This is a genomic window from Pseudomonas sp. Marseille-Q5117, from assembly GCF_946901175.1.
Classification (GTDB): Bacteria; Pseudomonadota; Gammaproteobacteria; order Pseudomonadales; family Pseudomonadaceae; genus Aquipseudomonas; species Aquipseudomonas iranensis.
In genome coordinates this window covers 55,493-103,651 of the sequence record NZ_CAMPPP010000021.1, presented here as the reverse complement: position 1 = coordinate 103,651, position 48,159 = coordinate 55,493, and the positions used below count along the sequence as shown (strand labels likewise).

Annotated in this window: 48 protein-coding genes and 1 pseudogene (1 of these 49 running past the window's edge); 29 read left to right on the top strand and 20 right to left on the bottom strand. The window is 60.3% G+C overall.

Features of this window, described 5'->3' with window-relative positions:
* Window positions 1-146: 146 nt before the first annotated feature.
* Window positions 147-1,523, bottom strand: coding sequence for a glutamine synthetase family protein (locus OC605_RS25625; protein ID WP_007918694.1), 1,377 nt, complete (start codon window positions 1,521-1,523; stop codon window positions 147-149).
* Window positions 1,524-1,805: 282 nt separating this feature from the next.
* Between OC605_RS25625 and OC605_RS25620 the strand changes: the two genes are divergently transcribed.
* From OC605_RS25620 to OC605_RS25600, 5 genes are all read left to right on the top strand, one after another.
* Window positions 1,806-2,567 carry a gamma-glutamyl-gamma-aminobutyrate hydrolase family protein gene (locus tag OC605_RS25620; RefSeq protein WP_186566522.1) on the top strand — a complete coding sequence of 254 codons (762 nt, stop codon included), beginning with the start codon at window positions 1,806-1,808 and terminating at the stop codon, window positions 2,565-2,567.
* A 369-nt stretch (window positions 2,568-2,936) separates the two neighbouring features.
* Complete coding sequence (gene potA, locus OC605_RS25615; RefSeq protein WP_024013333.1) at window positions 2,937-4,079, top strand: polyamine ABC transporter ATP-binding protein; 1,143 nt, start codon at window positions 2,937-2,939, stop codon at window positions 4,077-4,079.
* Window positions 4,076-4,990 (top strand): ABC transporter permease subunit, encoded by a 915-nt coding sequence (locus OC605_RS25610; RefSeq protein ID WP_024013334.1) that lies wholly within the window; start codon window positions 4,076-4,078, stop codon window positions 4,988-4,990. Before potA ends, OC605_RS25610 begins: the two co-directional genes overlap by 4 nt.
* On the top strand, window positions 4,987-5,859 hold the full coding sequence (locus OC605_RS25605) for an ABC transporter permease subunit (RefSeq protein ID WP_186566520.1): 873 nt from the start codon (window positions 4,987-4,989) through the stop codon (window positions 5,857-5,859). The genes OC605_RS25610 and OC605_RS25605 overlap by 4 nt, the downstream gene beginning before the upstream one ends.
* 196 nt (window positions 5,860-6,055) lie before the next feature.
* Entirely contained in the window at window positions 6,056-7,153 is a 1,098-nt protein-coding gene (locus OC605_RS25600; RefSeq protein WP_095182000.1) for a polyamine ABC transporter substrate-binding protein, read from the top strand.
* A 243-nt stretch (window positions 7,154-7,396) separates the two neighbouring features.
* Here the strand turns inward: OC605_RS25600 and thpR are convergent, their stop codons facing one another.
* A complete protein-coding gene (gene thpR, locus OC605_RS25595) occupies window positions 7,397-7,936 on the bottom strand; it encodes an RNA 2',3'-cyclic phosphodiesterase (RefSeq protein ID WP_186566518.1) in 540 nt (179 codons plus the stop codon).
* A gap of 107 nt (window positions 7,937-8,043) precedes the next feature.
* On the opposite strand from thpR, the gene OC605_RS25590 reads away from it, so the two are divergent.
* Both OC605_RS25590 and OC605_RS25585 read left to right on the top strand, forming a co-directional pair.
* On the top strand, window positions 8,044-8,238 hold the full coding sequence (locus tag OC605_RS25590) for a hypothetical protein (RefSeq protein ID WP_024013337.1): 195 nt from the start codon (window positions 8,044-8,046) through the stop codon (window positions 8,236-8,238).
* 247 nt (window positions 8,239-8,485) lie between these two features.
* Entirely contained in the window at window positions 8,486-9,436 is a 951-nt protein-coding gene (locus tag OC605_RS25585) for an IS110 family transposase (RefSeq protein WP_262140237.1), read from the top strand.
* Window positions 9,437-9,473: 37 nt separating this feature from the next.
* Here the strand turns inward: OC605_RS25585 and OC605_RS25580 are convergent, their stop codons facing one another.
* A complete protein-coding gene (locus tag OC605_RS25580; RefSeq protein WP_262140236.1) occupies window positions 9,474-10,616 on the bottom strand; it encodes an HlyD family secretion protein in 1,143 nt (380 codons plus the stop codon).
* Entirely contained in the window at window positions 10,613-12,268 is a 1,656-nt protein-coding gene (locus OC605_RS25575) for an MFS transporter (RefSeq protein WP_016775184.1), read from the bottom strand. Before OC605_RS25575 ends, OC605_RS25580 begins: the two co-directional genes overlap by 4 nt.
* Before the next feature lie 309 nt (window positions 12,269-12,577).
* On the opposite strand from OC605_RS25575, the gene OC605_RS25570 reads away from it, so the two are divergent.
* The 6 genes from OC605_RS25570 (at window position 12,578) to OC605_RS25545 (ending at window position 18,826) form a co-directional block, all read left to right on the top strand.
* Window positions 12,578-13,873, top strand: coding sequence for an OprD family porin (locus OC605_RS25570; protein WP_262140235.1), 1,296 nt, complete (start codon window positions 12,578-12,580; stop codon window positions 13,871-13,873).
* 272 nt (window positions 13,874-14,145) lie between these two features.
* Window positions 14,146-14,970, top strand: a complete 825-nt coding sequence (locus OC605_RS25565) for an NAD-dependent epimerase/dehydratase family protein (RefSeq protein WP_122612194.1) — start codon at window positions 14,146-14,148, stop codon at window positions 14,968-14,970.
* Window positions 14,971-15,013: 43 nt separating this feature from the next.
* Window positions 15,014-15,907: an SMP-30/gluconolactonase/LRE family protein gene (locus OC605_RS25560; protein ID WP_122508023.1), complete on the top strand. Its 894-nt coding sequence runs from the start codon at window positions 15,014-15,016 to the stop codon at window positions 15,905-15,907.
* A 61-nt stretch (window positions 15,908-15,968) separates the two neighbouring features.
* Window positions 15,969-16,943 carry a TRAP transporter substrate-binding protein gene (locus tag OC605_RS25555; protein ID WP_130888723.1) on the top strand — a complete coding sequence of 325 codons (975 nt, stop codon included), beginning with the start codon at window positions 15,969-15,971 and terminating at the stop codon, window positions 16,941-16,943.
* A gap of 75 nt (window positions 16,944-17,018) precedes the next feature.
* Window positions 17,019-17,546, top strand: a complete 528-nt coding sequence (locus OC605_RS25550) for a TRAP transporter small permease (protein WP_071172843.1) — start codon at window positions 17,019-17,021, stop codon at window positions 17,544-17,546.
* The gene (locus tag OC605_RS25545) at window positions 17,546-18,826 is read left to right on the top strand and encodes a TRAP transporter large permease (RefSeq protein ID WP_016775191.1); all 1,281 of its coding nucleotides are present in this window, start codon (window positions 17,546-17,548) and stop codon (window positions 18,824-18,826) included. Before OC605_RS25550 ends, OC605_RS25545 begins: the two co-directional genes overlap by 1 nt.
* Window positions 18,827-18,877: 51 nt before the next feature.
* Here the strand turns inward: OC605_RS25545 and OC605_RS25540 are convergent, their stop codons facing one another.
* From OC605_RS25540 to OC605_RS25530, 3 genes are all read right to left on the bottom strand, one after another.
* A complete protein-coding gene (locus OC605_RS25540) occupies window positions 18,878-19,678 on the bottom strand; it encodes a sulfite exporter TauE/SafE family protein (RefSeq protein WP_262140231.1) in 801 nt (266 codons plus the stop codon).
* A gap of 10 nt (window positions 19,679-19,688) precedes the next feature.
* Window positions 19,689-20,933: an FAD/NAD(P)-binding oxidoreductase gene (locus OC605_RS25535; RefSeq protein WP_262140230.1), complete on the bottom strand. Its 1,245-nt coding sequence runs from the start codon at window positions 20,931-20,933 to the stop codon at window positions 19,689-19,691.
* Between the two features lie 167 nt (window positions 20,934-21,100).
* Window positions 21,101-21,442, bottom strand: a complete 342-nt coding sequence (locus tag OC605_RS25530; protein ID WP_016775194.1) for an ArsR/SmtB family transcription factor — start codon at window positions 21,440-21,442, stop codon at window positions 21,101-21,103.
* Between the two features lie 92 nt (window positions 21,443-21,534).
* Here OC605_RS25530 and OC605_RS25525 point away from each other — a divergent pair, with 92 nt between their 5' ends.
* Window positions 21,535-22,398, top strand: coding sequence for an MBL fold metallo-hydrolase (locus OC605_RS25525; RefSeq protein ID WP_262140229.1), 864 nt, complete (start codon window positions 21,535-21,537; stop codon window positions 22,396-22,398).
* Between the two features lie 167 nt (window positions 22,399-22,565).
* On the opposite strand, the gene bkdR is transcribed toward OC605_RS25525, so the two are convergent.
* Window positions 22,566-23,054, bottom strand: a complete 489-nt coding sequence (bkdR, locus tag OC605_RS25520) for a Bkd operon transcriptional regulator BkdR (protein ID WP_016775196.1) — start codon at window positions 23,052-23,054, stop codon at window positions 22,566-22,568.
* Window positions 23,055-23,239: 185 nt separating this feature from the next.
* Between bkdR and OC605_RS25515 the strand changes: the two genes are divergently transcribed.
* From OC605_RS25515 to OC605_RS25495, 5 genes are all read left to right on the top strand, one after another.
* The gene (locus OC605_RS25515) at window positions 23,240-24,475 is read left to right on the top strand and encodes a 3-methyl-2-oxobutanoate dehydrogenase (2-methylpropanoyl-transferring) subunit alpha (protein ID WP_262140227.1); all 1,236 of its coding nucleotides are present in this window, start codon (window positions 23,240-23,242) and stop codon (window positions 24,473-24,475) included.
* 1 nt (window position 24,476) lies between these two features.
* Window positions 24,477-25,535, top strand: coding sequence for an alpha-ketoacid dehydrogenase subunit beta (locus OC605_RS25510; protein ID WP_003224000.1), 1,059 nt, complete (start codon window positions 24,477-24,479; stop codon window positions 25,533-25,535).
* Entirely contained in the window at window positions 25,536-26,810 is a 1,275-nt protein-coding gene (locus tag OC605_RS25505) for a dihydrolipoamide acetyltransferase family protein (RefSeq protein WP_262140226.1), read from the top strand.
* A gap of 4 nt (window positions 26,811-26,814) precedes the next feature.
* The gene (gene lpdA, locus OC605_RS25500) at window positions 26,815-28,188 is read left to right on the top strand and encodes a dihydrolipoyl dehydrogenase (protein ID WP_262140224.1); all 1,374 of its coding nucleotides are present in this window, start codon (window positions 26,815-26,817) and stop codon (window positions 28,186-28,188) included.
* A 216-nt stretch (window positions 28,189-28,404) separates the two neighbouring features.
* Window positions 28,405-29,424: a branched-chain amino acid aminotransferase gene (locus OC605_RS25495; protein WP_016775201.1), complete on the top strand. Its 1,020-nt coding sequence runs from the start codon at window positions 28,405-28,407 to the stop codon at window positions 29,422-29,424.
* 276 nt (window positions 29,425-29,700) lie between these two features.
* Here the strand turns inward: OC605_RS25495 and OC605_RS25490 are convergent.
* The 4 genes and pseudogenes from OC605_RS25490 to OC605_RS25475 form a co-directional block, all read right to left on the bottom strand.
* Window positions 29,701-30,519: pseudogene (locus OC605_RS25490) on the bottom strand (TIGR03915 family putative DNA repair protein); the annotation flags it as partial.
* The gene (locus OC605_RS25485; protein WP_262140219.1) at window positions 30,516-31,736 is read right to left on the bottom strand and encodes a putative DNA modification/repair radical SAM protein; all 1,221 of its coding nucleotides are present in this window, start codon (window positions 31,734-31,736) and stop codon (window positions 30,516-30,518) included. The pseudogene OC605_RS25490 and the gene OC605_RS25485, both read right to left, overlap by 4 nt.
* A gap of 166 nt (window positions 31,737-31,902) precedes the next feature.
* Window positions 31,903-33,171 (bottom strand): Nramp family divalent metal transporter, encoded by a 1,269-nt coding sequence (locus OC605_RS25480; protein WP_262140238.1) that lies wholly within the window; start codon window positions 33,169-33,171, stop codon window positions 31,903-31,905.
* A gap of 131 nt (window positions 33,172-33,302) precedes the next feature.
* Window positions 33,303-33,839, bottom strand: a complete 537-nt coding sequence (locus tag OC605_RS25475) for a chalcone isomerase family protein (RefSeq protein WP_262140218.1) — start codon at window positions 33,837-33,839, stop codon at window positions 33,303-33,305.
* 146 nt (window positions 33,840-33,985) lie between these two features.
* On the opposite strand from OC605_RS25475, the gene OC605_RS25470 reads away from it, so the two are divergent.
* Window positions 33,986-34,759: a hypothetical protein gene (locus OC605_RS25470; RefSeq protein WP_262140217.1), complete on the top strand. Its 774-nt coding sequence runs from the start codon at window positions 33,986-33,988 to the stop codon at window positions 34,757-34,759.
* 84 nt (window positions 34,760-34,843) lie between these two features.
* The gene (locus OC605_RS25465; RefSeq protein WP_262140216.1) at window positions 34,844-35,401 is read left to right on the top strand and encodes a hypothetical protein; all 558 of its coding nucleotides are present in this window, start codon (window positions 34,844-34,846) and stop codon (window positions 35,399-35,401) included.
* On the opposite strand, the gene OC605_RS25460 is transcribed toward OC605_RS25465, so the two are convergent.
* From OC605_RS25460 to OC605_RS25445, 4 genes are all read right to left on the bottom strand, one after another.
* Window positions 35,391-36,107 (bottom strand): alpha/beta hydrolase, encoded by a 717-nt coding sequence (locus tag OC605_RS25460; RefSeq protein WP_262140215.1) that lies wholly within the window; start codon window positions 36,105-36,107, stop codon window positions 35,391-35,393. The genes OC605_RS25465 and OC605_RS25460 overlap by 11 nt on opposite strands.
* 181 nt (window positions 36,108-36,288) lie before the next feature.
* Window positions 36,289-37,401, bottom strand: a complete 1,113-nt coding sequence (locus tag OC605_RS25455) for a succinylglutamate desuccinylase/aspartoacylase family protein (RefSeq protein ID WP_186566493.1) — start codon at window positions 37,399-37,401, stop codon at window positions 36,289-36,291.
* Between the two features lie 200 nt (window positions 37,402-37,601).
* A complete protein-coding gene (locus tag OC605_RS25450; protein ID WP_262140214.1) occupies window positions 37,602-38,381 on the bottom strand; it encodes an ABC transporter substrate-binding protein in 780 nt (259 codons plus the stop codon).
* Window positions 38,382-38,715: 334 nt separating this feature from the next.
* Entirely contained in the window at window positions 38,716-39,144 is a 429-nt protein-coding gene (locus OC605_RS25445) for a rhodanese-like domain-containing protein (RefSeq protein WP_262140211.1), read from the bottom strand.
* 101 nt (window positions 39,145-39,245) lie between these two features.
* Here OC605_RS25445 and ftrA point away from each other — a divergent pair, with 101 nt between their 5' ends.
* The 4 genes from ftrA to OC605_RS25425 all read left to right on the top strand — a co-directional run bounded on the left by ftrA (window position 39,246) and on the right by OC605_RS25425 (window position 42,168).
* Window positions 39,246-40,220: a transcriptional regulator FtrA gene (gene ftrA / locus OC605_RS25440; RefSeq protein WP_186566491.1), complete on the top strand. Its 975-nt coding sequence runs from the start codon at window positions 39,246-39,248 to the stop codon at window positions 40,218-40,220.
* 129 nt (window positions 40,221-40,349) lie between these two features.
* Complete coding sequence (locus tag OC605_RS25435; RefSeq protein WP_262140209.1) at window positions 40,350-41,570, top strand: colicin E3/pyocin S6 family cytotoxin; 1,221 nt, start codon at window positions 40,350-40,352, stop codon at window positions 41,568-41,570.
* A 14-nt stretch (window positions 41,571-41,584) separates the two neighbouring features.
* Window positions 41,585-41,824, top strand: a complete 240-nt coding sequence (locus tag OC605_RS25430; RefSeq protein ID WP_073471254.1) for a pyocin S6 family toxin immunity protein — start codon at window positions 41,585-41,587, stop codon at window positions 41,822-41,824.
* 8 nt (window positions 41,825-41,832) lie between these two features.
* Window positions 41,833-42,168, top strand: coding sequence for a hypothetical protein (locus tag OC605_RS25425; protein WP_130899243.1), 336 nt, complete (start codon window positions 41,833-41,835; stop codon window positions 42,166-42,168).
* Window positions 42,169-42,226: 58 nt separating this feature from the next.
* Here OC605_RS25425 and OC605_RS25420 read toward each other — a convergent pair whose 3' ends face one another.
* Complete coding sequence (locus OC605_RS25420; RefSeq protein ID WP_262140206.1) at window positions 42,227-42,565, bottom strand: FKBP-type peptidyl-prolyl cis-trans isomerase; 339 nt, start codon at window positions 42,563-42,565, stop codon at window positions 42,227-42,229.
* Between the two features lie 131 nt (window positions 42,566-42,696).
* Here OC605_RS25420 and OC605_RS25415 point away from each other — a divergent pair, with 131 nt between their 5' ends.
* Entirely contained in the window at window positions 42,697-43,743 is a 1,047-nt protein-coding gene (locus tag OC605_RS25415) for a M4 family metallopeptidase (RefSeq protein WP_262140205.1), read from the top strand.
* 14 nt (window positions 43,744-43,757) lie between these two features.
* Window positions 43,758-44,069 (top strand): protealysin inhibitor emfourin, encoded by a 312-nt coding sequence (locus OC605_RS25410; protein ID WP_110645529.1) that lies wholly within the window; start codon window positions 43,758-43,760, stop codon window positions 44,067-44,069.
* A 1-nt stretch (window position 44,070) separates the two neighbouring features.
* Here the strand turns inward: OC605_RS25410 and OC605_RS25405 are convergent, their stop codons facing one another.
* Window positions 44,071-44,583, bottom strand: coding sequence for a hypothetical protein (locus tag OC605_RS25405; RefSeq protein WP_262140202.1), 513 nt, complete (start codon window positions 44,581-44,583; stop codon window positions 44,071-44,073).
* Window positions 44,584-44,671: 88 nt separating this feature from the next.
* Window positions 44,672-44,980, bottom strand: a complete 309-nt coding sequence (locus OC605_RS25400; protein WP_262140201.1) for an RcnB family protein — start codon at window positions 44,978-44,980, stop codon at window positions 44,672-44,674.
* 488 nt (window positions 44,981-45,468) lie between these two features.
* Here OC605_RS25400 and OC605_RS25395 point away from each other — a divergent pair, with 488 nt between their 5' ends.
* Together OC605_RS25395 and OC605_RS25390 are read left to right on the top strand one after the other, a co-directional pair.
* Entirely contained in the window at window positions 45,469-46,761 is a 1,293-nt protein-coding gene (locus OC605_RS25395) for an MFS transporter (RefSeq protein WP_016775219.1), read from the top strand.
* A 13-nt stretch (window positions 46,762-46,774) separates the two neighbouring features.
* Complete coding sequence (locus OC605_RS25390) at window positions 46,775-47,545, top strand: substrate-binding domain-containing protein (RefSeq protein ID WP_024013368.1); 771 nt, start codon at window positions 46,775-46,777, stop codon at window positions 47,543-47,545.
* On the opposite strand, the gene OC605_RS25385 is transcribed toward OC605_RS25390, so the two are convergent.
* On the bottom strand, window positions 47,535-48,159 hold the 3' portion of the coding sequence (locus OC605_RS25385; RefSeq protein ID WP_024013369.1) for a LysR family transcriptional regulator. 290 nt of this gene lie beyond the right edge of the window; only the last 625 of its 915 coding nucleotides appear in the window; its start codon lies off the right edge, out of view; the stop codon is at window positions 47,535-47,537. The two genes, OC605_RS25390 and OC605_RS25385, sit on opposite strands and share 11 nt — an antisense overlap.

The following is a 48,159-nucleotide window of genomic DNA, read 5'->3' as shown; positions in this document are numbered from 1 at the left end:
CTGCATACGGTGTGATCACAGACACCACCGATCCAATGTGGGAGCGAGCCTGCTCGCGAAAGCGTCGTGTCAGGCAACAATATTCTGACTGACATACCGCATTCGCGAGCAGGCTCGCTCCCACATTGGATCGGTGGTGTCTGTGATCACACCGTATGCAGATACCAGTTGTACTCAAGGTCAGAAATCGAGTTCTCGAACTCGGCCAGCTCGCTTTCCTTGCACGCGACGAACACGTCGATGTACATCGGGTCGATGTAGCGCGCCATGACTTCGCTGTCGTCGAGCTCGCGCAAGGCGTCGCGCAGGTTGTTCGGCAGGCTCTGCTCGTTTTGCTCGTAGCTGTTGCCTTCGACCGGGGCGCCGGGCTCGATCTGGTTGGTCAGGCCGTGGTGGATGCCGGCCAGCACCGAAGCCATCAGCAGGTATGGGTTGGCGTCGGCACCGGCGACGCGGTGTTCGATGCGCACGGCATCCGCCGAACCGGTCGGCACGCGCACGGCCACGGTGCGGTTGTCGATGCCCCAACTCGGCGAGTTCGGTACGTAGAACTGCGCGCCGAAGCGGCGGTACGAGTTGACGTTCGGGCAGAGGAACGCCATTTGCGCCGGCAGGGTCTCGAGCACACCGCCGATCGCGTGACGCAGTGCGGCGTTCTGCTCGGGATCCTCGCTGGCGAAGATGTTGTTGCCTTCTTTGTCCAGAATCGAAATGTGCACGTGCAGACCGTTGCCGGCCTGGCCCGGATACGGCTTGGCCATGAAAGTCGTGTCCATCTCGTGGTCGTAGGCGATGTTCTTCACCAGACGCTTGAGCAACACCGCGTAATCGCAGGCCTTGATCGGGTCGGAGACGTGATGCAGGTTGACTTCGAACTGTGCCGGGGCGCTTTCCTTGACGATGGCGTCAGCGGGAATGCCCTGCTCTTTCGCGCCTTCGAGAATGTCTTGCAGGCAGTCGACGTATTCGTCGAGATCGTCGATCAGGTAGACCTGGGTCGACACCGGACGCTTGCCGGATACAGGTGAACGTGGCGATTGCGGACGGCCATTCACGTTGTCCTGGTCGATCAGGTAGAACTCGAGTTCGAACGCCGCGCATATGGTCAGGCCGAGGTCGTCGAATTTGCGCACAACGTTGGCCAGCACTTCACGCGGGTCGGCGAAGAACGGCTGGCCTTCGATCTCGTGCATGGTCATCAGCAGTTGAGCGGTCGGGCGTTTTTGCCACGGCTCGATGCTCAGGGTGCCGGGGATCGGGTAGCAGATGCGATCGGCGTCGCCAATATCCAGGCCCAGACCGGTGCTTTCCACCGTCGAGCCGTTGATGTCCAGCGCGAACAGCGACGCCGGCAGGTTGATGCCTTTTTCGTACACCTTATGAAGACTGGTGCGTTCGATGCGCTTGCCGCGCACCACACCGTTCATATCCGCAATCAGAAGGTCGACGTACAAAACCTCAGGATATTTCTTAAGGAATGCGTTGGCTTCGTTGAGTTGAACGGTACGCAGAGGGACCGACATGATGCACCTATTTAGCTGTTAATTATTATGTTCACCACTGTGTTGCGCAGCCAGTCAATCCGAAAGGCAAAGTGAAGTCAATAGCGAACACCCTGCCCTGCAGCCTTTATTTTTCGGGCTTTTTTTAACACTCTCGTGCCATATCCGCCGGCAAACCCCGGTAAACCTGAGCGATTTGATGAACGGCGTTTAGAATTTTTTACATGGCAGTTGTTAATTAAAATCAACGAGGCTAAGCTCCGGAAAAGCTCGTTCAAGTGACAGACTTCGAGGTGAATAAAAATGGCATTCAAGCCATTGATCGGCGTTACTGCGTGCGTCAAACAGATTGGCCTGCACCCCTATCACATCAGCGGTGACAAGTACCTACGTGCTGTCAGCGTTGGCGCCCAAGGGTTGCCAGTGGTCATTCCTTCCCTCGGCAACCTGACTGAAATCGATGACCTGCTCGGTCAGCTCGACGGTCTGTTGCTCACCGGCTCTCCCTCGAACGTGGAGCCCTTCCACTATCAAGGCCCGGCCAGTGCCCTCGGCACGGATCATGATCCGGCCCGTGACGCCACTACCCTTCCCTTATTGCGTGCAGCCATTGCGGCGGGCGTTCCGGTGCTCGGTATCTGCCGTGGCTTCCAGGAAATGAATGTGGCGTTCGGCGGCAGCCTGCATCAGAAGGTGCACGAGCTGCCCGGCATGCTCGATCACCGTGAAGCCGACAGCCCGGATGTGGCGGTGCAATACGCCCCGGCCCATGCGGTCAGCGTGATCGCTGGCGGTGTGTTCGAAGCGCTGGAGCTGCCCGACGAATTTCAGGTCAATTCGATTCACAGTCAGGGCATCGACCGCCTCGCCCCCGGGCTGCGTGCTGAAGCCGTGGCGCCGGACGGTTTGATCGAAGCGATCTCGGTCGAGCACAGCCCGACCTTCGCCCTCAGCGTGCAATGGCACCCGGAATGGCAAGTGCTGGACAACCCGAACTACCTGAAGATTTTCCAGGCGTTCGGCGCAGCGTGCCGGCAACGGGCGGCGAAGCGCAGTCAGCGCTGACGCAATCCCAAACCAGATAACGATTTACTGCCCCCACGCTTGGCGGGTGTGCGTTTGCACATCCGCCAGTCGTGAACTGCAACACCCGTGATAACAACAAGTACGACCCAGGCAGCCAGGACGGCGGCGCCGAACAAGCCGGATCGGTACGGACAAAGGCCACTCAGGTCAACGCATATCCCCTGTGGGAGCGAGCCTGCTCGCGAAAGCGGTGTATCAGCAAACGATGATGTCGACTGACACTCCGTATTCGCGAGCAGGCTCGCTCCCACAGGTTCTGCGCCAGCTGACAGGCATTCCGGACCGCTCCGCAATCCACTTAAGCCCGGCCACATTGGCCAGGCACACGACACCTGTTGGGAGTTTCACATGGCAAACGCCTCCAGCACTTACCGCAAGGCACTCGAAGGTCAGCAGCAACCAAAAAAGGTGCTGGTGAAAGTCGATCGTGTCACCAAGAAGTTCGACGAAACCGTGGCCGTGGACGATGTGTCCCTGGAGATCCATCAGGGCGAGATTTTCGCGCTGCTGGGCGGTTCCGGGTCGGGCAAATCGACTCTGCTGCGCATGCTCGCCGGTTTCGAGCGGCCGACCGAGGGGCGGATTCTGCTCGATGGCGTGGACATCACCGACATGCCGCCGTACGAGCGGCCGATCAACATGATGTTCCAGTCCTATGCGCTGTTCCCGCACATGACCGTGGCACAGAACATCGCCTTCGGCCTCAAACAGGACCGCTTGCCGGCCAGCGAAATCGATGCCCGTGTCGAAGAAATGCTGCGCCTGGTGCACATGACCCAATACGCCAAGCGCCGCCCGCACCAGTTGTCCGGCGGTCAGCGGCAGCGCGTCGCCCTCGCCCGCTCGTTGGCCAAACGGCCGAAACTGTTGCTGCTCGACGAGCCGATGGGTGCGCTGGATAAAAAGCTGCGTTCGCAGATGCAGCTTGAGCTGGTGGAAATCATCGAGCGCGTCGGCGTGACCTGCGTCATGGTCACCCACGACCAGGAAGAAGCCATGACCATGGCCCAGCGCATCGCGATCATGCACCTGGGCTGGATCGCGCAGATCGGCAGCCCGGTGGACATTTATGAAGCGCCGGTCAGCCGCATGGTCTGCGAATTCATCGGCAACGTGAACGCTTTCGACGGCACGGTGGTGGAAGATCTCGAAGGCCACGCGATCATTCACAGCCCCGACTTGCAGCAGAAGATCTATGTCGGTCACGGCGTCAGCACCTCGGTGCAGGACAAGTCGATCACCTACGCCATCCGCCCGGAAAAAATGCTCGTCAGCACCACCCAACCGGAGTTCCGCTACAACTGGTCCGAAGGCAAGGTCCACGACATCGCCTACCTCGGCGGCCATTCGGTGTTCTACGTCGAGCTGCCCGGCGGCAAGATCGTCCAGTCGTTCATGGCCAATGCCGAACGCCGTGGCGCGCGGCCGACCTGGGACGACAAGGTCTACGTCTGGTGGGAAGACGACAGCGGCGTGGTGCTGCGCTCATGAGAACTTTCAATCAGCAATTCTTGCGCCTGGTGCCCAGCGGACGAAAACTGGTGATCGGCATTCCGTTCATCTGGCTGTTCCTGTTCTTCATGCTGCCGTTCTTTCTGGTGATGAAGATCAGCTTCTCGGAAGCCGCGCTGTCGATCCCGCCGTACTCGGAGATCTACACCTTCGCCGAACAGAAATTCCAGCTGCTGCTGAACATCGGCAACTACACCCTGCTCGGCGAAGACGAGCTGTATCTGTCCGCATACCTCGGCTCGCTGAAGGTCGCGGCACTGAGCACGCTGATGTGCCTGGTGATCGGTTTCCCGATGGCCTACGCGATCACCAAGACCGGCAAGGAAACGCAAAACGTCCTGCTGCTGTTGATCATGATGCCGACCTGGACGGCGATCCTGATCCGCGTGTATGCGTGGATGGGCATCCTCAGCAACAACGGTCTGCTCAACGGGTTCCTGATGTGGACCGGGCTCACCGATCACCCGATCGAGATCCTCAACACCAACACTGCCGTCTATATCGGTGTGGTTTACGCCTATCTGCCGTTCATGGTCCTGCCGCTCTACGCCAACCTCGTCAAGCACGACAACAGCCTGCTGGAAGCCGCGCAGGATCTGGGTTCGAGCAACTTCAACAACTTCTGGAAGATCACCGTGCCGCTGGCCAAGAACGGCATCATCGCCGGTTGCATGCTGGTGTTCATTCCGGTAGTTGGCGAATTCGTGATCCCGGAACTGCTGGGTGGCCCGGAGACGCTGATGATCGGTCGCGTGCTGTGGCAGGAGTTCTTCAATAACCGCGACTGGCCGGTGGCTTCTGCGCTGGCGGTGGTGATGCTGTTGATCCTGATTGTGCCGATTCTGCTGTTCAACCGCAGCCAGGCCAAAGAGATGGAGGCACGGGGATGAAACGCTTCAACTTTTCCAAATTCATGCTGATCTTTGGCTTGATGTTCATTTATCTGCCGATGCTGATCCTGGTGATCTACTCGTTCAACGCCTCGAAACTGGTGACGGTGTGGGGCGGCTGGTCGATCAAGTGGTACGTCGGCCTGCTCGACAACACGCAACTGATGGGCTCGGTGCTGCGCTCGCTGGAAATCGCCTGCTACACCGCGATTGCCGCTGTGGCACTGGGTACGCTGGCGGCGTTCGTGCTGACGCGGGTGACGCGCTTCAAGGGTCGCACGCTGTTTGGTGGCCTGGTGACCGCGCCGCTGGTGATGCCGGAAGTGATCACCGGTCTGTCGCTGTTGCTGCTGTTCGTGGCGATGGCGCAGCTGATCGGCTGGCCGCAGGAGCGCGGCATCGTCACCATCTGGATCGCCCACACCACCTTTTGTGCCGCTTATGTGGCGGTGGTAGTCTCCGCGCGCCTTCGCGAGCTGGATCTGTCGATCGAAGAAGCGGCGATGGACCTCGGCGCCAAACCATTCAAAGTGTTTTTCCTGATCACCATTCCAATGATCGCGCCGTCGCTGGCCGCCGGCGGGATGATGTCGTTTGCCTTGTCGCTGGACGATCTGGTGCTGGCGAGTTTTGTCTCCGGGCCGGGCTCGACGACGCTGCCGATGGAGGTGTTCTCGGCGGTGCGCCTGGGCGTGAAACCTGAGATCAACGCCGTGGCCAGCCTGATTCTGCTGGCAGTGTCGCTCGTGACTTTCCTGGTCTGGTACTTCGGCCGCAAGGCAGAGGCCAACCGCAAAAAAGCGATCCAGGAAGCGATGGATCAGACCGCGAACGAGTCGTGGCAACAGCCAGCAGCGGCGACAGCCTGAGCAACACCAATAAACAACTGTGGCGAGGGGATTTATCCCCGTTGGGCTGCGAAGCGGCCCCCGCAGGGCTACCTGAAGACTCCGTATTCAGGTTTTGCGACTGCTTCGCAGCCGAGCGGGGAATAAACCCCCTCGCCACAAGGTTCAAGTGCACCGAGCTTTTGTTTTGTTGAATAAGAAGAAGGGAGTTGTACCGATGAAAATGTTTGGCAGGACTCTGCTGACACTGTCCTTAATGGGCGCGATGGTCATGGGCGCCCAGGCCAACGACAAGGTGCTGCGTGTTTACAACTGGTCCGATTACATCGCGCCGGACACCGTGAAAAAGTTCGAAGACGAGACTGGCATTCGCGTGACCTACGACGTCTTCGACAGCAACGAAACCCTGGAAGCGCGCCTGCTCGCGGGCAAATCCGGCTATGACATCGTCGTGCCGTCGAACAGTTTCCTGGCCAAACAGATCAAGGCCGGCGTCTACCAGCCGCTGGACAAGTCGAAGCTGCCGAACTGGAAGAATCTCAACCCGGTGCTGCTGAAAAACGCCGCCGCCAGTGATCCGGACAACGCGCACGCGTTCCCGTACATGTGGGGCTCGATCGGCATCGGTTTCAATCCGGCCAAGGTCAAGGAAGTACTCGGCGCCAACGCCCCGACCAACTCCTGGGACTTGCTGTTCAAACCGGAGAACGCGGAAAAGCTCAAAGCCTGCGGCATCAGTTTCCTCGATTCGCCGACCGAAATGCTCCCGGCCGCCCTGCACTATCTGGGGTATCCGGTGAACGACAAGGACAAGGCGCACATTGCCGAGGCCGAAGCGCTGTTCATGAAAATCCGTCCTTACGTGGCGTACTTCCACTCCTCGAAGTACATCTCCGATCTGGCCAACGGCAACATCTGCGTGGCGGTCGGTTACTCCGGCGACGTCCTGCAGGCCAAGGCCCGTGCGGTTGAGTCGGGCAACAACGTGGTGATCGACTACAGCATTCCCAAGGAAGGCGCCGGCAGTTTCTACGACATGGTCGCCATCCCCCGTGATGCGGCGAACGTCGACAACGCCTACCTGTTCATGGACTTCCTGATGCGCCCGGACATCATAGCCGAAGTCACCAACAGCATCGGCTACAGCAACGCCAACGCAGCGGCCACGCCACTGGTGGACGAAGCGATCCGCAACGAACCGGGCTCGTATCCTTCGCAAGCGGTGATGGCCACGTTGTATGCAGTGCCGGATCAGCCGATTGCCACACAGCGGATCATGACGCGTGGCTGGACGCGGGTGAAGCTTGGTAAATAAAAACACCGATGATCAAAATGTGGGAGCGAGCCTGCTCGCGAAGGCGCTGTGTCAGGCAATTGAGATGCCGGATGTGCCGACGCTTTCGCGAGCAGGCTCGCTCCCACAATGAAGCAATGCAGTGCTGAAAATTTCCGTTCACGCAGCGCCTTACCACCGCTGCACCCTGCTCTGAACGGCCTCACCCGGCTCCCTCGGCTCGGGTGAATTTGCAGGCGCCCTCGGGCGCCTTTTTTTGTTCGTTCAGATCAGCGGCCAGTCCTGCACAACCCGATAGCGGCCCTTGTGCGATTCGAACAAAGCGAAGCGTTCAGCACGCAGAAAGAACTCCGGCGGTGTGCGCGCTTCCGGCTCCGGCGCGCGGTACTCCCGCGCCAGTGTCAGGTGCGGGCGGAACTCGTGGGTGGGCTCGTCAAAACCGAACGGCAGCATCGCCTGTTCCAGCGCGTAGACCAGGCGCAACAACGCCGGCGGCGCCTGTTCCGGTGCCAGCGATAGCACACCGGCGCGATGCCAGACCTGCAAGCGATCCAGCTCAATGCGCAACGTTTCGCCGGGAATACGCACATTGCCCGCTGCTTCGCAGACGCCATGGATTTGCGCCAGCGGCACCGCTCCAAGAAACAGCAGAGTCAGATGAAAGTTATCCGCCGGCACCGGTTTGCCGCTGCGCAGACCCAGCTCCGCGCGCCACTGGGCGATTGCCTTGCGCTGCGCCGGCGGGCAGTCCAAAGCGAAAAACAGCCGTTTCGACGGTTCATCCCTGCGCACTTCATCAATCATCGCCCTGCCCCCCATATCGTCATGATCGCGCCGATTCTACACAGCCTGTTCTGACGACTCGCGACAGGAAGCTATAGTTCAAGGATTGCCATCAACCGGAGGCTGCCATGCGCGAGATCCTCAGCAAAGAACCCTGGTGGGCCCGGCCACCGCATCCCGGACAGGACGAAAGCGAACTGGAATGGGGCTGGCTAGTGCATTACAGCGAAGGCGAACCGCGCTTCGAATTCGTTCGCGAGAGACCCAGCGACGAGCAGATCCGCAACCGCAAAAGTTGCCGGGTCACCCCCTCGCCCGAATGAATAGAGCCCGTGAGCACTAATCCTGTGGGAGCGAGCAGGCTCGCTTGTATGGTTAGACTTGAAGGGGTGGTGGGACGAACAGTTCGCATCTGACTGCTGTAACAGTACAGACCGTGGGAGACCTCGCCCCACCCCTTCCACCAAAAGCGCCGATAGAGAATGCTTCGTTCAAGCGACGATAGAAACAAGCCTGCGCCTCTGGGTGAAACCCCTACAAGTCGTAAAACCTTAGCGTGGAGAAGTGCCAGTGGCAATGCGTGTGTCGAAGTCAATCGTGGGTGTGGACGTCGCCAAAGCTGAACTCGTTATTTATTTAGCAGATCCAGATCTGCTTACTTCGATACCCAATGAAAAGCCAGCCATAAAGCGCTGGCTTAAAACGTTGCCGGGGCCCACCGCCATAGCTGTTGAAGCGACCAATATTTATCATGTCGACTTGGTTGAGTTGGCTCACGAGTCAGGTCATGACGTTTACATCATCGACGGTTTTCAACTGAGTAATTATCGTAAAGGTGTCGGTGGTCGTAGTAAAACGGACGCATCTGACGCCCGCCTTCTCGCCCGTTTTCTAAAAAACGAAGGCGAAGATTTACGCCCCTGGACCCCACCTCCGGCAGTCTACGGCAAGCTGCAAAGTCTTCTACGACGTAGAGCTTCGCTGATACAGGCCAAGACCAGTCTGACCCAGAGCTGGGCAAATGACGCCAGCTTGAAAGCCGTGTTCACAACTTTCGTAAAGTCCATAGACAGGCTGGATTTGCTAGTTCAGAAAAAGCTCAAGGAAATCTTGCGTGAAGCCGGTTTGCTGGAAGAAGTTGCCAGATGCCAAGCCATCGAAGGTATCGGTTTTCTAACTGCAACTGCTTTGGTCATGGCATACAACCGCGGCGACTTTACCAGCGGTGACTCTTATATAGCGTTTTTAGGCATGGACCTGAGAGTGAGTGACTCGGGCCAAAAAAATGGCCGTAGATATTTAACCAAGCGTGGATGCTCGGAGGTGCGGCGGTTACTGCATAACGCTGCCATGTCAGCTTGCCGATCAAATGCCTGGAAGGCGTTCTACAGCCACCATCTCAACTGCGGAAAAGCGACTACACAGGTGCTCGTGATGCTCAGCCGCAAACTCGCCCGCATAGCATTCGCCCTGATGAAAAACCAGAGCGAATATCAATCGAAAGGGGCAGTTATCGCTTGAGGACAACCATAGAATCTCCCACAGGGTCATGCATTGATCAGTGGGGTTGGGTGTCGCCGGCGGCGGTGTCGATGCTGACCACCACTGACATCCCCGGCCGCAAGCGTTCTGCTTCCTGCTGATCGGGATCGATGGTGATGCGTACCGGCACCCGCTGGGCGATCTTGACGAAGTTGCCGGTGGCGTTGTCGGCCTGCAGCAAGGCAAATTCAGAACCGGTGCCCGGCGAAATATGCTGCACATGGCCGGTGAATCTGCGGTGGTTCAAGGCGTCGACGGTGAAGCGTACCGGTTGCCCGACACGCACGTTGGCCATCTGGGTTTCCTTCATGTTGGCGATCACCCACTTCTGGTCCGGGACCAATGCCATCAGCTGCGCGCCGGAGTTGACGTAGGCGCCGAGGCGCACGCCGATCTGCCCGAGCTGGCCGTCGCGCGGGGCGACGATGCGTGTGTTGGACAGATCGATCCGTGCCAGTTGCACCGCAGCTTCGGCACTGGCCACGGCGGCCTCCAGCGAGCCGCGATTGACGATCACCGTTTGCAGATCCTGCCGGGCGATTTCCAGATTGGCCTTGGCCTGCGCCACAGAAGCCGTGCTTTGCGCGTTGGCAGCGAGGGTCACGTCGAATTCGCGCTTGGACACCGAGCCGTCGCGCACCAGCTCCTGATTACGCCGCAGATCGGCCTCGCTCTTGCGCAACTGCGCCTGGCTGTCGGCGAGCACCGCCTGACGCAATTTGATCGTCGCTTCGGCACTGTTGCGCTGCTGCACGACGTTGGCCAATGCGGCCTTCTGCACTGCCAGTTGCGCCAGGGACTGGTCGAGGCGTTGCTGATAAATGCGGTCGTCCAGACGCACCAGCAGATCCCCGGCCTTGACGTACTGGAAGTCCTGCACCGGCACCTCGAACACATAGCCGCTGAGCTGCGGCCCGATGATCGTCACCTGCCCGCGAATCAAGGCGTTTTCGGTGGTTTCAACCGCACTGCTGAATGGTGGCAGTTGCCACGCATACAGCACGATCAGCACGCCGACGATGGCGATGGCGGCAAAGCCCAGCGAAGAGATGATCCGCACCCGCAGCGAACGCGGCGCGGTATTCGGTGACGATGGCGGCGCCTCCCCTTCAGGCGTGGCGGCGATGGCATTGGTGGTTGTGGTGGTCGGTTCGGTCATGAAGAAGTGGCACCGCTGGGTGGTACGGAAGGTGTCGGTTCAATGGCTTTGGTGGTGCTCATCAGCCACAACGCACGAATCGAAAGCCAGATCATGGTCAGGACGGCAATGACCGCGATCAGCATGAAGACATCGTTATAGGCCAGCACGTTCGCTTCGCGTGTCGCCGCATTGGCGAGGCTGCGCATGCCGGCCAGATTGCGCAGGCTCGGGTCCGCCAGCAAACCGCCGAAGGCCGAGCCGCCGCTCTGCACCCGCGCGGCCACCAACGGATCGGACATCACCAGGTGATCGACGATGTGGCTGGAATGGTACTTCTCCCGCACGATCTGAAAAGTGCCGAGCAACGCCGCGCCGAGCAGTCCGCCGAGGTTGTTGCAGATCCCGAACAGCACGGAAAAGCTCACCAGGTTGCGCGGATTGGTCAGCACGTTGCGCGTGCCGAAGACCATGGTCGGGCCGAGAAAAAACGTGCTGCCGAATGCCAGCAGGAACTGGCTGAAATACATGTTGGCGGGACGGGTCAGGTTATTCGAGAAGCTGTCCATCACCGAACCGGTGGCCATCAGCGCCAAGGAAATGATCAACGGCATCAGCAAATGTTTGGGGTCGATGGTCAACGCGCTGGTGGCAAGCCCGGCGATGCTGCCGATCAGCATCACCACATACAGACTGTGCAACTGCTCATAGCCCATGTTGAGGTTCTGCATGAACCCCACGGCGCCGGTGGATTGCTCCGAGGTGACCATGCGAATCAGGGTCACCGCCAGCGCCAGGCGGATCATCGTTCCGCTGCCCAGCCAGCGGGTCATCAACATCGGGTTGCTGCGGTTGTGCTCGATGGCCAAGCCCATGATGATCAGCGCGATCGAACAGGCCAGCGCCACGCCGATCCAGTCTGCCTCCAGCCACCAGTCGATCCGCCCGAGCGACAGCACCGCGCACAACAACGCCACACCGGTAGCGAGGATCGCGAAGGTGAGGAAATCGAGTTTTTCAAAGGTCTTGAAACGGTCACCGGGCGGCAACTTCAGTAGCAACACGCAGCCGAGTGACAGCAGGGCCATGCCCAGTTCGAACAAGTACAAGCCGCGCCATTCGGCGATCTGCAACAGGTCTTCGGAAAACAGTCGCGCCAGCGGTAACGCCAATTGCGACGTGCCGAGGCCGAGTACCAACGCTTTGAGCCGCCATTTCGCCGGGAACGCCTGGACCATGTAATACAGACCCAGCGAGCTCAGCGCCGCACCGACCATGCCGTGGGCAGCCCGCACCGCCACTGCCGAGTTGAGATCGTTGACGAACAAATGGCCGAAGGTCACCAGCGCGTACAGCACCAGAAATACTTCGGTGAATGCGCGCAAGCCGAACTGCTGGCGAAACTTCACCAACAGCAGGTTCATCGACACGTTGGTCATCACATACGCCGCCGGCAGCCAGGCCATCTCCGCCGTGGTCGCGCCGAGCGAGCCTTGCAGGTAAGGCAGGTTGGCAACCACCAACGAGTTGCCCAACCCACCAGTTACCGCCACCAGCACGCCAACCGCCGCATAAGCCAGGCGCTTGGGCGTGGAGTGTAACGGGGTCGACGGGGAACCGGGCAGGCTGGGCTTTTCGTGGGGTTGCCAGTTGCGCGGGGCGTATTTATCCATGGATCGGCCTGGTGCTGGGGGTGGAGGAAGTTTGCCGCAATTTGACGGGCAATACACGACTCGACGGACACCAAGGAACCCGGTGGGAGCGAGCCTGCTCGCGAAAGCGCTGTGTCAGTCGACAACTTCATTGAAGGAAAGTCCGCATTCGCGAGCAGGCTCGCTCCCACAGGGGTTCTGCGTCGCATGGGAGGTCATCGTATAACTTCCAGTTGACAATCCCCGTAAATCTGGGAAATATCCGCATCGATGTTGTACGACGACGTATGACAAATAATAAAAACAACAAACGATCCAGGGAGCGTCACAGTGAGCCCACTCGCCCGCAATTCCGTCCGCCCTTCACGTTTTGCCCATTTCAAACCGCGTTCGACCCTCAGCCTGATCGGTTGCAGCAGCCTCGCTCTGGCCCTGCCGATGAGTGCCGATGCCGAAGGCTTTCTTGACGACAGCAAAGCCACGCTGAACCTGCGCAACGCCTACTTCAACCGCAACTTCGTCAACCCGGCCAATCCGCAGGGCAAGGCAGAAGAATGGACGCAGAACTTCATTCTCGATGCCAAATCCGGCTTCACCCAGGGCACCGTCGGCTTCGGCCTCGACATCCTTGGCATGTACTCGCAGAAGCTCGATGGCGGCAAAGGCACGGGCGGCACGCAACTATTGCCGATCCATGATGACGGTCGCCCGGCCGACAAATTCGGCCGCCTCGGCGTTGCGCTGAAAGCCAAAGTCTCGAAGACCGAACTGAAAGTCGGTGAATGGATGCCCGTGCTGCCGATCCTGCGCTCCGACGATGGCCGCTCCCTGCCGCAGACCTTTCGTGGTGGCCAGATCACGTCCACCGAGATCAACGGCCTGACCGTTTACGGCGGCCAGTTCCGTGGCAACAGCCCGCGCAACGATGCGAGCATGGAAGACATGTCGATGAACGGCCGCGGTGCGTTCACCTCCGATCGCTTCAACTTCGGCGGCGGCGAATACAGCTTCAACGAAAAACGCACGATGGTCGGCGTGTGGTACGCCGAGCTCACTGACATCTATCAGCAGCAGTATTTCAACCTCAGCCACAGCCAGCCGATGGGCGACTGGACGCTGGGCGCCAACCTCGGTTTCTTCACCGGCAAGGAAGACGGCAGCGCTCAGGCCGGCGACCTCGACAACAAGACCGCGTTCGCCCTGCTCTCGGCCAAGTACGGTGGCAACACCTTCTACGTCGGCCTGCAGAAACTCACCGGCGACGATGCCTGGATGCGCGTCAACGGCACCAGCGGCGGCACCCTCGCCAACGACAGTTACAACGCCAGTTATGACAACGCCAAAGAGCGCTCCTGGCAGGTGCGTCACGACTACAACTTCGTTGCGCTGGGCGTGCCTGGCCTGACCCTGATGAACCGCTACATCAGCGGCGATAACGTGCACACCGCCACCACCAATGACGGCAAGGAATGGGGCCGCGAATCGGAACTGGCCTACACCGTGCAGAGCGGCCCGCTGAAGAACCTCAACGTGAAATGGCGCAACGCGACCATTCGCCGGGACTTCAGCACCAACGAATTTGACGAGAACCGGATTTTTATCAGCTATCCGATCTCGTTGCTGTAACGGTTGGCGGTTTGCCCTGTGGGAGCGAGTCTGCTCGCGAAAGCGCCGGACCAGTCGACTTGTTCTGACTGGCACACCGCATTCGCGAGCAGGCTCGCTCCCACAAGGGGATTGCATTGCAATTCAGGTATCGGGTCTTGAGAAAATGAATCGCCCCTTCCGTCATCTACACCAAAAGTCGCGTTGACAAGATCCGGATACCCTACCGATACTTCAGCGCAGTCATACGACAACCTACAACAAACCTAATAACAATGTGTTCAGGGATTGCCATGACGTCTACCTCTACCCCCCGCGCTCCTTTCAACCGCCTGCTGCTGACCGGTGCCGCCGGCGGCCTGGGCAAAGTGCTGCGCGAACGCCTGCGCCCTTACGCCAACGTGCTGCGCCTGTCCGACATCGCCGCCCTCGCCCCGGCCGTCGATGAACACGAAGAAGTCGTGCTCTGCGACCTCGCCGACAAGCAAGCCGTGCATCAACTGGTCGAAGGCGTCGATGCGATCCTGCATTTCGGCGGCGTTTCGGTCGAGCGCCCGTTCGAAGAAATCCTCGGCGCCAACATCTGTGGCGTGTTCCACATTTACGAAGCGGCGCGCAAGCACGGTGTGAAGCGGGTGATCTTCGCCAGCTCCAACCACGTCATCGGTTTCTACAAACAGGACCAACAGCTCGACGCCACTTCGGCGCGTCGTCCCGATGGTTACTACGGCTTGTCCAAGTCCTACGGCGAAGACATGGCCAGTTTCTACTTCGATCGCTACGGTATCGAAACCGTCAGCATCCGCATCGGCTCCTCGTTCCCCGAACCGCAGAACCGCCGGATGATGCACACCTGGCTGAGCTTCGACGATCTCACGCAACTGCTCGAACGCTCGCTGTACACACCAAACGTCGGCCACACCGTGGTTTACGGCATGTCCGCCAACAAAGATGTCTGGTGGGACAACCGCTACGCCAGCCACCTCGGTTTCGAAGCCAAGGACACCTCGGAAGTGTTCCGCGACAAGGTCGAAGCGCAACCGATGCCAGCCGACGATGATCCGGCGCGGATCTATCAGGGCGGCGCTTTCGTCGCAGCAGGCCCGTTCGGCGACTGACCGTTCGACTTGATCCCCTCCAATAAAAACCATGGGAATGAGTATGCAAGCCGAATTGATCGTCGACGCCCGAAACGCGGTCGGTGAAAGCCCGGTCTGGGTGCCGCAGGAAAACGCCTTGTACTGGGTCGATATTCCCAACGGCGGGCTGCAACGCTGGAGCGCTGACAGCGGGCATGTTGCCTCGTGGAAGGCCCCGGAAATGCTCGCCTGCATCACCCGCCACCGCAGTGGCGGCTGGGTCGCCGGCATGGAAAGCGGTTTCTTTCGCCTGCACCCGCACAGCGACGGCAGCCTCGACAGTGAGTTGCTCGCGACTGTCGAGCACAGCCGCGCGGACATGCGCCTCAACGACGGTCGCTGCGATCGCCAAGGGCGTTTCTGGGCGGGCAGCATGGTGCTGAACATGGGCCTGAACGCGCCTGAAGGCCGGCTCTATCGCTACAGCGCCGGGCAGACGGGCGTGATCGAAGCGCAGCTGGATGGCTTCATCGTGCCCAACGGCCTCGCTTTCAGCCCTGACGGTAAAACCATGTACCTGTCGGATTCGCACCCCAATGTGCAACTGATCTGGGCCTTCGATTACGACACCGAGACCGGCACGCCATCGAATCGCCGAATCTTCGTCGACATGAATCATTTCCCCGGCCGCCCCGATGGCGCCGCCGTGGATGCCGAAGGCTGCTACTGGATCTGCGCCAACGACGCCGGCCTGATCCACCGCTTCGCCCCGGATGGCCGACTGGATTTCTCCCTGGAAGTGCCGGTGAAGAAACCGACCATGTGCGCTTTCGGCGGCAGCAACCTGGACACCTTGTTTGTCGCCTCGATTCGCCCCGGCGATGACCACGACCCGCAATCGCTGGCCGGCGGCGTGTTCGCCCTGAAGCCGGGCGTCAAGGGCCTCGCCGAACCGCAATTCAACGATTTGCTTTAGACCCTCTGCTGCACCGCTGCGCCTTGAACACAAAAATAACAAGACTGGAGACTCACCCCCCATGAACTTCAAACGCACCTTGCTCGCCGCTGCACTCCCGCTGATGTTCACCTTTGCCGGTGCCGCTCAGGCGGAAATGAAACTCAAATTTGCCGACATTCACCCCGCCGGTTACCCAACCGTGGTGGCTGAAAAATCCATGGGCGATACCCTGACCAAGGAAACCAACGGCGAGCTGACCTTCCAATACTTCCCGGGCGGTGTGCTCGGTTCCGAGAAGGAAGTCATCGAGCAGATGCAGGTCGGCGCGGTGCAGCTGTCACGTGTCAGCCTGGGCATCGTCGGCCCTGTTGTGCCGGATGTGAACGTGTTCAACATGCCGTTCATCTTCCGCGACCAGCAACACATGCGTAACGTCATCGACGGCCCGGTGGGCGATGAGATTCTCGACAAGATCACCAACTCCGAATTCGGCCTGGTGGCCCTGGCGTGGATGGACGGCGGCACGCGCAACATCTACACCAAGAAACCGGTGCGCAAGCTCGAAGACCTCAAGGGCATGAAGATCCGCGTACAAGGCAATCCGATGTTCATCGACATGATGAACGCCATGGGCGGTAACGGCATCGCCATGGACACCGGGGAGATCTTCAGCGCCCTGCAGACCGGCGTGATCGACGGCGCGGAAAACAACCCGCCGACCCTGCTCGAACACAACCACTTCCAGAACGCCAAGTTCTACAGCCTGACCGGTCACTTGATCCTGCCAGAGCCGATCGTGATGTCGAAAATCACCTGGGAAAAACTCACTCCGGATCAACAGCAACTGGTGAAAAAAGCCGCCAAGGCTGCCCAGGCTGAAGAGCGCGTGTTGTGGGACAAGAAGTCCGCTGCCAGTGAAGAAAAACTCAAGGCCGCTGGCGTCGAGTTCATCGAAGTCGACAAAAAACCCTTCTACGACGCCACCGCTCCAGTACGGGAAAAGTACGGCGCGAAGTACGCCGACCTGATCAAAAAGATCGAAGCCGTTCAGTAACGCCTCCCGCTTTGTACTCATGAAAAAGGCCCGGCGCGCCAGCGGTTCAGGCGCGCCCGGTTACGGTGGAACCCGATGAAGAATCTGCTGCTGCGTATCAACGACAAAATCTACATGACGTGCATCTGGGTCGCCGGCCTTTCCGTCCTGGCGATTTCCCTGATGATTCCCTGGGGCGTGTTCGCCCGCTACGTGCTCGGCACCGGTTCGAGCTGGCCTGAGCCAACGGCGATCCTGCTGATGATGGTGTTCACCTTCATCGGCGCCGCCGCCAGTTACCGCGCCGGTGCGCACATGGCCGTGGCCATGCTCACCGACCGCATGCCAGCGCAGCTGAAATCCGCAGCAGCGATTTTTTCGCAACTGCTGATGGCGGCCATCTGCATCTTCATGACCATCTGGGGCACCAAGCTGTGCATGTCCACCTGGAACCAGTTCATGGCCGCCCTGCCCGATCTGCGGGTTGGCGTGACCTATCTGCCGATCCCCCTGGGCGGCTTGCTGACGCTGATTTTTGTCGTGGAAAAACTCTTGCTCGGTGACCAGAGCAAACGTCGGGTCGTGCAGTTCGACCTGGTTGAAGAAAGTGAAGGTGCCGTTTAATGGACGCTCTGATCCTGCTGGGCAGTTTTATCGTATTGATCCTGATCGGCATGCCGGTCGCTTACGCGTTGGGCGCCGCTGCGCTGATCGGCGCTTGGTGGATCGACATTCCCTTCCAGGCGGTGATGATCCAGGTCGCCTCGGGGGTGAACAAATTCTCGCTGCTGGCCATTCCGTTCTTCGTCCTGGCCGGCGCGATCATGGCCGAGGGCGGCATGTCCCGGCGGTTGGTGGCGTGTGCCGGGGTGCTGGTAGGTTTCGTCCGTGGTGGTCTGTCGCTGGTCAACATTGTTGCCTCGACGTTCTTCGGCGCGATCTCCGGTTCGTCGGTCGCCGACACCGCGTCGGTGGGTTCGGTGCTGATTCCCGAGATGGAACGCAAGGGCTATCCACGGGACTTCTCCACCGCCGTGACCGTCAGCGGTTCGGTGCAAGCCCTGCTGACTCCGCCAAGCCACAACTCGGTGCTCTACTCGCTGGCCGCTGGCGGTACGGTGTCGATCGCTTCGCTGTTCATGGCCGGCATCGTCCCGGGCCTGCTGATGAGCGCCTGCCTGATGGTGCTGTGCCTGATCTTCGCGAAAAAGCGCAACTACCCCAAGGGCGAAGTGATTCCGATGCGCCAGGCGCTGAAGATCGTCGGCGAAGCCCTGTGGGGCATGATGGCGATGGTGATCATCCTCGGCGGCATCCTCTCGGGTATTTTCACCGCCACTGAATCGGCGGCCATCGCGGTGTTGTGGTCATTCTTCGTGACCATGTTCATCTACCGCGATTACAAATGGAGCGAGTTGCCCAAGCTGATGCATCGCACGGTGCGCACCATCTCCATCGTGATGATCCTGATCGGTTTCGCCGCCAGCTTCGGCTACATCATGACGCTGATGCAGATCCCGGCGAAAATCACCACGCTGTTCCTGACCCTGTCGGACAACCGCTACGTGATCCTGATGTGCATCAACGTCATGCTGCTGTTGCTCGGCACGGTGATGGACATGGCGCCGCTGATCCTGATCCTTACGCCGATCCTGATGCCAGTGATCATGGGCATCGGTGTCGACCCGGTGCAGTTCGGCATGATCATGCTGGTCAACCTGGGGATCGGATTGATAACACCGCCCGTGGGCGCCGTACTCTTCGTCGGCTCGGCGGTGGGCAAGGTCAGTATCGAAAGCACCGTGAAAGCGCTGCTGCCGTTCTATGGCGTGCTGTTCCTGGTGCTGCTGCTGGTGACCTACGTTCCGGCGATTTCGCTGTGGCTGCCGCACCTGGTGTTGTAACCCGCTGAGAAGATCGCAGCCTCGTGCAAGGAGGCTGCGACCTTTTGCTCTTCACGCCCGCAACAACATGTACCCCGCCACCACCAGACAGACACTGGCAAACCCCACCTGCAACGCCCGCGCCGGCACCTGCGCGCACAGCCTGCGACCGATGAGCATGCCAACGATGCTGGCGACAATGAACGCCGCGCCCTGGCTGTCGATACGCACCCCCGCATGAAACGCGCCGATCACCCCGATCGCGGAAATCAGACTGATCACCATCAATGACGTCGCAACGATGCCGCGCATCTGCACATCGGTCAGTTGCTTGAACGCCGGCACGATCAGAAAGCCGCCGCCGACGCCAAGCAAGCCCGAGACCACACCGGTGATCGCACCCAATGCAGCCAGGGTGGCGGTGCACTTGGCGGTCCAGTCGAAGCGCCCGGTCTGCTCGTTGAGCATGCAGTTTTTCTGCCCCCAACTGGCGTGGCCGTGATCGCTCGGCCCCGCTTGCTGACGGTCCTTTCTGAACATTCGCCAAGCGACCAGAACCATCAGCAGGCTGAACAGGATCATCAGAATCTTTTCCGGCAGTTGATGCGCGAAGTAGATCCCCAGCGGCGAAAACACCGCGCCCAGTGCCGCGATCAACAGCGCCGCGCGGTAACGCACCAGGCCATGACGCAAACCATCGATAGCCCCGACCGCTGCCGCGCTGCCGACCGCAAGCAAGGCCACCGGCGCCGCTTGCGTCATCGTCCAGCCGAGCCCGAGCACCAGCGCCGGCACCGCGAGAATCCCGCCGCCCGCGCCAGTCAGGCCGAGGACCAACCCCATCACCACGCCAAACAGACTTGCCAGCAACATAGGGGTTTTCTCAGTCGACCCTGGACAGACGCGTCAGCCACTCGCGGCCTTTGAGCATGCCGTGCCAGTAGAACCACGGCAGCCGCGTCGCCTTCAGCCACCATGCCGCACGCCGGGCCACGGTCGGGTCCAGCGGGAAAGTCGGCAGCAGTTTGCCGCCATAGCCGAACTCGGCGAGGATCACCTTGCCCTTCTCCACCGTCAGCGGGCACGAGCCGTAGCCGTCGTACTTGAGCGGCAGCGGCTGTTGTTTGCGCGCGGCCAGCAGGTTCTGTGCAACGACGACCACCTGCTTGCGCACCGCTGCGGCGGTTTTCGCGTTGCTGGTGCCGCAGATATCGCCCAATGCAAATACGTCGGGATAGCGCGGATGCTGCAGGCTGTGCGGATCGACTTCGCACCAACCGCCGGCATCGGCCAGAGGACTCTGTGCGATGAAATCCGGCGCGACTTGTGGCGGCACGACGTGCAGCAGATCGAAGGTTTTCGCGACCCGGCTGACATCGCCGGCGGCATCCTTGACGTCAAACCACGCGGTTTTCGCCGGGCCGTCGACCTTGACCAGATTCGAGTTGAACGCCAGTTGCGCGTCGTACTGTTCGATGTACTTCATCAACGGCGGCACGAAGGTCGGCACGCCAAACAGCGCAGCGCCAGCGAGATTGAATTCGACGTTGATGTCTTTCAGCACGGCGGATTTGCGCCAGTAATCGCAAGACAGATACAGGGCCTTCTGCGGCGCACCGGCGCATTTGATCGGCATCGCTGGCTGGGTGAACAGCGCCCGGCCGTCGCGCAGTTTCTGCACTTGATCCCAGGTGTACTGGGCGTGCTGATAGCTGTAGTTGGAGGTGACGCCGTGCTGACCGAGGCTTTCCTGCAAGCCTTCGATTTTCTCCCAGGCCAGGCGCAGGCCGGGGCAGACGATCAGGTTCTGATAGCTGACGGTGCGTTGGTCGTCGAGGGTGAGTTGGCGGCTTTGCGGGTCGATGGCGCTGACGCTGGCCTGAATCCACGTTGCCTGACGCGGCATGACTTTGCTCATCGGCCTGACGGTGTCTTTCACATCGAACGCACCACCGCCGACCAGCGTCCACGCCGGTTGATAGTAATGCTGTGAACTCGGTTCGATCACGGTGACTTTGAGCTGCGGGTCACGCTTGAGCAGGCTGGCGACAAAACCGATGCCGGCCGTGCCGCCGCCGATGACCACGATGTCCGCACTGATGGATGGGCCCCAGTGTTGATCGTTCATTGCTTGTTCCTTTTGCTGCACGCAAGGTTTTTCTTGGCTCACCACAACAACTAATGTGGGAGCGAGCCTGCTCGCGAAAGCGGTGGCTCAGTCAACTATTCGTCGGCTGACACGCCGCCTTCGCGAGCAGGCTCGCTCCCACAGGAGGTGTTTGTAAGGGCTGGCATTTATGGCTGTTCCCAGCTCTTGAGTACCGCTCCGCAATACAGCCCCGACAGGGTCTTCATCACCTGGATCACTTCGTGACTGGCCAGGCCGTAGAAAATGTATTTGCCTTCACGGCGAGTCGCGACCAGCCCTTCGTCGCGCAAGATGCCCAGTTGTTGGGACAGCGTCGGCTGGCGTACGCCGGTCATTTTTTCCAGCTCGCCGACGTTGCGTTCGCCCTGGGTCAGTTGACAGAGGATCAACAGACGATCCTCATTGGCCAGGGCTTTGAGCAACGCGCAAGCTTTGGACGCCGAGGCGCGCAGTTGGGCGACTTCACATTCGGTCAGACTGGATTGCATTTGCACGAGGCCTTGAAGGTCACTTAAGCTGCGAACATTATGTTTTTACATAAACTGTTGCAACCCGAAATTCCCCAGCACAGGTTTTCGCCATGCCCGCCCAGATTGAAGCGTTCCTCGACCCCGCGTCCTCGACCTACAGCTACGTGGTCTATGAAGCCGACGGCGGCCAGTGCGCGATCGTCGACCCGGTGCTTGACTACGATGGCGCCGCCGGGCGCACCGGCACGGCGCAGACGGACAAGATCATCGCTTTCGTGCGTGCGCACCGGCTGCAAGCGCAATGGCTGCTGGAAACCCACGCCCACGCCGACCACCTCTCCGCCGCGCCGTACCTGCGTCGGGAACTGGGCGGCAAGATCGCCATCGGTGAATCGATCAGCAAAGTGCAGAATGTGTTCAAGGCGCTGTTCAATCTGGAGCCGGAATTTTGCGTCGATGGCTCGCAGTTCGATCACCTGTTCGCGCCGAACGAGTCGTTCATGATCGGCAATCTCAAGGCCACCGCCCTGCACGTCCCCGGCCATACGCCAGCGGACATGGCGTACCTGATCGACGGCGAACAGATCCTGGTGGGTGACACGCTGTTCATGCCCGACGTTGGCACCGCGCGCTGTGATTTCCCTGGCGGCAATGCGCAGCAATTGTTCAAGTCGATCCAGAAGCTGCTGGCTTTTCCGGCCAGCGTGAAGCTTTACGTCTGCCACGATTACCCGCCCGAAGGCCGCGCCTCACAGTGCCAGACCACTGTCGGCGAACAGCGCAAAAGCAATATTCATGTGCATGACGGGATCGACGAAGCGGCGTTCGTCGAAATGCGCACGACACGTGACGCTGGGTTAGGCATGCCGACGTTGCTGCTGCCGGCGATTCAGGTGAACGTGCGGGCGGGGAATATGCCGGCGCCTGAGGACAACGGCGTGGTTTACCTGAAGATTCCGCTCAACAAACTCTGACGGTTCGGCAACGCAGCCTCCAGCAGCGCCAACTGATCGTTCCCACGCTCCGCGTGGGAATGCATCCCGTGACGCTCTGCGTCACTTCTTGAGGCGGAACGCGGAGCGTCCCTGGCGGCATTCCCACGCGGAGCGTGGGAACGATCGGCGTCTGCAGGTCAGTCGTATCAATTGCCCAACGTCAACCCATTGGCCGGCAACGGCAACGCGGTCTTATAACGCACCTGCTTCAGCGCAAAGCTCGAACGAATATTCGCCACCCCCGGCACCTTGGTCAGAAAATCCATCATGAAGCGTTCTAGCGACTGAATGCTCGGCACCAGCACGCGGATCAGATAATCCGGATCACCCGCCATCAAGTAGCACTCCATCACCTCAGGCCGATCAGAAATCGCTTCCTCGAAATGCTGCAACGCCTCCTCCACCTGTTTTTCCAGGCTGACGTGAATGAACACGTTCACGTGCAGCCCCAGCAGATCGGCATCCAGCAGCGTGACCTGCTCGCGAATCAAGCCCAATTCTTCCATGGCCTTGACCCGGTTGAAGCAAGGCGTCGGCGACAGGTTCACCGAGCGAGCGAGGTCGGCGTTGGTGATGCGCGCGTTCTCCTGAAGGCTGTTGAGAATGCCGATGTCGGTACGGTCCAGTTTGCGCATGAGACAAAACCACCTGTTTTTTATGTTTATGCAGAATTTCTATCTGCAAATGGTCGCCAGCGCAACGAAACACAGAGAAATATTCTTCTTGGCCGCGCCTATGATTGTTGTAGGACAAGATTTCCCCTACACGGGAATGACTGCCAGCTCACTACAAGAAATTCACAAGATCGAGCGTAGAAGCCATGACCCAAGCGTATGAACCGCTGCGCCTGCACGTCCCTGAACCCTCGGGCCGTCCCGGCTGCAAAACCGATTTCTCCTACCTGCATCTGACCGATGCCGGTACGGTGCGCAAACCTCCTGTCGATGTAGAACCTGCCGACACCGCCGACCTCGCCCGTGGCCTGATTCGCGTGCTCGACGATCAGGGCAACGCCCTCGGCCCGTGGGCCGAAAACGTGCCGGTCGAGATCCTGCGCAAAGGCATGCGCGCGATGCTCAAGACACGCATCTACGACAACCGCATGGTCGTCGCCCAGCGGCAGAAAAAGATGTCGTTCTACATGCAGAGCCTTGGCGAAGAAGCCATCGGCAGCGCCCAGGCGTTGGCACTGAACATCGATGACATGTGCTTCCCGACCTACCGCCAGCAAAGCATCCTGATGGCCCGCGATGTGCCGCTGGTCAACCTGATCTGCCAACTGCTGTCCAACGAGCGCGATCCGCTCAAGGGCCGCCAGTTGCCGATCATGTATTCGGTCAAGGACGCCGGTTTCTTCACCATCTCCGGCAACCTCGCCACTCAGTTCATTCAGGGCGTTGGCTGGGGCATGGCCTCGGCGATCAAGGGCGATACGAAAATCGCCTCGGCGTGGATCGGCGACGGCGCCACCGCCGAATCCGACTTCCACACCGCCCTCACCTTCGCTCACGTTTATCGGGCGCCGGTGATCCTCAACGTGGTCAACAACCAGTGGGCGATTTCCACCTTCCAGGCCATCGCCGGCGGTGAAGCCACGACTTTCGCCGGACGCGGTGTCGGATGCGGCATCGCCTCGCTGCGTGTCGATGGCAACGACTTCTACGCGGTCTACGCCGCTTCCGCCTGGGCTGCCGAACGCGCCCGGCGCAACCTCGGCCCGACCATGATCGAATGGGTCACCTACCGCGCCGGCCCGCACTCGACCTCCGACGACCCATCAAAATACCGCCCTGCCGATGACTGGAGCCACTTCCCGCTCGGCGATCCGATCGCGCGTCTGAAACAGCACTTGATCAAGGTAGGCCACTGGTCGGAAGAAGAACACGCGGCCGTCAGCGCCGAACTCGAAGCCGAAGTGATTGCCGCGCAGAAACAGGCCGAACAGTACGGCACCCTCGCCGGTGGCCAGATTCCAAGCGCCGCGACCATGTTCGAAGACGTCTACAAAGAGATGCCGGAGCACTTGAAGCGCCAGCGTCAGCAGTTGGGGATCTGACATGAACGATCACAACAACAATATTCAGTTGGAAACCGCCATGACCACGACCACCATGACCATGATCCAGGCCCTGCGCTCGGCCATGGATGTGATGCTTGAGCGCGATGACAACGTCGTCGTCTTCGGTCAGGACGTCGGCTACTTCGGCGGCGTGTTCCGCTGCACCGAAGGCCTGCAGACCAAGTACGGCACCTCGCGGGTGTTCGACGCGCCGATCTCGGAAAGCGGCATCGTCGGCGTGGCCGTCGGCATGGGTGCGTATGGCTTGCGCCCGGTCGCCGAAATCCAGTTCGCCGACTACGTCTACCCCGCCTCCGACCAGATCATCTCCGAAGCAGCGCGTCTGCGTTATCGCTCGGCCGGCGAGTTCACCGCACCGATGACCCTGCGCATGCCTTGCGGCGGCGGCATCTACGGCGGCCAGACTCACAGCCAGAGCATCGAGGCGATGTTCACTCAGGTCTGCGGTCTGCGCACGGTGATGCCGTCCAACCCGTACGACGCCAAAGGCTTGCTGATCGCCTCCATCGAAAACGATGACCCGGTGATCTTCCTTGAGCCAAAACGCCTGTACAACGGCCCGTTCGATGGCCATCACGACCGCCCGGTAACCCCGTGGTCGAAACACCCGCAAGCCCAGGTGCCGGACGGTTACTACACCGTGCCGCTGGACGTTGCCGCGATCACTCGTCCGGGCAAGGACGTGACCGTGCTGACCTACGGCACCACCGTATACGTCTCGCAAGTCGCTGCCGAAGAATCCGGCGTCGATGCCGAAGTCATTGACCTGCGCAGCCTGTGGCCGCTGGACCTGGAAACCATCGTCAAGTCGGTGAAGAAAACCGGCCGCTGCGTGGTGGTTCACGAAGCCACCCGCACCTGCGGTTTCGGCGCCGAGCTGGTATCGCTGGTGCAGGAGCATTGCTTCCATCACCTGGAAGCGCCGATCGAGCGCGTCACCGGTTGGGACACTCCCTACCCGCACGCGCAGGAGTGGGCGTATTTCCCAGGGCCGTCCCGCGTGGGCGCGGCGTTGAAACGGGTCATGGAGGTCTGAATGGGCACGCACGTTATCAAGATGCCGGACATCGGCGAAGGCATCGCAGAAGTAGAACTGTCGCAGTGGCACGTCAAGGTCGGCGATCTGGTGGTTGAAGATCAGGTGCTGGCGGACGTGATGACCGACAAGGCGATGGTCGATATTCCATCGCCGGTACACGGAAAAGTGATTGCGCTCGGTGGTCAGCCGGGTGAAGTGATGGCGGTCGGCAGTGTGCTGATCAGCATCGAAGTCGAAGGGGCTGGCAACCTTAAAGAGTCCGCCGCGCCCGCGCCGGTCAAAGAAGCACCGGTTGCGCCGAAAGTTGAAGCCGCTGTCGAAAGCAAACCCGCCGCAGCCACCGCACCACGTCCGGCTGCCGTTTGCCAAGGCCCGATGGTTGCTCGCGAAGCGGATGAACGCCCGCTCGCATCGCCGGCCGTGCGCAAACATGCGCTGGATCTGGGTATTCAATTGCGTCTGGTGCGCGGTTCCGGCCCGGCCGGTCGTGTGCTGCACGAAGACCTTGAAGCCTATCTGGCGCAAGGTCAGTCGAACGCTTCGGCACCGGTTGCCGCCGCGTACGCCCAGCGTAACGACGAAGAACAGATTCAAGTGATCGGCATGCGCCGCAAGATCGCCCAGCGCATGCAGGATGCCACTCAGCGTGCCGCGCACTTCAGTTATGTTGAAGAAATCGACGTCACCGCGATCGAAGAGCTGCGTGCGCATCTGAATGAAAAGCATGGCGCCAGCCGTGGCAAGTTGACCTTGTTGCCGTTCCTCGTTCGCGCGCTGGTCGTCGCCCTGCGCGACTTCCCGCAGATGAACGCCCGTTACGACGACGAAGCGCAAGTCATTACGCGCCTGGGCGCGGTGCATGTCGGCGTCGCCACGCAAAGCGATGTTGGCCTGATGGTGCCTGTGGTGCGTCACGCCCAAGCGCGCAGCCTGTGGGACAGCGCCGCGGAAATTTCGCGTTTGGCCAACGCCGCGCGCAATGGCAAGGCCAGCCGCGATGAGCTGTCCGGTTCGACCATTACTCTGACCAGCCTCGGTGCGCTGGGCGGCATTGTCAGCACGCCGGTGCTGAACCTGCCGGAAGTGGCCATTGTCGGCGTGAACAAAATCGTCGAGCGGCCCATGGTGGTCAAAGGCCAGGTGGTGATCCGCAAGATGATGAACCTCTCCAGCTCCTTCGATCACCGCGTGGTCGACGGCATGGACGCGGCGCTTTTCATCCAGGCCATTCGTGGCTTGATCGAACAACCCGCGACCTTGTTTGTGGAGTAATGGAATGCAGACTTTGAACACCACCCTGCTGATCATCGGCGGCGGCCCCGGCGGTTACGTCACGGCAATCCGCGCCGGGCAATTGGGCATCCCGACCATCCTGGTCGAAGGCCAATCGTTGGGCGGCACCTGCCTGAATATCGGCTGCATTCCGTCGAAAGCGCTGATTCATGTGGCAGAGCAGTTTCATCAGACGCAGCATCACAGCCAGCATTCGGCGCTCGGCATCAGCGTTGCCGCGCCGACCCTGGATATCAGCAAAAGCGTCGAGTGGAAGGATGGCATCGTTGATCGCCTGACCACTGGTGTCGCCGCGCTGCTGAAGAAAAACAAGGTTCAGGTCATCAACGGCTGGGCGAAAATCATCGACGGCAAAACCGTGGAAGTCGGCGATACGCGTATCCAGTGCGAACATCTGGTGCTGGCCACCGGTTCGACCAGCGTCAACCTGCCGATCCTGCCGATTGGCGGACCGATCATCTCCTCCACCGAAGCGCTGGCGCCTACGTCTGTGCCGAAACGTCTGGTGGTGGTCGGCGGTGGTTACATCGGCCTGGAGCTGGGCATCGCTTATCGCAAGCTCGGTGCCGAAGTCAGTGTGGTCGAGGCGCAGGACCGAATTCTTCCGGCTTACGACGCGGAGCTGACACAACCGGTGCATGAGGCGCTCAAGCAACTGGGGGTGAAGCTGTACCTCAAACACAGTGTGCTGGGTTTCGACGGCACATTGCAGGTGCGCGATCCAGAAGGCGAAACCCTCAATCTGGAAACCGATCAGGTACTGGTCGCGGTCGGACGCAAACCCAATACGCAGGGCTTCAATCTCGAAGCGTTGAATCTGGACATGAACGGTTCGGCTATCAGGATCGACAGCCGTTGCCAGACCAGCATGCGCAACGTCTACGCCATTGGCGATGTCAGCGGCGAACCGATGCTTGCTCACCGCGCCATGGCTCAGGGCGAGATGGTTGCCGAGCTGATCAGCGGCAAAACCCGTGAGTTCAACCCCACCGCCATCGCCGCCGTGTGCTTTACCGACCCGGAACTGGTGGTGGTCGGCAAAACTCCGGACGAGGCCAAGGCTGCCGGGCTGGACTGCATCGTTGCAAGCTTCCCGTTCGCCGCCAACGGCCGCGCAATGACCCTGGAATCGAAAAGCGGCTTCGTCCGGGTGGTCGCACGTCGTGACAATCATTTGATTGTCGGCTGGCAAGCGGTGGGTGTCGGGGTTTCCGAATTGTCGACGGCATTCGCGCAGAGCCTGGAAATGGGCGCGCGCCTGGAAGACATCGGCGGCACCATTCATGCCCACCCGACCTTGGGCGAAGCGGTGCAGGAAGCGGCGTTGCGGGCGCTGGGGCATGCGTTGCATCTGTAGGCCCCTTCGCGAGCAGGCTCGCTCCCACACTTGAAATGCATTCCCCCTGTGGGAGCGAGCCTGCTCGCGAATTCTTGAGGGCAACACTATTTATCTGAGTGTCATCCGATAGTCCGGGCTGCGAAACCGCTCAAGAATGAAGTATTGTTGTGCCCATCCAAAAAAACGTCAGAAGCCTTGAACCGTTTCGGCGGTTGTTCAGTGATAGAGGGTGTCATGGGTAACGAAAGCATCAATTGGGACAAGCTGGGTTTTGACTACATCAAGACCGACAAGCGCTATCTGTCGTACTTTCGCGATGGCGAGTGGGACAAAGGCACCCTGACCGAAGATAACGTCCTGCACATCAGCGAAGGCTCCACTGCCCTTCACTACGGTCAGCAGTGCTTCGAAGGCATGAAGGCCTATCGCTGCAAGGACGGCTCGATCAACCTGTTCCGCCCGGACCAGAACGCCCTGCGCATGCAACGCAGCTGCGCGCGTCTGCTGATGCCGACGGTCGACACCGAGCAGTTCATCGAAGCCTGCAAAGCCGTGGTTCGCGCCAACGAGCGTTTCATCCCGCCGTACGGCACCGGCGGCGCGCTGTACCTGCGCCCGTTCGTGATCGGCGTCGGTGACAACATCGGCGTACGCACTGCGCCCGAGTTCATCTTTTCGATCTTCTGCATCCCGGTCGGCGCCTACTTCAAGGGCGGCCTGACTCCGCACAACTTCCAGATCTCCAGCTACGACCGCGCGGCGCCGCAAGGCACCGGCGCGGCCAAGGTCGGTGGCAACTACGCCGCCAGCCTGATGCCGGGTTCGAAAGCCAAGAAAGCCAATTTCGCCGACGCGATCTACCTCGATCCGATGACCCACACCAAGATCGAGGAAGTCGGTTCGGCCAACTTCTTCGGGATCACTCACGACAACAAGTTCGTCACCCCGAACTCGCCATCGGTCCTGCCAGGCATCACCCGCCTGTCGCTGATCGAACTGGCCAAATCGCGTCTGGGCCTGGAAGTGGTTGAAGGCGACGTGCTGATCGACAAGCTGTCGGACTTCAAGGAAGCCGGTGCCTGCGGTACCGCTGCGGTGATCACGCCGATCGGTGGCATCAGCTACAACGATCACCTGCATGTGTTCCACAGCGAAACCGAGGTAGGCCCGGTAACCCAGCAGCTCTACAAAGAGCTGACTGGCGTGCAGACCGGCGACATCGAAGCGCCAGCGGGCTGGATCGTCAAGGTTTGATCTGACGACTGCTGATGCTCAAAAGCCCTCCACCGAGTGATTGGTGGGGGGCTTTTTTGATTGTGGTTGTTGGTTTTTTTTGTGTAAGGCTGGAGATCTTTTCCCCCTCACCCCAGCCCTCTCCCCCAGGGGGGCGAGGGGGAAAGGGAGCCGACTTGTGCGCTTTTCAAAAATCGCATTCACCTCGGCCATTCAGGTCGATGGAGTTCGCAAGAACACCTCGGTCGGCTCCCTCTCCCTCCGGGAGAGGGCTGGGGTGAGGGTAGGCTTTTCGCTCTTCAAGGCAATCCGTTTACCAAGTCGATCAGCAATCCCGCTCGCCTGCCCATTCTGCTGCTTGCCCATCCGCGCCTGGGTGATCAATCCCGGTATCAACTCGCCCTCCGGCAGATTCTTCCAGAACCGCACCGGCAGATGTCCTTGCATGACCTTCGGATTCAACCGCGCCGGGTTGAAGATGTGGCTGTAGTAGGTCAACCACAAATCGCCGTGGGGGTCATCGACGTTCTGTGCCAGTTGCTGCCATTCGATCGGGCACTGCCGCTCGTGAATCAATTGCTCACCGTCGTAATAAACGCCGTCACGCGGTGTGGCGATCAACCAGCGATGCTGGCCCATGCGCCCGATGAAATGCTCGCTGGCGCTGTGCAGGATGTCATGGGCCGGTTCGTGCCACGCCACATATTGTGGACCGGGCTGATCCTTCGGCCGCTCGATGAAACGCACAAACGCATGCAGATGATGGGCCTCGCGGCTGACCTGCTTGATGCGCCGCTGCAATTCGCTGCCGAGCTTGTCGCCGGCCATCATCGCCGTGCGGTCGCCGTGACTGACGCGCCAGAGCACTTCATACAACAGGCTCCAGCGCTGTTCGCCGCGATAGCGCGCCGCTTGTTCGAGGGTGGCGAGCAGCGCACGGGGAATACGCGCCTGAAACGGCCCCTGCCCTTCGGGCACGTGATCATCACTGGCAAACAGATCGCCAACGCCTTCCGCCGCCCAGCTCACCAGACTCGGATCGATCTCATGGCTGAGCAACCAGCGCGCCTGCTGGCGCCAGGTGTCGAACAGATCGTCACAATCGAGACTGATCATCCCCACAATCCCATCTGCTGCGGCATCGGCCGGTCGCGCAATTGCTGGTAGAGCATGTGGCTGGTGACTTCCGCCTGTTGCGGGTGGTAATCGCTGGTGATGATGAACGGCTTGGCCTTGGCCAGCACACAGCGCATCCGTGCCACGTCTTCGTAACGGATGCGGCGCTGACGGCGCAACTCGACCAAGCGCTCGGTGGTGCGCAAGCCGATGCCCGGGATGCGTGCGATCAACGTTGCGTCGGCACGGTTGAGGTCCAGCGGGAACACTTCGCGATTTTCCAGCGCCCAGGCCAGCTTCGGGTCGATATCGAGCGCCAGATTGCCCGGGCCTTTGAGCAATTCGTCAGCGCTGTAGCCGTAGCTGCGCAGGAGGAAATCAGCCTGATACAAACGGTGCTCGCGCATCAGCGGTGGCGCGGCGAGCGGTACGCTTTTCGGGCTGTCGGGGATCGGACTGAATGCCGAGTAATAGACCCGGCGCAAACGGAAGTTGCCATACAGGGACTGAGCGCTGTGGAGGATGGTGCTGTCGTCGGTGTCATCGGCACCGACGATCAGTTGCGTGCTCTGCCCAGCCGGAGCGAACTTGGCCGAGCGCGGCTCGTTCAACACGGTCTGCACGCCGGTGTAGATGGTGTTCATCGCTTGCTTGATCGAGGTGATGTCCTTCTCCGGCGCCAGGGTCTGCAGGCTGGCATCGGTGGGCAGTTCGATGTTGACGCTGAGGCGATCGGCATAGCGCCCGGCTTCTTCGATCAAGGCGGAATCGGCTTCCGGAATGGTCTTCAAATGGATGTAGCCGCGAAATTCGTGCTCTTCGCGGAGCAACTTGGCGACGCGCACCAGTTGCTCCATGGTGTAGTCCGCCGAGCGAATGATCCCGGAGCTGAGAAACAGCCCGCTGACGCAGTTGCGCCGGTAGAAATCCATGGTCAGCGTCACGACTTCTTCCGGGGTGAAGCGCGCACGTGGCACATCGCTGGAACGGCGGTTGACGCAGTACTGGCAATCGTAAAGACAGAAGTTGGTCAGCAGGATTTTCAGCAACGACACACAGCGCCCGTCCGGCGTGTAGCTGTGGCAAATGCCCATGCCGTCCGTCGAACCGAGCCCGCTCTTGCCCTCGGAGCTGCGCTTGGGCGCACCACTGCTGGCGCAGGAGGCGTCGTACTTGGCGGCGTCGGCGAGGATGCTCAGCTTGTCGATGATTTGCATGGCGCGGGCTCTTTACTGTGTGCATATACAGTATAGGCTCGCCCGCCGCGAAACAAGTTGATGGATGACCCCTCGTCGGCTGGCCATCTGAATTGCGGCCAACCGCGCAACCAGTGGGAGCGAGCCTGCTCGCGAATAGGCCCTGCCAGTCACCGCAACACAGTGATCAAACCGCCCACTGCAATATCAACCAGCTGTTCGCCCCGCTGATCAACACAAACAGCCCCCAGGCCAGCACCCGCATGGGCCAGCGATTGACGAACGGCCCCATCAATTGCCGGTCGTTGGTCATGCGAATCAGCGGGTACAAGGCAAACGGCAGTTGCAGGCTGAGCACCACCTGGCTCAACACCAGCAGCTTGCCGATCGCGCTGTCACCGAGCAGCCAGACGCCGATGAACGCCGGAATCAGCGCCAGCCCGCGAGTGATCAAACGCCGCTGCCAGCACGGGATGCGCAGGTTCAGATAGCCTTCCATGATCACCTGCCCGGCGATGGTTCCGGTGAAGGTCGAGCTCTGCCCCGACGCGAGCAGTGCCACGCCGAACAGCACACTGGCCAGCGCACCGCCAACCAGCGGGTCGAGCAAATGATAGGCGTCCTGAATGTCGACCACATCGGTGTGTCCGGACTGGTGAAACGCCGCCGCCGCGAGAATCAGGATCGCCGCGTTGACCAGCAGCGCCAGGGCCAGCGAACCGATGGTGTCGATGCGCGCCAGTTTCACCGCGTCCCGCTTGCTCGCCAGGTCCTTGCCGATCATCCGCGTCTGCACGATCGAAGTGTGCAAATAAAGGTTATGCGGCATCACTGTGGCGCCGAGGATGCCGATGGCCAGATACAGCGGCGCAGCATCGCCAATAGCCGACAGCGAGGGTTTGAAGCCCATCGCGACGTCTGGCCAGTAGGGTTTGATCAACAACAACTCAACGAAGAAACACACACCGATGGTCGCGACCAGCACCAGCATGATCGCTTCGAGCCGACGGAATCCCCGGTTCTGCAGGGCCAGTACCAGCAGCGTGTCGAACGCCGTCAGAGCGATACCGAAGGTCAGCGAGCAACCGAGCAGCAAGTGAAACGCGAGAGCGCAGCCAAGCACTTCGGCGAGGTCGGTGGCGATGATCGAGATTTCCGCCAGCAGCCATTGCAGGCGCGCGGTCGGCGTGCTGTAGCGCTCGCGGGACAACTGCGCCAGATCGCGCCCGGTGGCGATGCCCAGCCGCGAACACAGGCACTGCACCACCATCCCGGCCAGACTCGCCAGCAACACGACGAATAAAAGACTGTAGCCAAAACGCGAACCGGCCTCGATCGCGGTGGCCCAGTTGCCCGGGTCCATGTAGCCGATCGACACCAGCAAACCGGGACCGGCGAAACACAGCACACGTTTGAAGAACGAGGCAGGCGGATCGACCGCGACACTGCCGGCCACTTCCGGCGGACAAAACGGCGCGGTGGCGATTTTGGGCAAGCTGAATTTCACGCACACATCCAGAAACAAAAACGGGAGCCCGGCAGCTTAGTCGTTTCGCCTGATGCCTTGAAGCGCAAAGATCACTGAACCTATGGGTTCACCCCCAGCAACTGCTCGCGCAACTCGGGACTGCGTGTTCGCGGATCCAGCCAGATATCGAAAAACGCCTTGGCAAACTGCGGATCCTCGATCTCGTGCTGGAGCTTCTGCCCGACAAAAAACCGCGCGCCCTGCCCCGGCAGATATACGCCGGTAATCCGCGTGCCGGCCTGCACGTCGACAAAGGATTGCTGCATCTGCGTCTGCCAGCCGGCCAATTGCGCTGAAGTGACCCGGGGACCGGCCAGGCGTTTGATCTCATCGACGCTGGTGCTGACCAGATCGTCTCGCGAGATGTTGCGCCGGTAGATCAGTTCCAGGGCAAACGGCTGGCCTTCCGACAGAGGCCGCGCGGCACTCCACAAGCGCGCGCTGTAGACGTCGAAGCCGAACACGCTGAAATCGCCGCTGCCGATGATTTGCGCCCCTGGGACTGCGTCCTGCCAATTGGCCCATGTCGGCGTCAGCAACAGTGCCCACAAGCCGATGCCACAACAGCCACGTACGAGCTTGGGTGTTCTGTTCATCGCCGTATCGTCTCCGCTGCATTGTGATGATCAAAGCATAGCTGGATTCGCGTTTGAATTTTTGTATACAAAAATCGCGAACATAGGCAGCAATCTTTAATCGGCAGTGCTAACGTGGCTCATCCTGACCCGATGGAGACACCCGCGTGCTGATCCTCAAACTGCTGCTGATTCCCGGTTTTCTCCTGCTGATTTCCCTGGCGGGCAAACGTTGGGGGCCGAGCGTGGCCGGGTGGCTGTCGGGATTGCCGGTGGTGGTAGGGCCGATTCTGTTCTTTCTGGCGATCGAACAGGGGCCGCAGTTTGCCGCGCAATCGGCGGTGGCGGCGCTGTCGGCGATGTTCGCGATGATCGCTTTCTGCATTACCTATGCGCAGCTGGCGCAGCGGGCGAACTGGCCGTGGGCGTTGACCATTTCACTGGCGGTTTGGGCCGCGCTGGCGGCAGTCTTGTCGGTGATCCCGGCGTCCTTGCCGTTCTCGGTGATTGCGGCAGCGGTGGCACTGCTCGCTTCGCCTTATCTGTTCCCCGAAGTGCAGCCGGTGTTGAACGGGCCAGCACCGAAGTCGGACAAACTGATTTGGCGGATGATCGCCGGTGCGGCGCTGACGCTGGTGGTGACGATGCTCGCCAGCACCGTCGGCGAACGCTGGAGCGGCCTGCTCGCGGTGTTCCCGGTGCTCGGCAGCGTCATGGCGGTGTTCTCGCAACAAACCCGCGGCCGGGGGTTTCCCGCTGCGTTATGGCGCGCACCGGCGACCGGCATGTATTCGTTTTCGGCGTTCTGCCTGGTGTCGGCCTTGACGCTGCCGACCATGGGCCTCAGCGGCTTCGCAGTGGGAGTGGCAGTGTCGGTGGCGATGCTCGGGGTGACCCGGCGTCTGCTGGCGCGGCCAGTGGCCAAGGCGCAAGCGCAATAACCGCCCGGACGAATCGCGCTGGAACGCCCGGCACGCTCCGTGGGATGATCGCCCGCCTCGCGCGACCATTCACCGGAGATTCACATGTCATTGTTGAGTAAAAAAGCCGTCGTTCTGATGCTGGCGGCCGTCGCCGGTTTCGCCGCGATCAACGCGCACGCCGCCAAGGAAAAGGTCAAAACCGAGAAGGTTACGCTGCTCGACGGCAAATTCGCCTTCGTCCTGCCCAAAGGCTTTGTCGCTGACCCGCTGCCCGCCAGCCCAAGCGGTGCCAAGGGCACGATGTACACCAACCAGACCACCAAGACCGTGGTCATCGCCGCCGAAAACCAGATCCCGGCTGGGCAGAACGTCAAGGACAACGACGGTGAGTTTCTCGACGGCAGCGTGTCGAGTTTCATCGAGGATCAGCGCAAGGCCCTGCCGGACTTCAACAAACTCAGCGAGAAAAGCCTGACCCAGAAAGGCACCGGCCTCGGACTGCGTCAGGTTGACAGCACCGCCACCCAGGGCGGTGGCCAGACGCTGAACACCACATTGCTGGCCGGCTCGGGGACGAAGATGGCGCTGGTGCAAGTGATTTCCCGCGCCAGTGACAAGAAAGGTCACGATGCCCTGATCAAAGCCATCGTCAAGGATTGAGCCGCTGCAACCAGCCATTCAGGTCACGCAACTCGGCAGCAGTGATGCTGTGGCCGACGCCCGGATACGCGTGAAACTCGGGCTGGTAATCGAGCTTGTGCAATAGCGCGTTGGCCTCGGTGCCGTGACGGTAAGGCACCGGATCATCAGCGGTGCCGTGGCCGATGAAAATGCTCAGCGGCAGTGGCGCTTGCCCGGGCTTGAGTTCGGCTTTGAGCACCGGCAACAAGCGCCCGCTCAACGCGGCAAACCCGCCCACGACCGCTGGCGCGCGCAGGCCCACTTCGTAACTCATCATCGCGCCTTGGCTGAAGCCGATCAGGTACACCTTGTCCGGCGCGGCGTGATATTTCTTCGCCGCCTGGGCGATAAAGTCGCGCAGCTTCTGGCCGCTGACCTTCAGATCATCGGTCTCGCCGTTGTAGGCGCCTTCACCTTTCTTGCGAAACCACTGGAAACGTCCTTCACCCAATGTCATCGGCGCGCGCACGGAAAGGTAGTTGTACTGCGCCGGCAGCTGAAATTTCATGCCGATCAGATCGGCCTCGTTACTGCCATAACCGTGCAGGAAAATCACCAGCGGACGTGGTTCAGCGTCGGCGTGGACCTGTTCGAGGTACTTGAGTGGCAGATCGGATTGCAGGGTGGTTTGCGCGTGAACGGCGGTGGATGCGAGCAGGGTCAGCAGGGCGAACAATTTCAGCATTGCAGCGTTCCTTCACAGAGTGTCGGGTTCGCGGGGAGCCTAACATCCTCGGCTGAGGATCCAAATTTTGTGGTGCGGCTGATGGCCCTTTCGCGAGCAGGCTCGCTCCCACCGTTGAAATGCGTTCCCCCTGTGGGAGCGAGCCTGCTCGCGAAGAGGCCCGCACCTTCACCGCAACCTGTCAGTCGTTCGTCAGCTTGCCGGTACGAAACGGCACCCGCCCCGCCACTTTCGCCTGCCAGATCCCCGGCTCGGTATAACGCCCGCGATCAATCGCGAACAGCACCCCGCTGGTGCCGGCGCGCACGGTGGTCACGCGATCCTGCAATGGGTCAACAACCTCGAACAGCGCATCGCCCTGCTCTACCCACTCGCCGGCATTGCGCAAGAAACTGACCACGCCATGGTGCGGGGCGAACAGGTATTCGGTGCCTTCGAACGGCAGACCTTCACAACATTCGCTCGGCGCCGCCGGCCAGTCGCCGCTGATGAAACCCTGCTCGGCGAGAAAACCCAGGATCGCTTCGCAATTGGCCTGAGCCTGATCGACGCGGGTGTCGCCCATGCTGCCCAGCTCCAGCGTCGTCGCCAGATTCGCCGCCGGAATCGCCGCGTCCGGGAATGCTTTGGCCAGACGCAGCCACGGCGTCGAGCAGGATTCATCGAACGAGCTGCCGCCGGAGTCCTCGCAGAGCAACGCGACGCCGGCCTGCAACCGCGCCGCCAGCGATTGCCATTGCGGCCAGTGTTGCGGCAGCGCGTAGAGGTGAATCGCAGCGTCGAAGTCGCAATGCAGATCGAGGGTGATGTCGGCGTCGCAGGCGTGGCGCAGCAACAAGCGGTGCAAGGCTTCCAGTTGCGAGGCCGGCGCCGGCAATTCTTCGAAGACCTGAGCCATGGCCTGGCGGATCAGCGCGACGTTGGCCTCGTCATCCGCGCCCAGACGCTCGCCAACCAGCGCCGCGACCGGGGCGCTGAGTTCGACGAATGCGCGGTTGAAATTCTTGCCGCTGCCCAGTTCGAAGCGGCCCATGTGATTGCCTTGCAGATGCTGATCCAGGCCGATCGGATTGGCCACCGGCACCAGTTCGATAACGCCCTGCAAACGGCCCTGCCGTTCCAGTTCGTTCAAGCGCAGCTTGAGTTCCCACGCGGTGCGCATGCCCGGCAGTTCATCGGCGTGCAGGCTGGCCTGGATATACACCTTGCGGCTGCCGGCGCCGTAGCGAAAAACGCTGAGGGAGCGCTCGCTGCCCAAGTGGCTCCAGGGCAGAACGTGGTCGATGCGTTGCATGGAAAACTCCTTAATAGCTGGGTTACGCAAATCCCTGTGGGAGCGAGCCTGCTCGCGAATGCGTCAGGTCAGACGATGACGATGTCGAATGTCAGACCGCTTTCGCGAGCAGGCTCGCTCCCACAGAGAATTTCCATCAATAAAAGAACATAAAAAAAGTGGCCACCGCGCAAACGGGGCCACTTTTTTTTCACGGCGTATTAATGGCCGTATACGTCAAAGTCGAAGTACTTGTCCTGGACTTTCTTGTACTCGCCATTGGCGCGGATTTCGGTGATGGCTTTGTTGAATTGCTCAGCCAGTGCGGTATCGCCCTTGCGCACCGCGATCCCAGCGCCGCCGCCGAAGTACTTGGCGTCTTCGTAGGTCGGGCCGACGAATTCGAAGCCTTTGCCGGCGTCGGTTTTCAGGAAACCGTCGCTGAGGTTGACCGAGTCAGCGAGCATCGCGTCGATACGCCCGGACACCATGTCGAGGTTGGCTTCCTGCTGCGAGCCGTAGCGCACCAGTTCGATCCCGGCCGGAACCAGCACTTCGGTCGCGTAACGGTCGTGAGTACTGGCGCGCAGCACGCCGACTTTCTTGCCTTTGAGTTCGGTCAGCGGGTCTTTCACGCCCGAGCCTTCCTTCATCACGAAACGTGCCGGGGTGTGGTAGTACTTGATGGTGAAATCGACGTTTTTCTTGCGATCGTCAGTGATGGTCATCGACGACAGGATCGCGTCGATCTTCTTCACTTTCAGCGCCGGGATCAGGCCATCGAACTCTTGCTCGACCCACGAGCATTTAACCTTCATCTGCGCGCACAGTGCGTCACCGATGTCCACGTCAAAACCAGTGAGTTTGCCGTCAGGGGTTTTCATCGAGAATGGCGGGTACCCGGCTTCGATACCGATGCGGATCGGCTTGGCGTCTTCGGCCACGGCGGTCATGGACAACATCGACAGTGCCAGGGCACCGAACATCACTAGCTTTTTCATTTATTACTCCCGTGCGGAGGCTTTTATTGGCAGCTTTCGAGTCAGCGTTCGGTCATGGCGTTCTAACGGCAAAAACCGACGTGGCCGGCAGTCTATGGCGGCGCGCACGGAGGCAATTGTTTTTAAGCGACAATTACTTACAGAACATCGGCGCACGCATTGACTGGGGGCAACGCGTGCGCCGTGGTGGTGCGAAGGCTGTAGGACAAGACTGTTTTCAGAGCAAGAAACGCCGATCCTCCTGTAGGAGCTGCCGGAGGCTGCGATCTTTTGATCTTGTTTTTTTGAGATCAAGATCAAACGATCGCAGCCTCCGGCAGCTCCTACAGAAACGTCAGCATTCGCAGGCGACAGGTGTATTGGCGACTGACGCCGCGTTCAGTTCGAAACCTTCATCGAGCCATCCGGTGACGCCGCCAATCATCTCTTTCACCGGATAACCCAACGCCGCGAGCTTCACCGCAGCCTTGTTCGCGCCATTGCAATGCGGCCCGGCGCAATAGACCACGAACAAAGTGTGTTTCGGGTAATCGGCCAAGCGCTCCGCCGTGAGCAAGCGGGTCGGGATATTGATCGCGCCGGGCACATGGCCGCGCTCGAACGCCAATGGGCCGCGCACATCCACCAGAACAAAATCGACCTCCCCGGCCTCGTGACTACTGAACACGTCGGAACAATCGGTTTCGAAGGTCAGACGATTGCTGAAATGCATCAGGGCAATCGCCGAAGGGGCGGCGGGAATTTCTCGAACCAGGCTGGTCATGCTGTGTTGCTCCTTTGTCTGTGGGGGATGAACAGACTTTATCGAGACGGCGCTTGCCGCTACAGTGGCGCGCAAGACACCGACCGGGAGTTTTCCGCCAAATGCCCACTCAGCCCAATCTGGTTGCCATTCTGGCCTACGACGGCCTCTGCACATTCGAGTTCGGCATTGCCGTGGAGATCTTCGGCCTGGCCCGGCCAGAGTTCGACTTCCCTTGGTACGAACACGCGATTGCCGCGGTCGACAAAGGCCCGATGCGCGCCATGGGCGGGATTCAGGTGCTGGCCGATGGTGGCCTGGAATTGCTCGCCGCAGCGCGCACCATCGTCATTCCCGGCTGGCGCGACCGCAATGCTCCGGTACCGTCAGCGCTGATCGACGCATTGCGTCGGGCGCATGACCGAGGCGCGCGGTTGCTGTCGATCTGCTCGGGCGTGTTCGTGCTCGCCGCCAGCGGCCTGCTCGACGGCCACCGCGCCACCACGCACTGGCGCTACACCGGTGAACTGGCGCAACGCTTCCCGGCGATCGAGGTCGATCCGGACGTGCTCTACGTCGACGCCGGTCAGCTGATCACCTCCGCCGGCAGCGCCGCCGGCATCGACGCCTGCCTGCATCTGGTAACCCGCGACTTCGGCACGCAGGTCGCCAACGCCGTCGCGCGGCGCTTGGTCATGTCGCCACAACGCACCGGCGGCCAAGCCCAATTCATCCCCACCCCGGTCAGCCGGACACCCCGCAGCGACCTGTCGCGCGTCATGCAATGGGCCCGCGAACGCCTGCACGAACCGCTGGAAGTCCGCGATCTGGCCAGCGAAGCGGCGATGAGCGAGCGCACTTTTTTGCGGCGCTTCACCGAAGCCAGCGGGCAAACGCCCAAGGCGTGGCTGCAACATGAACGCCTGGCGCGAGCGCGGGAGCTGCTCGAGAGCACCCATCAACACACCGAGCAGATCGCCCAGCGCTGCGGCTATCGATCGGTGGAGAGCTTTCGAGCGGCGTTCCGCAGCGTGGTGGGCGTACCGCCGTCGGTTTATCGGGAGCGGTTTGGGCGGTCGGGTAAGGCGATTTGTTGACCTGTCTGGTCATGGATTTGATCTTTTTGCAGTTGTAACAACTGCAACACTTTCAGACGCGTCCTACATCCATCACTCCTTCGTTGCTTTAGCGTCCGCTTCGTTTTTAAACAGCGGACAAGGACGCTCATGGCTCGCAAGAAAGACATCCCCCGGATCCAGAACCCGCCAGAGGGAGACGGACACCACATCACCACCCGCTACATGACTGCCAGCGAACTTGCTGCGCGCGAGGCCGCACAAGGCGCTTATGAAGACATTCTGGCTCGGCAGCAGGCCCACGAAGATCGACTTGGCCACCAGGTCATACATGAACAGCAAAATATAAGCGGCTGTGTTTTCGTGAAAAGTTGCAAGCTGCCGAACGGCGTCATCAATGATGCCAATCCATCTGGATTTATACCGGTAGGGAAAATTTCGGATTATGGAACGCTGTCCTTGCTAGCGGGGCATGAACGCGACTCGGCCGGGAATATCGCACTCAAGACAATTGGCGCGACCAGTTTGCAAGCGTCGATCGGAGCTTTTGCTCTCGGCAGCTCTGGCAGTCTGAGCACCAGCACTGCCGCCGCAAGTACCACAAGCCTGGCCACCGGCGGTGTCGTCGCAGGCGGGTTGCTCGGGTTGGTTGCGCTGCTGTGGCCATCGAGTCTCGCCGATAGTGCTCTCTACACAGAAGAGCAACTACAGTCGCTCGAGACAGCTCGGACTCGGGTTCGATTGCATGTGGAACAGCAGCCCGATGGGACGTTGAAAGGATACGGATACAACACTCAAACGCGCAGCGACTGGGAAATGATTCCAGTCGTTCAGTTCGTCAAGCAAGGCGCCTCGCACGTCGCAGATTTTGGGAATGGGTCGACCTTACTCTGGACTCCCTCTGTAGACTCATCACGCGGATCGGCAATTCCGCCGTTGGAGGGTGCGCCGCAGGTTCCACACATCTGGATATACCCGCCGACCGAGCAGGCGGACAAAATCATCGTCAATCCGGTTTACCCGCCTGAATACCAGGACTTTATTCTGGTCTTTCCGGCGGACTCCGGAGTACAGCCTCTATATGTTGTGCTTTCAAGACCTACTCTTGGCGGTGACATCAAATATCACCGGCCTCCTGTAACTCTCCCAGCATTCCCGGATACCTATCCCGTCAAATCCAAAAGCAGTGTTCAAGGTGGTGGCGGCAAGCGCAGCAGATGGAAAGACAAGAAAGGTCGAATCTATGAATGGGATAGCAAAACAGGGGCTATAGAACTCTATAACAAGCAAGGCAAACATCTAGGTGAGTTTAATCACGAAACGGGCGAGCAAATCGATCCTGCCGATCCCGAGCGATGGACTCCAAAGTGAAGAGGAATAAAAATATGTATTTATGGATTAGTGGTTTTTTACCAGACGAAAGCGAGGACGATACGCTGAAATTCGAGCTGTCGGTCCACTCGAAATCTGAGCGTCCGATATTGGCCGTAATGGGCTGGCCAGAACTCAGTCTAAGTCCCGACGGAGAATGGCTGCTGACTGCGGACCAAACTCAACGAATCAGCGAAATACTTGGAGAGCAATTGCCGAAGGAGCTGGACTTATTCATCGGCGTCAGGGGCTAGCGTCGACGATGAGCCTCATCTATCAAGATTCATCTATTTCCCGCGACGTGGCGATGAGACTTATTGCAAGTGGTGTCGCCGAAAATATGGCAGCAGGATTAGTATCCATCGGTATGAGCGAGGAAGACCCAATGTGGGCCCAGTCTTTCTGCCTCCAATATCTCTCCAGCGAAACCGAAGCGATCGCTGCCTCTGCCATCACCGCCCTGGGCCATATCGCTCGTCGACATGGAAGACTGAATACCGAAACCGTTTTGCCGGCGCTCGAAAACGTAAGGCGTCGGATGCCCTCGTTGCAGGGCGTCATTGAGGACACCATTGACGATATAGAGATGTTCACCTGAGCATCCGAAGTTGCAAGCGTCTGGATGAGGGTTACTTCATCCAGACGCACGTCAGACCTCAATCCTCCCGCGTCAAAACCTCCAGCAACTCAATCTCAAACACCAGATTCGAATTCGGCGGGATCTTGCCCATGGTCCGCTCGCCGTACCCCAGATGCGCCGGTACCAGCAATTTGCGTTTGCCGCCGACCTGCATGCCCATCAGGCCCTGATCCCAGCCTTTGATCACGCGGCCAGTGCCAATCACGCACTGAAACGGTTTGCCCCGGCTCCAGGACGAGTCGAATTCAGTGCCGTCTTCCAGCCAGCCGGTGTATTGGGTGGTGATCAGCGCACCTTTCACCGCGGCTTTGCTGTCGCCCGGTTGCAGGTCGATGATTTGCAATTCGTCTGTCATGTCGTTGGCTCTTGAGATGTTCGCAGGCGGCGTTTTTCGCAGAATCCGGCGTCGATGGCAATCCATGGAACCGAAAACACGCCTTGCCGCTCACATGTGTATCGACATCGTATGACGACAAGGATGCTTAGATGACCGACTCTCGATTGCTGCGCAGTTTCATCCCGCCCTACATTCTCAACCGCATCATTGCTCACGGTTCCGAGCCGCAGCGCAACGCCGCGATGCAGACGCTCAACCACGTGCGCAGCCTGCTGCCCAATCCCGGCCGCCCTTCGCAGCCGCCAGCGCGGGCGATTCTGCCGGAGGCGAGCAAGCCTGGCCTGGCCCGGCGCAGCGTGCATGATGCGCAGAACAAAATGCTCTTGCCGGGCATGCCGGTGCGCCTCGAGGGCCAGCCGGCATCGGGGGATCCGGCGGTCGACGAGGCTTACGATGCGCTGGGCGCCAGCTATGATTTCTTCTGGAAGGTGCTCGGTCGCGACTCGATCGATAATCAGGGATTCGCGCTGATCGGCAGCGTGCATTATGGCCAGGGCTACGAGAACGCATTCTGGAACGGCGCGCAGATGGTTTTCGGTGACGGCGATGGCGAAATCTTCCAGCGCTTCACCCGCTCGCTCGACGTCATCGGCCATGAACTGGCCCACGGCGTCACCGAAAGCGAAGCCGGGCTGATTTATGCCAACCAGTCCGGCGCGCTGAACGAGTCGCTCTCGGATGTATTCGGCGTGTTGACCAAGCAATACACCCTTGGCCAAACCGCCGAGCAGGCAGACTGGTTGATCGGCGCCGACCTGCTGATGCCACAGATTCAAGGCAAGGGCCTGCGCTCGATGTCGCACCCCGGCACGGCATACGACGACCCGATGCTGGGCAAGGATCCGCAACCGGATCACATGCGCAAGTTCGTCATCACCAGCGAAGACAATGGCGGCGTACACATCAACTCCGGCATTCCCAACCGCGCGTTTTACCTGGCAGCCCGAGCATTTGGCGGCTTCGCCTGGGAAAAAGCCGGACGCACCTGGTACGACACACTGTGCGACGACCGTTTGAGCCAGGACGCAACGTTCGACGCGTTCGCAAAACTGACGATCGACCACGCCGCCCAGCGCTTCGGCGCCGAAGCAGCCGACGCAGTGCAGCAAGCCTGGGCACAGGTCGGTATTGAATAATCCGAGGAGACCGTATGAAAACGCTACCCGAGCTGGATAAAGATTCCGTTTTACGCGTATCTCGCCAGGGTGGCGTTGCAGCGATTCACAGCCTGAGCCGCCCACGGGAAATCGAATTTGCCCAGTGCGACATCAATCAGCGTTCCAGGATCTGCTCGGTGCTTGAGGGTTGCCTGCCACTCGATAGCAGTGAATCGGGCCGTGGGGATCAGCGCTTCTACCAGATTGAAGTGCGCTATCAGTCCGGGGAAATGGTGTTGAAGGTGCCGGAGGATCGGGCGCCGGGGGAGTTGGTGCATTTGTGGGACAAGGGGGAGCTGCTTTGATTCACGCTGGCGGCTCTTCTGCGTCGACAAGTGACAATGTGCGCGGGCCAAAGCCCGCGGTCTGGCCGAATACGACACCGTTGAACGTGTGCGTACAGCACTCGCAGCTCGGCGTCATGTCCTGCGCCTTCAGTTCCGGATTGACCATTTGCAGGAGATTTTGCTCGTCGACGTACAGCCCGTTGAAATAACTGGACTCACCCAGTCGCACGACTTCTTCGCGATCCTTCTCATGGATGGCAACCATCCAGAACACCGGCGCTGATTGATCCAGTCGCGCCACAGCTTCGCTGAAAATGGCATCCCAAGAACCGCCCACCCGAGACAGCAGGAAGCGAAACAACGGCGTGTAATCTCGACCGTATTGTTTGCCTGCGTGCATCGAACTTCGCATGCCTTCGTCACGGCTTGCAGCTTTGCTGTTGCGCTGATCGCGATAATGCGCAACTGATTCATGGCGACGAACACCCCACGTTCGAGTGTTCACTTTGCGGTAGAGCGGTTTCTTGTCCAATCCCTTATTCCTCATCCAGACGTCCGCTGTTTTACCGGAACGGCGTTTGAATGCAATCAGCCATCCGTGGCCAATTGTAAAACCGGGCCTATCGCTCGACCGGCTGCATCTCGACAATCGTGCCATTGGTGATCATCACCATCACGTACTGGTCATTGATCTGCACCCACTGCGCCTGCTCGATCGGTGCTTTCAGACCTTTGGCTTTCCAGTTCTTCAGCGCCTTGTCTTTGCGCTGGTACATTTCCGGCGCGCGGTCGTCGACCTTCAGCTGGCGATCGCTGGTCGGCGATTGCACGGCGGGTTCGCTGGAGGTTTGCGCCGCTTGAACAATGGGTGTGATTCCGGCAATGCCCGCAACAAGGGCCAGGCTGGCGATTAGGGTTTTGCTGTTCATCGGTGAACCTCTTTCGGATAGGTAGTACCTGAACTCCGACTGCGCGGCGCGGGAAACATTCCTTGTTTTTTGCCGGAGGTGGCCGTTAGAGGGCCTTGTCCATCAGAGCGCCATCGCTGACAACTCGAATCGACGCACCGCAGCTCCCACAGGGCTGGTGCTACATCACAGTTTTTGACCTGAGCTCCACTTCCACAAGACTTGGCGGACGCTGATTCTCTGATCACCACCGATCCCCTGTGGGAGCGAGCCTGCTCGCGAATACGCCGGCACATCCGCCATCGTTGCCATCTGACGGAAAGCCTTCGCGAGCAGGCTCGCTCCCACAAATGCGCGCCAAGCACCGGAAGCATTGATCCGCCCCACGCATCAATCCATGCCAACAATGCAATTAACAGATTGTTACATCTGCGCCACCATCCACCTCAATAAAAACCGTGCGCCGCTTCTCCGTAGCGCACGTCATAAAAGCGGTGGAGTACTTTTCAATGACAGCCTCAATTCCTACCAACGGCTCGCGGGCCGGTGCCATCTTCCGGGTGACCTCGGGCAACTTCCTCGAACAGTTCGACTTCTTTCTGTTCGGCTTCTACGCCACGCAGATCGCGGCGGTGTTCTTCCCGGCGAGCAGTGAGTTCGCCTCCCTGATGATGACTTTTGCGGTGTTTGGCGCAGGCTTCCTGATGCGTCCGCTCGGCGCCATCGTGCTCGGCGCGTACATCGATGATGTCGGCCGGCGCAAAGGTCTGATCGTCACCCTGTCGATCATGGCCAGCGGCACGATATTGATTGTGCTGGTGCCCGGATACGAAACCATTGGCCTGTTCGCCCCGGCACTGGTGCTGATCGGGCGACTGCTGCAAGGCTTCTCGGCCGGCGCGGAACTCGGTGGTGTTTCGGTGTACCTGTCCGAGATCGCTACGCCGGGCCGCAAAGGCTTTTTCACCGCTTGGCAGTCGGCCAGTCAGCAAGTGGCGATCATCGTTGCTGCCGCGCTGGGCTACGGTCTGAACCAGTGGATGGAGCCGCAAGCCGTGGCCGCCTGGGGCTGGCGCATTCCGTTTTTCGTCGGCTGCATGATCGTCCCGTTCATCTTTTTCCTGCGCCGTAACCTGGCGGAAACCGAAGAGTTCGCCGCACGCAAACACCGTCCAAGCATGCGCGAGGTGTTCCGCACCCTCGGCCAGAACTGGGGCGTGGTGCTCGGCGGGATGTTGATGGTCGCGTTGACCACTACCGCGTTCTACCTGATCACCGTGTACGCGCCGACTTTCGGCAAAACCGTGCTGCACCTGAGCACTTCCGACGCGCTGCTGGTGACGCTGCTGGTGGGTGTGTCGAACTTCTTCTGGCTGCCGATCGGCGGCGCGTTGTCCGACCGCATCGGTCGTCGTCCGGTGCTGATCGGCATGGCCCTGCTGGCACTGGCCACGACTTATCCGGCGCTGTCGTTCCTGGTGCAGGCGCCGAGTTTCACCAACATGCTGCTGTCGCTGCTGTGGTTGTCCTTCATTTACGGCTTGTACAACGGCGCGATGATTCCGGCGCTGACCGAAATCATGCCGGTTGAAGTGCGCGTCGCCGGTTTCTCCCTGGCTTACAGCCTGGCCACGGCGATCTTTGGCGGTTTCACCCCGGCGATGTCGACTTTCCTGATCCAGTACACCGGCGACAAAGCCGCGCCAGGTTACTGGATGAGCATCGGTGCCCTGTGCGCGCTGTGCGCCACGCTTTATCTGTACCGCCGTGCCGGTGGTCGTCTGCAACCTGTCGCGGCCTGAGGAAAAACTCGCCATGAAAAAACTTTTTACTGTCACCGCCCTGCTCGCCGGTCTCGCCTTCAACGTCGCGGCCCAGGCCGAAGAACTCAGCGTGATGACCTCCGGTGGTTTCACTGCCGCCTACAAGATCCTCGGGCCGAAATTCGCTGCCGCCACCGGTAACACCCTGACCACCAGCCTCGGCCCGTCGATGGGCAAGGCGCCGGAAGCGATTCCCAATCGTCTGGCGCGCGGCGAGCACGCCGACGTGGTGATCATGGTCGGTTACGCTCTTGATGAGCTGATCAAACAAGGCAAGGTCGACCCGGCCTCCCGCGTTGAACTGGCGGATTCGCGGATCGGCATGGTGGTGCGTGAAGGCGCGGCGAAACCGGACATCAGCAGCGTCGACGGCCTGAAGAAAACCCTGCTTGATGCGCAGTCGGTGGCCTACTCCGACAGCGCCAGCGGCGTGTACATCGAGCAGCAGCTGTTCAAGAAACTCGGCATCGAAGATCAGTTGAAACCGAAAGCCAAGATGATCGCCAGGATCCCGGTCGGCTCGGTGGTCGCCACTGGCGACTATCAGTTGGGCTTCCAGCAGGTCAGCGAATTGCTGCCGGTGCCGGGCGTGAGCTTCGTCGCGAAGATTCCGGAATCGGTACAGTCGGTGACGCGTTTTGCCGCTGGCATTCCGGTCAAGGCCGAGCACCCGCAAGAAGCCAAGGCCCTGCTCGCCTACCTCGCTGCACCGGCCGCTCAGGCTGACGTGCAGGCCACCGGACTGGATTCGGTCAAGCGTTGATCATTGGCGGCTGGACGCGCATTTCCACGACCAGCCGCTCCAGTTCCAAAGCCGCCGGGGTCAACGTGCGATCCCGGCGCTTGATGATGCCGACACTGCGCATCACCTGCGGCTCAATCAGCGGCACCCGCGTCAGGATCGGATGATCCGGCCCGGGCATCGCCATCAACGGCACCGCCGCCACGCCCAGCCCCGCCTCCACCAAGCCGATCATCGTCGTCACATGCCGCGTCTCGCAGATGCTCTGACGCTGCGGCACGACCCCGCCCAAGGCCTGATCGAGCAGAAAGCGATTGCCCGAAGTCTTGTCCAGCGCAATGTAATCCTGCTGATAGAACTCGTCCCAACTGACGCTGCTGCGCCCGGCCAGTGGATGATCGCGACGACAGGCGACAACGTAGCACTCCTGCACAAGCGGTTCGAACTCGACTTTGGCATCCTGCGTGCCGAGGAAACTCAAACCGAAATCCGCCTCGCCATTGACCACCGCACTCAACACATCGTGGGCGCTGGAATCGAGGACTTTGACCTTGATCCGTGGAAACTGCTGGTGATAGCGCGCGACCACGCGGGGCATGAAGTAGTACGCCGCCGACGGCACGCAGGCGACGGTG

Coding starts and splice junctions, on each gene's coding strand:
- OC605_RS25540 (WP_262140231.1), bottom strand. CDS start 19,678: ATGTTGCTGGCAAGTCTGTTTGGCGTGGTGATGGGGTTGGTCCTCGGC.
- OC605_RS25495 (WP_016775201.1), top strand. CDS start 28,405: ATGGGTAACGAAAGCATCAATTGGGACAAGCTGGGTTTTGACTACATC.
- OC605_RS25610 (WP_024013334.1), top strand. CDS start 4,076: ATGAGAACTTTCAATCAGCAATTCTTGCGCCTGGTGCCCAGCGGACGA.
- OC605_RS25525 (WP_262140229.1), top strand. CDS start 21,535: ATGCCCGCCCAGATTGAAGCGTTCCTCGACCCCGCGTCCTCGACCTAC.
- OC605_RS25410 (WP_110645529.1), top strand. CDS start 43,758: ATGAAAACGCTACCCGAGCTGGATAAAGATTCCGTTTTACGCGTATCT.
- OC605_RS25455 (WP_186566493.1), bottom strand. CDS start 37,401: ATGCAACGCATCGACCACGTTCTGCCCTGGAGCCACTTGGGCAGCGAG.
- OC605_RS25535 (WP_262140230.1), bottom strand. CDS start 20,933: ATGAACGATCAACACTGGGGCCCATCCATCAGTGCGGACATCGTGGTC.
- OC605_RS25580 (WP_262140236.1), bottom strand. CDS start 10,616: ATGACCGAACCGACCACCACAACCACCAATGCCATCGCCGCCACGCCT.
- OC605_RS25485 (WP_262140219.1), bottom strand. CDS start 31,736: ATGCAAATCATCGACAAGCTGAGCATCCTCGCCGACGCCGCCAAGTAC.
- lpdA (WP_262140224.1), top strand. CDS start 26,815: ATGCAGACTTTGAACACCACCCTGCTGATCATCGGCGGCGGCCCCGGC.
- OC605_RS25415 (WP_262140205.1), top strand. CDS start 42,697: ATGACCGACTCTCGATTGCTGCGCAGTTTCATCCCGCCCTACATTCTC.
- OC605_RS25400 (WP_262140201.1), bottom strand. CDS start 44,980: ATGAACAGCAAAACCCTAATCGCCAGCCTGGCCCTTGTTGCGGGCATT.
- OC605_RS25565 (WP_122612194.1), top strand. CDS start 14,146: ATGACGTCTACCTCTACCCCCCGCGCTCCTTTCAACCGCCTGCTGCTG.
- OC605_RS25425 (WP_130899243.1), top strand. CDS start 41,833: ATGAGCCTCATCTATCAAGATTCATCTATTTCCCGCGACGTGGCGATG.
- OC605_RS25530 (WP_016775194.1), bottom strand. CDS start 21,442: ATGCAATCCAGTCTGACCGAATGTGAAGTCGCCCAACTGCGCGCCTCG.
- OC605_RS25560 (WP_122508023.1), top strand. CDS start 15,014: ATGCAAGCCGAATTGATCGTCGACGCCCGAAACGCGGTCGGTGAAAGC.
- OC605_RS25505 (WP_262140226.1), top strand. CDS start 25,536: ATGGGCACGCACGTTATCAAGATGCCGGACATCGGCGAAGGCATCGCA.
- OC605_RS25575 (WP_016775184.1), bottom strand. CDS start 12,268: ATGGATAAATACGCCCCGCGCAACTGGCAACCCCACGAAAAGCCCAGC.
- thpR (WP_186566518.1), bottom strand. CDS start 7,936: ATGATTGATGAAGTGCGCAGGGATGAACCGTCGAAACGGCTGTTTTTC.
- OC605_RS25590 (WP_024013337.1), top strand. CDS start 8,044: ATGCGCGAGATCCTCAGCAAAGAACCCTGGTGGGCCCGGCCACCGCAT.
- OC605_RS25395 (WP_016775219.1), top strand. CDS start 45,469: ATGACAGCCTCAATTCCTACCAACGGCTCGCGGGCCGGTGCCATCTTC.
- OC605_RS25510 (WP_003224000.1), top strand. CDS start 24,477: ATGAACGATCACAACAACAATATTCAGTTGGAAACCGCCATGACCACG.
- OC605_RS25390 (WP_024013368.1), top strand. CDS start 46,775: ATGAAAAAACTTTTTACTGTCACCGCCCTGCTCGCCGGTCTCGCCTTC.
- potA (WP_024013333.1), top strand. CDS start 2,937: ATGGCAAACGCCTCCAGCACTTACCGCAAGGCACTCGAAGGTCAGCAG.
- OC605_RS25420 (WP_262140206.1), bottom strand. CDS start 42,565: ATGACAGACGAATTGCAAATCATCGACCTGCAACCGGGCGACAGCAAA.
- OC605_RS25605 (WP_186566520.1), top strand. CDS start 4,987: ATGAAACGCTTCAACTTTTCCAAATTCATGCTGATCTTTGGCTTGATG.
- OC605_RS25460 (WP_262140215.1), bottom strand. CDS start 36,107: ATGCTGAAATTGTTCGCCCTGCTGACCCTGCTCGCATCCACCGCCGTT.
- OC605_RS25435 (WP_262140209.1), top strand. CDS start 40,350: ATGGCTCGCAAGAAAGACATCCCCCGGATCCAGAACCCGCCAGAGGGA.
- OC605_RS25465 (WP_262140216.1), top strand. CDS start 34,844: ATGTCATTGTTGAGTAAAAAAGCCGTCGTTCTGATGCTGGCGGCCGTC.
- OC605_RS25545 (WP_016775191.1), top strand. CDS start 17,546: ATGGACGCTCTGATCCTGCTGGGCAGTTTTATCGTATTGATCCTGATC.
- OC605_RS25475 (WP_262140218.1), bottom strand. CDS start 33,839: ATGAACAGAACACCCAAGCTCGTACGTGGCTGTTGTGGCATCGGCTTG.
- OC605_RS25625 (WP_007918694.1), bottom strand. CDS start 1,523: ATGTCGGTCCCTCTGCGTACCGTTCAACTCAACGAAGCCAACGCATTC.
- OC605_RS25515 (WP_262140227.1), top strand. CDS start 23,240: ATGACCCAAGCGTATGAACCGCTGCGCCTGCACGTCCCTGAACCCTCG.
- OC605_RS25555 (WP_130888723.1), top strand. CDS start 15,969: ATGAACTTCAAACGCACCTTGCTCGCCGCTGCACTCCCGCTGATGTTC.
- OC605_RS25600 (WP_095182000.1), top strand. CDS start 6,056: ATGAAAATGTTTGGCAGGACTCTGCTGACACTGTCCTTAATGGGCGCG.
- OC605_RS25550 (WP_071172843.1), top strand. CDS start 17,019: ATGAAGAATCTGCTGCTGCGTATCAACGACAAAATCTACATGACGTGC.
- OC605_RS25430 (WP_073471254.1), top strand. CDS start 41,585: ATGTATTTATGGATTAGTGGTTTTTTACCAGACGAAAGCGAGGACGAT.
- OC605_RS25450 (WP_262140214.1), bottom strand. CDS start 38,381: ATGAAAAAGCTAGTGATGTTCGGTGCCCTGGCACTGTCGATGTTGTCC.
- bkdR (WP_016775196.1), bottom strand. CDS start 23,054: ATGCGCAAACTGGACCGTACCGACATCGGCATTCTCAACAGCCTTCAG.
- OC605_RS25620 (WP_186566522.1), top strand. CDS start 1,806: ATGGCATTCAAGCCATTGATCGGCGTTACTGCGTGCGTCAAACAGATT.
- ftrA (WP_186566491.1), top strand. CDS start 39,246: ATGCCCACTCAGCCCAATCTGGTTGCCATTCTGGCCTACGACGGCCTC.
- OC605_RS25445 (WP_262140211.1), bottom strand. CDS start 39,144: ATGACCAGCCTGGTTCGAGAAATTCCCGCCGCCCCTTCGGCGATTGCC.